Origin of the sequence: Cochlodiniinecator piscidefendens, from assembly GCF_011326755.1 — a bacterium.
GTDB lineage: Bacteria > Pseudomonadota > Alphaproteobacteria > Rhodobacterales > Rhodobacteraceae > Cochlodiniinecator > Cochlodiniinecator piscidefendens.
The window spans coordinates 517457-574247 of record NZ_JAAOIE010000002.1 but is presented as its reverse complement, the minus strand read 5'-3'; the positions used below and the strand labels follow the sequence as shown (position 1 = coordinate 574247).

Genomic DNA, 56791 nt, shown 5'->3' with positions numbered 1-56791 from the left:
GGACAAAGCCAATAACCCCAATCTTGATGTTGTGGTGTTGCCCAATCCCATCGATGACCACGCGGTTCAGGATTTTGTATGGGGGCACGAGAGGGGTATCATTTGTTGGTTCGTTTCGTTTTTCACGAACTACATTTGCGGAAACGACGGGAAACTCAGCACCTGCGAGGGATTTCAACAAAAAGCTTAGCCCGTAATTGAACTCATGATTGCCTATCGTTGCGGCATCAAACTCCATCGCATTCATCGCGGCTATAATAGGGTGAAGGTCGCCGTCGCGCATGCCACGTTCATAGGCAATGTAATCCCCCATGGGGCTACCCTGAAGAAAATCACCGTCATCGAAAAGCAAAGAATTGCTTGCATCACTGCGCAGATTTGAAACTAACGATGCGATACGCGCTAACCCAATCGAATCGTCAGGCCGATCTGTATAGTAATCATACGGCAACACGTGCACGTGCAAATCGGTGGTTTCGATTAGGCGCAAGTGGGCTTGGTCTTTGGCTGCATTGGCAGAAAAGGGATGCAGTGTAATCAAGGCGGCTCCTGCAGTGCCGACCTATAAACAGCGCCGGTACTCGGTATTGGTTATACGTTTTTCCACCCGCGACTTGTTAAAAAAACTACAAATACCAATACCGTAGGTCAGCCAGATGATGTTGATGAGACATTAACGGTGGTTTTTGCGGGTTGCTAGAGAAATAGATAATTTTTTGAATATTTATCCACCTTAGGTTGCAATGTTGCAAATTGCCATCTGTTTTTTCACATGCAACAAAGCCCGCAACAGGGAGTGCAAAATGAAAATTGCTGAACAGGTGACTTTTGGTGGGTCGGGTTTGGAACGACGGGCTGAATTGCGTGGGGATGTCGAAGCGATCAGCGCGTTGTGGTTGTCAGAGGGTGCGACTGTCTTACCAATTTGGCGCGGCAAGCCGTTGATTGCGGGGCATGCACGGGATGCGGCGGGTTTTTTACCAACACATACTGAGTGGTTGTCTGAGCGATTTTCGCAAGCGATCTACTTGGGGGATGATGGGGGCATAGCGCGATTTGCCGTTGATATTTCTGATTGGGAGCCTGAAGCACAAGATTTGTCTGATGTCGGGCAGTTTGTTGATCCGAGTGAGCAAAAACATCCAGATTGCCCACCGGAGCACCGATTTGTTGAATTGCGTAGTGTAATGACACATTTTTCAAGGCGTGACGGTGAGTTGCTTGTGACGGCAAAGGCTATGTTGGCTTGGCACAGCAGTCATGGGTTTTGTGCAAAATGCGGCCAGAAAAGCGAAATGGCTATGGCGGGATGGCAACGTAATTGCGAGGCATGTGGGACACCGCATTTTCCGCGTACCGACCCGGTGGTGATAATGCTGATCACGCATGGAAACAGCGTTTTGATGGGGCGCAGCCCAGGTTGGCCCGAAGGGATGTATTCTTTGTTGGCGGGATTCGTCGAACCGGGTGAAACGATAGAAGCTGCTGTTCGACGGGAAGTCGTTGAAGAGGCCGGTATCAATGTGGGTGCGGTTTCTTACTTATCTAGTCAGCCATGGCCATTCCCAAATTCTTTGATGTTTGGCTGCTGGGGAGAGGCATTGAATACAGAGATAACCATAGACCTTGAGGAAATTGAGGATGCGTTTTGGGTGACCCGTGAAGACATGATGACGGCTTTTGCGGGGGAGCATCCAAAGATGAAACCTGCAAGAGTAGGTTCAATTGCGCATTTTATTCTGTCTAATTGGCTTGCGGATCGTCTGAATTAAAGCAAAATAGCGCCAACTCAAAAAAACAGGCAGGGCTATGAAATTCTCAACACGCGAAGACATCCAAGCACCAATCCACGAAGTGTTTGCGGCTGTTTCAGATTTTCAGGCTTTTGAGCGTCTTGCATTAAGACGCGGGGCGACGGTGCATCCAAGAACATCTTTGGTCCAAGCCAATGCATTGAAGGGATGGGATCTGGGGTTCAAATTCCGGAGTAAGGATCGTCAGGTTGCAGCAGAATTGGTGCGTAATGAGGCGCCCAACGGTTTGGATATCATAACGATTTCAACTGGGCTGAGGGGCGAAGTGAATGTGGAATTGCTCGCGCTTGCTGCGAATAGAACGCGCTTATCGGTGACGACTGAGCTCAAACCGACATCGATCGGGGGGCGTCTTACGGTGCAATCTCTGAAACTGGTAAAATCTAATCTCACCCGGCGTTACAAAAAGCGAATCGCTGAATTTGCGGATGAGATTGAAAAGCGCCGTTAAGGCGCTTTTTCTTATTTAGCGCTTTGAAGCTGAGGGATAAACGCCCAATAACTTTACTTCTGAAGTGAAATAAGACAGCTCTTCCATTGCCAATTGTACGTTCCGGTCATCTGGATGGCCTTCGATTTCGGCAAAAAATTGAGTCGCAGTAAATGAGCCATCAACCATGTAACTTTCGAGTTTGATCATGTTGATGCCATTTGTGGCGAATCCCCCCATCGCTTTGTAGAGAGCAGCAGGGATGTTGCGAACCCGGAATACAAAGCTGGTGAGCATGGGCGAATCACCGCGGCGGGTCAGGTTAGGTTCACGCGACATGATAAGAAAACGAGTGGTGTTGTTGCCTTCGTCTTCTATATGACGCGCGAGCAAATCGAGCCCGTAGATCTCTCCTGCGAGTTCAGAAGCCAAAGCGGCCTGTGCTGGATTAGCGTCTTCGGAAACCTGTTTGGCAGATCCCGCAGTATCTGCGCCAACAACACGATGAATGCCATGTTTTCCTAGGAAGTTACGGCATTGGCCCAGTAAAACAGTATGGCTCATCGCTGATTGAATGTCGTCGATGGTTGTTCCTGGCACACCTAATAGGTTGATGTGAACGCGCACAAAAGCTTCATCAATTATGTGAAGGCCTGAACGTGGCAGCAGGCTATGAATATCGGCGACCCGACCATAGGTTGAATTCTCTACCGGTAGTGCTGCAAGTTCTGCTGCCCCGCTGCGAACAGCCTCTATCGCGTCTTCAAAAGTGCGGCAGGGTAAGGGCTCGAGATTCGGCCGCGCAATACGGCATGCTTCGTGGGAATAGGCACCTAGCTCCCCCTGAAATGCAATTTTTTCAGCCATTTTCCCTCTTTCTACTGGTATTTTTGCAAATTGGTCGATTGGTCGCGGTAACTACACCTTGCAGAAAGGCAATGGAAGCGGATAGATAGGCCGGAAAAACGAGCAACATGGGACGCGACATGTTCGACACTATGACATTTACAAAAATCCTAGGCGGCTTCTGTGGCGCCTTTCTGATCTTTCTATTGGCGAAGTGGGCATCTGACTCTCTTTACCATACGGCTGCTGCAGGTCACGGCGCAGAAGCGCACGACGCTTATGTGATCGAAGTTGCTGAAGCGGCTGATGCCGGTGCTGAAGAAGAAGGCCCAGACTTCGCTACCTTATTGGCATCTGCCGATATCGGCCGCGGCGAACGTGTGTTTCGCAAATGTAGCGCGTGTCACTCAATCGCTGAAGGTGAAAACGGCGTAGGTCCATCACTTTACAACATCGTTGATCGTGATATCGCTTCTGCAGAAGGTTTTGGTTTCTCAGGCACATTAGATGGTCTCGAAGGAAACTGGACGCCTGAGCAGTTGAATGCTTTCGTTGAAAGCCCACGCAACTTTGCGCCAGGCACAGCCATGAGCTTCAACGGTTTGAACAAAATCGAAGAGCGTGCAAATCTGATTGGATACTTGCAAACTCTGAGCAACTAAGTTCTTAGCGACAGATTATTCAAAGGCCTCCGCAGAAATGCGGGGGCCTTTTTCATTAATTATTCTTCAGAATGACGTGTTCACGGATAATCGACTTGATTGTGTCTGTTGGCCCTTTAGGCTGTTGGAAACAAAGTAGTCGATCATCCGGAGGACCATATGCAGCACCGCATCCGCGCCAAGGCCGTTTCAATTCAACGACATCGTATATTCTCGATGTTCCATTTGATGGCCTTAAGTGTTGTTGTTTTGTTTTGGGCTGGATTGGCATTCGCTCAAGAAAGTATCATTCGAAGTCACGGGATTTCGACATTTGGTGATTTGAAGTATCCGGCTGATTTTGCCCATTTGGATTATGTGAATCCTGATGCGCCTAAAGGTGGTGAAATCTCGGAATGGGCTTTTGGTGGTTTTGATTCGATGAACCCCTATTCGACACAAGGGCGTGCCGGAGCCTTGGCATCGATGTTTTATGAAACATTGCTAACTACGACGTCGGATACAATTGGCGAAAATTATGGATTGTTGGCTGAATCGTTAGAATACCCAGAAGACCGCAGTTGGGTGATTTTTAACATCCGCCCCGATGTGGAGTTTTCTGACGGTAGTCTACTAACGGCAGAAGATGTGATTTTCTCGTATGAAGTGTTTGCGGAAAAGGGATTGCCCAGTTTTCGCGCCCAACTGGAACGGCAGGTTGCAAGTGTCGAAATGTTGGGTCCATTGCAGGTGCGCTATACTTTTGTCGAAGGGGTGCAAACCCGTGACTTGCCTGAGCTGGTCGGCAGTCTGCCGGTGTTTTCAAAAGCGCATTATATAGCGAACGACCTTGATCTCGAGGAAAGCATGCTGACGCCAATGCTTGGTTCTGCGCCGTATGTTATTGATGAAATAGATGTCGGTCAGACGTTGATATATGCCCGCAACGAAAATTATTGGGGCGAGGCTCTGCCAATAAACGTCGGGCGCAATAATTTTGACCGTATTCGGATCGAATACTACGCGGATTACAACGCTGCGTTTGAGGGTTTCAAAGGCGGTAGTTACACGTTCCGCAATGAGGCAGCGTCGCTGATTTGGGCTACAGGCTATGATTTTCCTGCGTTAGAAGAAGGCTGGGTTGTTCAGCGCGAGCTGCCCAACGGGAATATCGCCCCCGGTCAGAGCTTTATCTACAACCTTCGACGTCCACAGTTTCAGGACCCGCGCGTGCGCGAGGCGATTGGGCTGATGTTTAATTTTGAATGGTCCAACGAAACGCTGTTCTACGGGCTGTATGAACGTAATAATTCCCTGTGGGAAAATACCGAACTGGCTGCGACTGGAATACCGTCCGAAGCTGAATTGGCGTTGTTAACACCTTTGGCTGATCTTTTGCCAGAAGGTGTGCTGACCGATGAGCCTGTTACGTCTCCAGTGTCGCGCTCGCGACAGCTGGACCGTAGTGCGCTGCGTCGTGCATCAACCTTGCTAGACGACGCGGGCTGGACGGTTGGCGACGATGGGATGCGTCGTAATGCGCAAGGTACAGTTCTGCGGGTCGAATTTTTGAACGATAGTCAAACGTTTGAGCGAATCATAAATCCATACATCGAAAACCTACGCCGTTTGGGCATAGATGCGGTGCAGGATCGCGTGGATCAGGCGCAGGCGACCAACCGCGAACGCAGCTACGATTTTGATATGCTGACCGAAAGCTATCGTATGGGATACACGCCAGGTTCTGGGTTGCGCCAATGGTTTGGATCTGACACGGCGCAGACCTCTGTTTTTAACAAAGCTGGCGTTGCAGATCCCGCTGTGGACCGATTGATTGAACATGTTGAGGCCGCAAATTCGCGTGAAGAACTAACAACAGCGGTACGGGCTTTGGATCGTGTGTTGCGCGCGTTACAGTTCCGCACGCCGCAATGGTATAAGAATGTCTATACCGTCGCTTACTACGATATGTTCGAACACCCTGAGGTGTTGCCACCTTTATGCACTGGGAGAGTTGGATTTCTGGTGGTATAACGCTGAAAGAGCAGAAGAATTGCGTGCCGAAGGCGCGCTAAGATAACAAGAAAGCAGGGTCATGGCCGCCTATATACTTCGGCGTTTGCTACTGATTATTCCCACTTTGGTTGGGATTATGATCATCAACTTTGCGCTTATTCAATTTGTGCCCGGTGGCCCAATTGAAAACCTCATTGCGCGGATCGAAGGGGAGGGTGACGCCTCTGAGCAGATCGGCGGAGGGGGCGATGCGGGTATAGAACAAGTGGGCGGCGACGAACGATACGCCGGTTCCCGTGGTCTGCCCGAAGATTTCATCGAAGAGCTTGAGTTGCAATTTGGCTTTGCGCGGTTGGTGTGCAGCGAAGGATTTACCGGCACACCTGACCTTGAGGCCCCAGAATGCAGCAAAGAGGCGATACCGTTGGTTGAACGGTTTTTCCTGATGATGTGGGATTACATCCGGCTTGATTTCGGGGAAAGCTATTTCCGATCCGTTGGCGTTTTTGAATTGGTTCTGGAAAAAATGCCCGTTTCAATCACCTTGGGGCTTTGGTCCACATTGATCGCTTATATGGTGTCGATCCCATTGGGGGTACGCAAAGCCGTCAAAGATGGCACACCTTTTGATACTTGGACCTCTGGCGCGATTATTGTCGCTTACGCGATTCCGGGTTTCTTATTTGCTATATTATTGTTGGTTCTCTTTGCGGGCGGGTCTTACTGGCAGATATTCCCACTTAGGGGGCTAACGTCGGACAATTTTGAAGAACTCAGTGTGGGCGGCAAAATACTAGATTACCTCTGGCATATTGCTTTGCCTGTGATTGCTTCGACGATTTCCAGCTTTGCGACATTGACCTTGCTGACTAAGAATTCGTTTTTAGATGAAATTCGCAAGCAATATGTGGTGACAGCCCGTGCGAAGGGACTATCGGAGTCTCGGGTGCTATATGGGCATATCTTTCGCAACGCGATGTTGATCGTCATTGCGGGTTTCCCAGCCTTATTTGTTAGCGTTTTCTTTGGTGGGTCTTTGATCATAGAAACGCTGTTTTCTTTGGATGGTCTGGGGCGGCTTGGGTTTGATGCTGTGGTCGCACGTGACTATCCAGTGGTCTTTGGAACGCTCTATGCCTTTGGGTTGTTGGGGCTGTTGATCGGGTTGGTATCCGATCTGATGTATGTGCTGATTGATCCGCGCATTGATTTTGAGGCGAGGCAGGTATGATGACACTTTCCCCTCTCAATCAACGCAGATGGCGCAACTTCCGCCGCAATGGACGGGCCTTTTGGTCGCTGATCATCTTCTCCGTGATTTTCACGATTTCACTGTTCGCAGAATATGTCGCGAATGATCAGCCATTGTTGGTCAGCTATCGTGGCGAACTGTATTCACCTGTGCATCGGTTTTATCCTGAAACGGCCTTTGGCGGTGATTTTCAGACAGAGGCGATTTATAGTGACATCGAAGTGCAATGTTTGATCAGATCTGGCGGGATGCAAGATTGTTTTGATATTCCTGAGGAAATCATCCAAGGCATCGAGGGGGGTAGTTACACCGATGGCGTTGACGGTTTCTATGAAGGTTGGATTTTATGGCCGATCATTCCTTACGCGTTCGATAGCATCGTGGACATTCCAGGTGCTGCGCCGTCTGCACCTGATGCCAACAATTGGCTGGGGACAGATGACACCAAACGCGATGTTCTTGCGCGGGTGATTTACGGTTTTCGGCTGTCAATTCTTTACACACTTATCGTGACGTCTGTTGCTTCCATCATTGGTATCGCGGCTGGCGCCGTTCAGGGGTACTTTGGCGGTTGGGTTGACCTTATTTTTCAACGCATTATTGAAATCTGGAACGGTACACCGCAGCTCTATGTCATCATTATTTTGCTGGCCACGCTGGGGCGAAGTTTCTGGATATTGGTTTTCGTGGCGATTTTGTTTGGCTGGACAGGGCTTGTCGGGGTTGTCCGTGCAGAATTTTTGCGTGCCCGGAACTTTGAGTATGTACGTGCTGCCAAAGCGCTTGGCGTGTCTGACATTACCATCATGTTTAGGCATATGCTGCCCAACGCGATGGTGGCGACGTTGACGTTTTTACCATTCCTAGTGACTGGCGCGATTGCAACGCTGGCCTCGCTTGATTTCCTAGGGTTTGGGTTGCCGTCTTCGTCCCCGTCACTCGGGGAACTCACGTTGCAGGGCAAACAAAACCTGCACGCGCCTTGGTTGGGGTTCACCGCCTTTTTCACTTACGCGATCATGCTGTCGCTGTTGGTTTTCATCTTTGAAGGCGTGCGAGACGCTTTCGATCCGCGAAAGACGTTTGAATGAACAGGGTTCTCGACATCAACAACCTTCGGGTTTCATTTAAACAAGACGGTCAACTGATCCCCGCAGTGAAAGGCGTGTCGTTTCATGTGGGTGAAGGTGAAACTGTTGCAATTGTGGGGGAGTCTGGTTCCGGTAAATCCGTGTCTGCCCTTTCGACCGTGGCGCTACTGCCTGACAGTGCGCAGATCGAAGGATCAGTGCGTTATCTGAATACTGAAATGACGACCGCTGACGACGCCGAACTGCGCCGCGTACGTGGGAACGACATTAGTTTTATTTTTCAGGAACCGATGACGTCGTTGAACCCCCTTCACACGATCGAAAAACAACTTGGTGAAAGTCTGTCTTTGCACCAAGGATTAGACGGGTCCGCCGCACGTATTCGTATTATTGAATTGCTGGAAAGAGTAGGCATTCACGATGCTGAAAGTCGGCTCAATTCCTACCCGCATCAATTGTCCGGTGGGCAACGCCAAAGAGTTATGATCGCTATGGCGCTGGCAAACAAACCCGACCTTCTGATAGCGGATGAACCGACAACGGCTTTGGATGTGACGATTGAGGCGCAAATTCTTAAGCTGTTGGCGGATTTGAAAACATCTGAAAACATGAGCCTTCTGTTCATCACCCATGATCTTGGCGTGGTCAGAAAAATAGCTGATCGTGTGTATGTGATGCAGCATGGTGAAGTGGTAGAGGAGGGGATAACAGCGGATATATTTGCAAATCCCCAACATCCTTACACACAGACATTATTAGCGGCTGAACCAACTGGTACGCCTGACCCTGTTCCCGACGATGCGGTTGAGGTGGTTTCGGCTGACGGGCTGAAAATCTGGTTCCCGATACAGCAAGGATTACTGCGACGTACGGTTGGTCATGTCAAAGCTGTGAACAACGCGACGCTGTCAGTGCGGCAGGGCGAAACGCTCGGTATCGTTGGTGAATCTGGATCAGGGAAAACCACGCTTGCATTGGCTATGATGCGGCTTATCGCGTCTGAGGGGCCTGTCGCCTTTTTTAGTGATCGGATTGATCAACTCAATGCAAAAGAGCTGCGCAAACTGCGCCGTGACATGCAAATTGTGTTCCAAGACCCTTATGGGTCGCTGTCGCCGCGGATGTCTGCATTTCAGATCATAGCCGAAGGCTTGGGTGTTCATGGCATGGACCGAGATCGTGCACCGCGGGACATGGTGGCTGAGATCATGGAAGAAGTAGGGCTAGACCCTGCAACCATGGATCGCTACCCACATGAGTTTTCTGGTGGTCAACGTCAGAGGATTGCCATTGCGCGGGCGATGATTTTACGGCCCAAGCTTGTCGTATTGGACGAACCAACGTCTGCGCTCGATATGACGGTGCAGGTGCAGATTGTCGATTTGCTGCGCAACCTCCAGCAAAAATATGGATTGGCCTATCTGTTTATCAGTCATGATTTGCGTGTAGTTCGCGCCGTTAGTCACAAGGTGATTGTGATGAAACGGGGTGATGTTGTTGAATATGGCCCAAGCGCCCAGATTTTTGACGCACCAGAAACAGATTATACAAAGGAACTGTTGGCAGCGGCCTTTGGCTAACGATAGAGTTTTGTAATGAATATCCTTTTTGTGCATCAAAATTTTCCAGGGCAATTTAAGTTTCTGGCGCCTGCCCTCAGAAAATTGGGGCACAATATTGGTGTGATCACGGCGTCAACCAATGAACGTGAAACTGGGATTCCCACGGTTCGTTATCGTTGGGATTATGAAACAAAGCCTATGGGGCCGGGTACCCATTATGCTGGGCATGCCGAACGGGGCGCACGTGTTGCGCAGGTGGCTGCTCATGTCCAAAAAGAACAAGGATATACGCCCGACATCATTGTTGGTCATCCGGGATGGGGAGAGACTCTTTTTCTGAAAGAAGTCTGGCCGAATGCTAAGCTTATTTTATTTGGTGAATTCTATTACGCGACCCGTGGTTTGGACGCGGATTTTGATGCAGAGTTTCAAACTTCAACACTAAATGCACGTATTTCCACGATCAGCAAACTTGCGCATTTGTCTCAGGCAATGACACAAGCCGACGGCTCTTACGCCCCAACGTCGTGGCAGGCCGGGACTTTCCCCGCTGCGATGCGGGCGGATATGAAGGTCGTCCATGATGGTATCGACACCGATGGATTGCAGCCAAATCTGGCGGCAGAATATACGGTTCCAAATACTGGCGTGACGCTACGGGCTGGTGATGAAGTTCTAACATTCATCAACCGGAATCTTGAACCTCAGCGTGGTTTTCATATTTTCATGCGTGCTTTGCCAGAGGTGCTGCGAAATCGCCCAAATGCCCATGTGGTGTTGATTGGCGGAGATGGCAAAGGGTACGGTGGATCCCCCGCAGACGGACGCAGTTGGAAACAGGTTATGTTGGATGAGTTGGGGGGACAGATCGATCGGTCACGTGTGCATTTCGTCGGGCGCGTGTCCTACAACGACTTTAAATCCATTATGCAGATCAGTCGCGTACATGCCTATCTGACGTATCCATTTGTGTTGTCATGGTCCATGCTTGAGGCAATGAGCATGGGCGCAATGGTCGTCGGGTCAAAAACAGCCCCTGTTCAAGAAGTGATCATCGACGGTGTGAATGGTCGTTTGGTTGAGTTCTTTGATGTCGCGGCGTGGGGTCGGGTTCTAACGGAATGTCTGGCGGAACCAGTAAAGTTCGCGCCAATGCGGATCATGGCGCGTGAAACGATTATATCGAACTACGACCTAAAAACAGTCTGCTTGCCAAAATTGCTGGACTATATTTTATCGTTCGGCCCTTCAGACAGCTGAGCTATGCCCAGCTTTGGATAAATCGTAAGCGTCAAACGCACGGGCTATCACGCGGGTTAAGGGGCGGGCATATTCGGGAATGAAGAATCGTTCTGGCGTGACCCGCACCATATCGCCAAACGTTTTTGCTGCCTCATCAAACATGTCGGTAATATCTGTTCTCTTGATATCAAAGCGCTGCTTGATGTCGTCCGCCGAAATTTCAAAATCACACATCAAAGCTTCGATCATGCGACTGCGGATGAGATCATCCTGTGAAAATGCATGCCCTTTGTGTGTCGAGAACGACCCATTTCGCACTGCGTTCGTGTGGGCAGATGTCGCTGGGGCGTTTTGAGTGAACCCCTGAGGAAACCGGGAAATCGAAGAGGCACCAACCCCGATCAATGCGCTTGCCTGATCATCTGTGTAGCCCTGAAAATTGCGGCGAAGCATGCCATTTCGTTGGGCGATTGCCAGACCATCACTTGGCAGTGCAAAATGATCGATACCAATGGTTTGGTATCCATCGAAGTTGAAAAGCTTTTGCGCGGCATCAAATAACGCAAGCCGTTCTTCTGGTGACGGAAGTGAATCTGAGGGGATCATTTGCTGGCGTTTGGCCATCCATGGAACATGGGCGTAGCCATAGAGAGCAACGCGGTCAGGGGACAACGATAGAAGTTTTTGAACCGAATCTGAAATGCGGTGGGTGTTTTGATGAGGTAGCCCATACAAAATATCGGCATTCAAGCTTTGGATACCTTGGGCGCGTAATCCTTCGACGGCGTCGCGGGTGATTTCATAACTTTGAGGGCGGCCAATGATTTTTTGAATCTCTGGATCAAAGTCCTGCACACCGATAGACGCGCGATTCATACCCGCCGCTGCCAAAGCTTCTAATCGATGTTGATCGATTTCATTTGGGTCAATTTCAACTGAAAACTCTGCATTTTCACCCATAGGCACGACGTTAAAGATAGCAGCTGCCAGTTCGCTCATCATAGTGGGGGAGAGTAGGGTAGGTGTACCACCACCCCAATGAAGCCTTGAAAGCGTTATGCCATCGGGCAACATGTTCCCGAGGTGTCGCAATTCAGTTTTCAGAGTTTCCAAGTAACTTAAAACGGGTTTTTCTGATTGTGTCCCTTGTGTGCGACAGGCGCAAAACCAACAGAGCCGCCGACAGAATGGCACGTGTATATAAAGCGATATCTGCCCATTTTCGGGGATCGCCCGTATCCATTTTTCATGTTCGCTAGCTCCAATTGATGCCGAAAAATGCGGCGCAGTTGGATAGCTCGTATAGCGGGGCACACGCGCGTCAAAAAGACCGTGCTGCGCGAGTTGTGAATTCAGAGTCATTCCAATACCATGACATTGAAACTGATACGCCACTTTGACTCAGATCAAGAAAAGACGCCAATGAGCATTCAAGAACTTAAACTCGGCTTTAAAGATTGTAGCGACTGCCCGATCCGCCATCGTGCGGTTTGCGCGCGGTGTGAGGCAGATGAATTAGCGGTGTTGGATGAAATTAAATACTACCGCAGCTACGAAGCGGGGCAAACTGTTGTGTGGTCAGGGGACCACATGGATTTTGTGGCCTCCGTTGTGTCGGGTATCGCGACCTTAAGTCAAACTATGGAAGATGGGCGAACACAGATGGTTGGGCTTTTGCTACCGTCTGATTTTGTGGGACGTCCGGGGCGTGATGAAGCCGCCTTTGATGTGACGGCTACAACCAATCTGGTTATGTGTTGTTTTCGCCGTAAGCCGTTTGAAAAAATGATGGCCGAAACCCCGCATATCGCGCAGCGCCTGTTGGAAATGACGCTCGACGAATTGGATGCTGCGCGGGAATGGATGTTGTTGCTGGGGCGCAAAACTGCACGGGAAAAGATCGCAAGCTTGATTGCGATCATCGCGCGTCGCGATGCTACTCTGACCAAAGGGGGCGGTACGCCAAAGACGTTTGATTTGCCGCTCACACGTGATGCGATGTCAAACTACCTCGGTCTAACGCTTGAGACAGTAAGTCGTCAGATTTCCGCATTGAAAAAAGATGGCGTTATCCAATTGGAAGGAAAACGCCATGTGACGATCCCCGATTTCCAACGTTTGTTGGATGAAACCGGGGATGATGCTGATGGTGGTTACCTAGTATAAGAGGTGTCGGCGTCAATGCGCCATCAGGACCGGAACTTCGGCGTGTTCGAGCATATTTCGAGTAGCCCCACCTAATATAGCTTCGCGGAATCGCGAATGGCCATATGCCCCCATAACCATCAGGTCAGCGTCAATGTCACGGGCATGGCGCAACAAAACATCAGAAACACGTGGCATGGTTTTTGCAAGGACTGAGATTTCAGCCTTTACGCCATGCCGTACTAGCATTTGCGATAACGCCCCGCCGGGGTCAGAGCGATCTGGACTGTGGGTGGGTGGATCAATAATTGCAATATTCACCTCTTCGGCTGCGCGCAACGCCGGTAGGGCGGCACGAATGGCGGAAAGGGCTTCGGTGCTTTCGTTCCACGCAACAACCACGCGGCGGGGGATCGTCGCGGCTTCGCAGCTATCCGGAACAACCAAGACGGGGGCGTGGCCCTCGAACATTGCTGCTTCGACAATTGCTTCGATTTCTTGCCCACGGGATTTTCCGTAAGGTTTAGGAAGAACGACCAAATCGGCAAATCGCGCGCGATGGGCGATTATACGAGCAAGGCCGGCCAACTGGGCGACACCTGATTCAACCGACCATGCGACGGTTTCTGTAGAAAGGCGTTGGCGTATGGATGTTTCGAGAGTTTCAGCCTCCTCTCTGGCGCGTATCAGGGTTTCCTGCTGCACAAGTGCATTTGCACCAGCGTAGTAATATCCTGTTTGAGTGCGATCGATGCCTAGGCACATGACATCAAGATGTGCGTCTTCGACTTTAGAAATAGCAAGTGCGCGTTCTAGCGGAGGTGCAGAAACATCTGCATCTGTGACGATGTTCAGTATCGTTTTAAAACCCATTGTCTCATCTCTTTCTTAATTCGCTTATTTCGAAAGCTAAGGAGAAAGTTGATCAGGCGCTTTGACTTCGATCAAAGAGATGACGCGTCCAGTTTGATATGGATCAAGGCGACAACTGCCGTGCCCATTACTACGGCAGCTAATCGAGAAACCCCTCGGCGAATGCTGAGTCGGCGGGGGAAAAGACGAAGGGACGCTTTATGTGGGACTATCTTAAGCTCATCGTGTTGGGGCTGATCACGGTCCTGGCTGCGATTGCAGCCAACTATGCACGCGATCTTGCCTACCAGTTGCATGCCATTTTGGTGATGCTGGTGGCAGGTGGCGTATTTCTGTGGACGTTGCGAAATACGCATGAAACAAAACCGGCACCTGAAACGGGTTACATGGACGATGTTGTTCGTGCAGGCGCTATTGCGACAACTTTTTGGGGCGTCGTTGGCTTTTTAGCTGGGACATTCATTGCCTTTCAGCTTGCCTTTCCGGTGCTGAATTTTGATTGGGCCGAAGGGTTCACCAATTTTGGTCGTTTGCGCCCGTTACACACTTCAGCGGTTATTTTCGCTTTTGGTGGGAACGCGCTGATCTGTACTTCTTTTTATGTGGTGCAGCGTACATCTGCGGCGCGGCTTTGGGGTGGAAACCTCGCATGGTTTGTGTTTTGGGGCTATCAGCTGTTTATCGTGCTTGCTGCGACTGGGTATTTGTTGGGCTCAACACAATCCAAGGAATACGCAGAACCTGAATGGTACGTTGATATTTGGTTGACCGTCGTGTGGCTTGCGTATCTTGCGGTGTTTATGGGAACCATTATCAAACGTAAAGAACCTCATATTTATGTGGCGAACTGGTTTTATCTGTCTTTCATTATCACCGTTGCGATGCTGCATGTTGTGAATAACATTTCGATCCCGGTATCCATCTTTGGGTCTAAATCAGTTCAGATTTTCGCTGGTGTTCAAGATGCGATGACTCAATGGTGGTACGGCCACAATGCGGTTGGGTTTTTCTTGACTGCTGGTTTCTTGGGCATGATGTATTACTTTGTGCCAAAGCAGGCTGAGCGTCCGGTTTTCTCCTACAAACTGTCAATCATCCACTTCTGGGCGCTGATCTTCCTATACATCTGGGCTGGTCCACACCACCTGCACTATACTGCTTTGCCGGACTGGGCAGGTACACTGGGTATGGTTTTCTCAATCATTCTATGGATGCCAAGCTGGGGTGGTATGATCAACGGTCTGATGACGCTTTCAGGCGCTTGGGACAAGCTGCGCACCGATCCAATCATTCGTATGATGGTGATTTCTATCGGGTTCTACGGGATGTCCACATTCGAAGGACCGATGATGTCGATCCGTGCTGTGAACTCTCTGAGCCACTATACCGACTGGACCATTGGCCACGTGCATTCTGGTGCTTTGGGTTGGAACGGGATGATTACCTTTGGGGCGCTTTACTACCTCTTCCCGAAGCTGTGGAACAAAACAGGCCTTTATAGCCTCAAACTCGTGAATTGGCACTTTTGGCTCGCGACGATCGGTATCGTTCTTTATGCGGCATCCATGTGGGTCAGCGGTATTATGGAGGGGCTGATGTGGCGTGAAGTTGATGCAAATGGTTTCCTTGTAAACGCATTTGTTGACTCCGTCGCGGCGAAGTTCCCGATGAATGTGGTTCGCGGATTGGGGGGCGTTATGTACCTCGGTGGTGCGCTGATCATGGCCTATAACCTTTGGATGACTGTAGCAAAAGGCGAGGCGAAAGCCCCTGCCGCTGCCGCAGCGCCCGCTGAATAAGGAAGGACCGAAAAATGGGAATTCTTGATAAACACGCGGTACTGGAAAAGAATGCAACGTTGCTTCTTGTTGGATCGCTTCTTGTGGTGTCGATTGGTGGGATTGTTGAAATTGCACCTCTGTTCTACCTCGAAAACACAATTGAGGAAGTGGAGGGCATGCGCCCTTATTCCCCGCTCGAGCTGACAGGGCGCGACGTTTACATTCGTGAGGGGTGCTATACGTGCCACTCGCAAATGATCCGTCCCATGCGTGACGAGGTTGAAAGGTACGGGAATTATTCATTGGCGGCTGAGTCAATGTATGACCACCCACACCAATGGGGATCAAAGCGTACTGGTCCTGATCTCGCGCGTGTTGGTGGGCGTTATTCTGATGAATGGCATCTTGATCACTTGCGGGATCCGCAATCTGTGGTGCCAGAATCCATCATGCCATCCTACGCGTTTTTAGAAAATAACCTGATTGAGCCTACTCACATCCAAGAGTTGGTTAGCACTCATAGGTTTGTTGGTGTGCCTTACACCGACGATATGGTTGAAAACGCGGCGTTTGACTTTATGGCGCAGGCTGATCCCGATAGCGATTGGGATGCGACAGTTGAACGGTATCCGGGAGCACAAGTCCGTAACTTTGATGGCCAACCTGGCGTTTCGGAAATGGATGCCATGATCGCGTATTTGCAGATGTTAGGCACGTTGGTTGATTTTTCGACCTTCACACCTGACGCAAGCCGATAGAGGAGGGCGTTATGGATACCTATTCCTTTATGCGTGAATTCGCGGACAGTTGGGGGCTTTTGTTTCTTTTCTGTTTTTTCTTAGGTGTCATTGTCTGGGCATTTCGTCCAGGCAGCACCAAGACTTACACAGATACCGCAGACATCCCCTTTCGTCATGAAAATGAACCCGCCAGCGATGCTGAGGCACAAGCTATGGAGGCGCGGCAATGAGTAAGAAACCCGTAGAACAACAAGATCCAGAAACCACAGGTCACTCCTGGGATGGGATCGAAGAGTTCAATAACCCTCTGCCGCGCTGGTGGCTTTATACGCTATACGCCTGCATCGTTTGGGGTATTGGGTACATGATCGCCTATCCGGCATGGCCATTGATCAACGGGGCGACACCGGGCTTGTTGGGCTATTCCACACGGGCCGAAGTCCAAACTGAGATCGAAGCTTTTGATGCCAGAAATGCAGAAATTGAGGCGACCCTTGTTGCGACACCGCTTGACGCTGTTCCTGAGGACGAAAATCTAAATCGCTTTGCAATCAATGCAGGTGGTTCCGTGTTTCGGACATGGTGTGCGCAATGTCACGGCTCAGGTGCAGCTGGTGCAACAGGTTATCCAAATCTTTTGGATAACGATTGGCTCTGGGGTGGTTCAATTGATGAGATCTACGCAACTGTAAACCACGGGATCCGCAACGAAGAAGATCTGGATGCGCGGTTTTCGCAAATGCCGGCCTTTGGTGATTTCCTTGAGGACACCGAGGTCGACCAAATCGTCAATCACGTAATGGCAATTTCAGGTCAGGAGTCGGACCCTGTGTTGGCTGCGGCTGGTTCTGATTTGTTCCTTGATAACTGTGCAAGCTGTCACGCGGATGACGGCACAGGTGATCGGTTTCAAGGTGCACCAAATCTGACTGACGCGATCTGGCTATATGGTGGAAATGCCGAAGCCCTTAGAGAAACTGTGACCAACGCCCGCTTTGGCGTGATGCCAAGTTGGGGCGGCCGCTTGAGCGAAGCAGATGTTCGCGCAGTGTCAATTTATGTTCACCAGCTTGGTGGTGGTGAATAACAGAATTCCAGAGGTTCGCGCCTCTGGAACCGGCATCGGCGCCCGTCCTGTTCGCGCGTTTCCTGGGGGCCGATGCCTACATTAACCAGTTATTTGAGTAAATTTAAAGAGGGGGGTGTTTACCCTCCCTTTTTATTTCGGAAGAAAATTTGAGGAAAATCAGGTAATATTTCGAACGAAAGGACAGACTGTCACATGTGACAAACCTATGCCTCGCGCGGGTATAAAGTTTGACGTAGGTCAAAGTTATTCATGCAGGCATGTGTGACAAGAGCGCTATTACGCGCACAGGACATCGGAGAGATTCCTTGAACAACGAGACACCCCCAACCCTCTATGCGGCACGGGAACCTATTTTCCCTCGCAGAGTGTCAGGCAAATTTCGTAACCTCAAATGGGTGATTATGGTTGTCACCTTGGGGATATATTATCTAACGCCATGGATCCGTTGGGATCGCGGGGTGAATTTACCCGATCAGGCTGTCTTGCTTGATTTGGCAAACCGGCGGTTCTTTTTCTTTTGGATCGAAATTTGGCCAGATGAATTTTACTTTATAGCCGGGCTGTTAATTATGGCTGGGTTGGGTTTGTTTTTATTCACCTCTGCACTGGGCCGCGTTTGGTGTGGCTATACCTGTCCACAGACAGTTTGGACCGACTTGTTTATTCTTGTCGAACGTTGGATCGAAGGTGACCGCAACGCCCGCCTGCGCCTACACCGTCAGAAAAAATGGGACCTGCGCAAAGTACGTTTGCGGATCACTAAGTGGGTCGCATGGATTATCATTGCGATGGCAACCGGCGGCGCTTGGGTGTTTTATTTTGCGGACGCCCCGACGCTATTGGTGAGTTTGTTTACACTGAACGCGCCAATGGTCGCCTATACAACTGTCGCTGTGTTGACGGCTACAACGTTTGTATTTGGTGGATTGGCCCGGGAACAAGTTTGCATTTACATGTGCCCATGGCCACGCATTCAGGCCGCCATGATGGACGAAGATACACTGGTTGTTGCATACCGCGATTGGCGCGGTGAACCTCGTGGTAAGTTGAATAAAAAGAACGTAGGTGAAGAAAACACAGGGGACTGTATTGATTGCATGGCCTGCGTGAATGTGTGTCCGGTGGGGATCGATATTCGTGACGGTCAGCAGTTGGAATGTATCACATGCGCGCTCTGTATTGATGCGTGTGATGACGTCATGGTTAAAATTGGTAAGCCTCGTGGGTTGATTGATTACATGGCACTTAAAGACGAAGCTGCCGAAAGAGCGGGCGAAGCACCAAAATCTGTATGGAAACACATTTTGCGCCCCCGTACGATTCTCTATACATCTTTGTGGTCATTGGTCGGATTTGGGTTGGTCTTTGCGTTGTTCATCCGGTCGGAGATCGACATGAATGTTTCGCCTGTGCGCAATCCTACCTTTGTGACCATGTCGGACGGATCTATTCGCAACACCTACGAAGTTCGTTTGCGAAATAAACATGGGGAAGACCGCCAATTTCACATCTCCCTGACATCGCCAGAGCTTTTGGTGATATCGCTTGAAGGGAACAGTGATTTGACGGTGCCGGTACCGGCGGATGATACTTATATGCAACGGGTTTATGTCCTGGCACCCTCGGGTACTTTGGCGGCCCAAGCAGCACGAACAGATTTACGTCTATGGGTCGAAGATTTGACCAACGGGGAACGTGCTTATGTGGACACTGTTTTTAATGGGAATGACCAATGACATCTAAACCGCTCACTGGCCGTAAGGTATTTGCAATTACTGCGAGCGCGTTTGCAGTAATCATCGGCGTTAATTTTTTCATGGCCTGGAGTGCAGTTAGTACCTTTCCAGGTCTTGAAGTTGGTAATTCCTATGTCGCAAGCCAAAGCTTTGACGCTGATCGCGCTGCGCAGGAAGGGCTGGGTTGGTCTGCGGAGTTACGCTATGTGGACAATCACCTGGTGCTTGAGATCACTGATGACGATGGGGCGCCTGTCGAAGTGGACAGTTTGAGCGCCATCCTCGGGCGATCTACCCATGTGCGCGATGATTTCGCACCGATGTTTCAGTTTGAAAACGGAGTTTACCGTGCACCTGCTGTCAGTTTGGGCGGTGGCAATTGGAACTTACGCTTTACCGCTGTGGCCAGCGATGGGACCGAATTTCGTCAACGTCTCGTCTTATATGTGAGAGGATAGAATATGAGTGCCGCTGCCATCTCTGCGTGTCCAGCCTGTTCTGCTGCTCCCTCTGCCGAAGCGCTGGCCAAGGCCGCATTGCCACAAGACGTCAACGTAGTGTTATCACTGCCGACCATTCATTGTGCAGGCTGCATAGCAGGGGTGGAACGGGCATTGTTGCGTCATAGCGGGGTTGTAGGCGCGCGGGTGAACTTGACCCTGAAACGCGTAAATATCGAAACATACCCTGAGGTAGACACAAGCGAATTGATCGCTGTTTTAAGTGAGGCAGGTTATGAAGCGCATGAACTGGATGCGGGAACGATATCTGCTACCGCAACAGACAAAGCGGGCCGTGAAATCTTAACACGGTTGGCCGTTTCTGGTTTCGCGATGATGAATGTCATGATGCTGTCCATCGCCGTCTGGTCGGGCGCAGAGGCCGCAACACGTGATTTGTTTCACTGGATATCTGCGGCAATTGCCCTGCCAACCATTGCCTTTTCAGCCCAACCCTTTTTCCGGAATGCTTGGATTGCGCTTTCCGCTCGACGGTTAAATATGGATGTTCCGATTTCATTGGCGATTTTACTCGCGGGTGGAATGTCGCTGTTTGAAACGTTTCATTCTGGCGAACAGGCGTATTTTGACGCGGCATTGTCACTAACATTCTTTCTGCTTGCCGGACGGTATCTGGACCACAGAACACGGGCAGTGGCCCGTTCTGCTGCTGAAGAATTGGCAGCACTTGAAGTTCCACGCGCCACTAAGCTCGTGGATGATGTTGAGGTGGTGACCGCAATTGCATCTTTGGCTGTTGGTGATTTGGTTTTGGTAAAACCGGGTGGTCGGATGCCAGTTGATGGGGTGGTTGTTTCAGGCCACAGTGAAATAGATAGATCATTGCTGACGGGTGAAACGATACCGGTTTTCGCCAAACCCGGGCAAGACATCAGTGCAGGTGAGGTCAACTTGACCGGACCGCTCACGTTACGTGTGACTGCAGCGGGGGAGGACAGTTCGCTTCACCGTATGGCCGATTTGGTGGCGATGGCAGAATCTGCACGTAATAAATACACGTCGTTGGCGGACAAAGCCGCGCAGATTTATGCGCCGGGTGTGCATCTGTTGGCGTTGATCGCCTTTATTGCATGGTTGTTCATAACCGGTGGCGATGTTCGGTTCGCCTTGAATATCGCTGTGGCTGTTTTGATCATTACGTGTCCCTGCGCCCTTGGTTTGGCAGTGCCAGCTGTGACTACTGCGGCATCGGGGCGCTTATTTCGTAAGGGAATGTTGATTAAACACGGCACCGCTCTTGAGCGGTTGGCGGAGGTGGATACGGTCGTTTTTGACAAAACGGGTACTTTGACCGAAGGCAAGCCTGTTTTAATCAACGCCGAGAGTTTTTCCGCAGAGGCACAACAAATCGCCAAAGCGCTGAGTAAAGGGTCTGCGCATCCCTTAGCGAAAGCGATTGCCTCTGCACTGTCCGATCGTGGTGTTTGCGATATCGAAGTTGCCAACCTGCGTGAAGTTCCGGGGTACGGAATGGAGGGGATGGTCAATGGGCAAGCTGTGCGTTTGGGGCGTGCAGCCTGGGTCGGGGGCGACGCCACTTCAACCACCGCAAGCCATCTCAAAACTGGTGACGCAGAACCGTTATCATTCCTGTTTGAGGATAACCTGCGTCTCGGCGCACAATCGGCTGTCGAGGCTTTGCGCACACAAGGTAAATCGGTGCAGATCATTTCTGGTGATAGCGAAGCCGCTGTTGCCTCCTTGGCAGCTAAGCTCGGGGTGGGCACTTGGATGGCGGAAACCGTTCCGCAAGAAAAAGCCGAAGCCATCAACAGCCTCACGGCGTCCGGGGCAAAGGTTTTAATGGTAGGGGACGGATTGAACGACACTGCGGCCCTTACCGCAGCGCATGTTTCTATGTCGCCAGCAACCGCTTTAGATGCTGCACGGGTCGCATCTGATATTGTATTGCTGGGCGAAGATTTGGAACCTATTGCCGAAGCCCTGCATACAGCGCAAAAGGCGACGCGCCGGATCAAAGAGAATTTCGGAATTGCGGCACTTTACAATTTGATTGCGGTTCCAATTGCTTTGATTGGTTTGGCAACGCCGTTGGCGGCAGCCTTGGCGATGTCGCTTTCTTCGATTACTGTGTCATTGAATGCACTGAGGTTAAGATAAAATGGAAATGCTGGCCTATCTCATTCCGATATCTCTGTTTTTGGGCGGAGTGGGATTGCTCGCGTTTTTTTGGACAGTGAAGTCGCGTCAATACGAAGACCCGGATGGGGATAGTCAGCGCATTTTGTCGGATGAATGGGACGATGCACCGCGGCCTTAATTGGCTGCGAATGTTGTTGTGACTGACCCTAGCCCATTAATTGCGATAGTGCAGCTATCGCCCGGTTTGATCGGTCCGACGCCAGCAGGGGTGCCCGTATAGATCAAGTCTCCGGGTGCTAAAGTTACCAAACCCGATAGTGTTGCGACAATGTCCGAAATGGACCAGATCATGTCTGCGACATCCCCAGTTTGGCGGCAATTGCCATTGACGTGCGCTGTAATCGCGCCGCTTTCGATGTGCCCTGATTCAGCTACGGGGTGCAGGGGGCCACAAACCGCCGAATTATCAAATCCTTTTGCCATGTCCCATGGGCGCCGTGCCGCTTTAGCGGCGGCCTGCATATCGCGTCGAGTCAAGTCGTTTCCAACACCATAGCCCCAAACATGCGCCAATGCATCATTCGGCGTTATGTCTGTGCCTCCTGTATCAATCGCAACGACCAGTTCCGCTTCGTGATGCAGGTTTTCGGTTTGTGACGGAAAGGGAAGTATTGCCGCATCATCCACAATCGCATCAGCAGGCTTGGTAAAGAAAAACGGTGGTTCGCGGTCAGGATCATTCCCCATTTCTCGAGCATGCTCTGCATAATTACGCCCAACACAAAAAATGCGCCGCACCGGAAAGCGAAGATTACTGCCAAAAATTGCGACAGAAGACACTTCGACTGACGGAACTACAAACTGTGTCATGGCTTACTCCGGTTACGGTCTGGGGACCAGATATCTACGGTGTGACTGTCTCGCATTCGGTGCCACGTGCCTGCAATCGACGACAGGCCAATGCAGCCCCGCCTTCAGTCAAGCCAACAAATGTCGCCTGAAATCCGCGCGAGCGTCGATGAACACGCCGTACAGTGGCGTCCAGAGTTGTCATTTCGTTTAACGCGGTCCGCATGAGCGCGCGCTCGGCGTGGTATTGCGAATTGAAATAGCCAATCGAAACCCCCCAATCCCGAGCACCGGTATTTTCCGTACGGGTTACTATGATCGGTGCCTGTGGCTGGAAGCTTGGTTCGGGTTCAATCAAAATGGTATTTGATTGTAAGGAAGCCAAAATCACTTCTGGATCGGTTTGGGGTTCCGCTTGTGAAGATTCTGAAGCTTCGGGAATGTCTTCTGCCACCACTATTTCTTCAACAACGGGTTCGGCAACTTCTGGAATTTCCGCCACTTCAATTACTTCGGGCTCTTCAATCGGATCCTCAATAATCTCGGCTACGATTGGTTCTTCTTGTGGGATTTCTTCAGCTTCTGATAGATCAATGGACTCTGTTGCAGCAGCCTCTTGAGCTTCTTCCAGCGCTTGTTGGATTTCATTTTCCAACGCGAGCATTAAATCCTGAGAGGGCGCGCGGTCTGGGCGCGGAGTCGGGCGCAAACTTCGGGCAATGACCTGAGAACCAGACTGGGTTGTCGTACCATAATTGGGGCGCGCGGGGCGGTTAATGGCAACATTACGCGGCGCACGAGAAAACCCAAGGTCAAGCAATTCAGCGACACGGGCATTACGTGTGGCAGTGCTGCGTCCGCCAAAAACAGTTGCGATAATACGTTCACCGTTACGTTCGGCTGAAGCAACAAGATTAAATCCAGCAGCCCGTGTATATCCGGTTTTGATACCATCAGCACCATTATAGGCGTTGAGAAGCCGGCGGTTGGTGTTGTTGACCACCCGAAGGCCAGCGTCGGTCGAACGGCGCGAAAAGATATTGTAGTATTGGGGGTAGTCATAGAACAAATGACGCCCAAGCGTCGTCATATCCCTAGCAGTAGAAAGGTGACCTTCTTCCGTAAGTCCGTTGGCGTTGCGAAATGTTGTGCGCGACATACCTAGGGCTTGGGCGGTGCGGTTCATACGACGAGCGAAAGCGGCTTCGCTGCCTTCAATGGCTTCGCCGATGGCAGTCGCCGCATCGTTGGCGGATTTCACAGCAGCTGCGCGGATCAGGTAGCGCAACGCGATACGTTGGCCAGTTTGCAAACCGAGTTCAGACGGGGGTTCGGCCGCTGCGTTACGAGAGATGCGCACCTCGGTATCCAACGAAATTTCGCCATTTTCGACAGCTTCAAATGCAATATAAAGCGTCATCATTTTGGTGAGCGACGCCGGGTGTAACCGTGTGTCTGCATTTCGCGAATGCAAAACTTCACCGTTGCGTGCATCAATAACCATTGCCGCATAAGGTGCCGCAATTGAATAAAGCGGCACAAAGATTGCCGCGATCGCACATAGTGCAACTGTCCACCAAGTCCGAAAACCCTGCCCAAGACGCATCATCACGTCGCCTGCCTTTTCTGCCTCTGGCTGCCGATTTTTCGGTCAGCTCTTATTGATTAATGTTACGATAACATAGCAAGGCAGATGCGAAAACAATTGTTTTTCAAGAGTTTCTGGTCGGGTTTTGACGCAACAGATGAACGAAATGGTCTAAGTTTAGTGGTTTGATGCGGTCCGGGTAACAATATATGCGCCCTCAAAGGGCCGCAATACATGCGGGAAGCGCGCCGAGATCTTTAAGATGTCTAAAACGTGATTCATTTTTAGGTGCGTCCGCGCGCTCAAGCTCCCAAATGAGACCATGCGGAACATACACCCCCCATGCGCCCGCTTTTATGGCGGGAATGACATCTGATTTCATTGAGTTTCCAACCATCATAGCGCGAGTTGGGCCATCCCCGTGACGTGTGAAAATGTCATGATATATCTGAGGTGTTTTATCAGATACGATTTCAACTCCGTCAAAAAGATCCCCCAAGCCAGATTGGGCCAATTTGCGTTCCTGATCTAACAAATCCCCCTTTGTGATGAGAATAACTTTGTGGTGTTCCGACAAGGTATTGAGCGTTTCACAAACGTAGGGCAGTAGATCAATTGGATGCGATAGCATTTCTTGCCCTGCGTCGATCAATTCTCGAATGACGCTGCCGGGAACACGTTCTTCTGTTACATCCAGAGCGGTTTCGATCATCGATAATACAAACCCTTTGACCCCATACCCATAGTGCCCAAGGTTGCGTCGTTCTGCGTCTAACAGGCGTTGTTCCAGGTGATCTTTGTCTGCAAATTCGCCGAGCAGTTCTGCGAATCGTTCCTGCGAAATTCGGAAGAATTTTTCATTATGCCAGAGCGTATCATCCGCATCGAAGCCAATTGTTGTCACTTTTTGCATTGAACCTGCATTCATGCGTCATCCTGCCCTTTTCACTGCGCGTCAGGCCGCTATATAATCATTATGCAGCGACGGATGGAACTTCCTTTGAAACACAACATGATGACCCAGACAGTTATGATGTCGGATTACGGCGATGATGACACGGGTGTGATGACCAAAACCCGCACGCGGACCGCACGGCCTCCGCTGTACAAAGTGATGTTGCTCAACGATGATTTCACACCGATGGAATTTGTTGTTCATGTGCTGGAACGATTTTTTGGCCTGAACCATGCCCAAGCGTTTGAGATTATGCTGACGGTTCATAAAAAGGGTTTGGCTGTCGTTGGGATATTTAGTCATGAAATTGCTGAAACTAAAGTGGCTCAGGTTATGGACGCGGCGCGCCAAAATGAACACCCGCTGCAATGCACTATGGAACGCGAATAGGGCGATTTTATTATGACGTCTCGTATTAATCTCGCTGTGGACGGCGGGGATTTAGCGATCCCTGATGAAGGTACCATTTTCGTTTTTCGGCCAATCGCAGATCAAGACCTTTCTGCGCTCCCGAAAGAGCGCGTGGTTATTATCCAAAGCTTTTACCCAGATCATGCGGCATGGTTGGAGCGTGGCTATAAAGTTGCAACACGCGCTGAAGGCACAGCCAGTCTGTCGATCATTTGCGTACCTCGGTCAAAATCCGAAGCGCGCGCGCTGATTGCGGAGGCCGAGGCCTGCACGGCAGAGCGCGTCGTTGTTGATGGTTTGAAAACAAGCGGCATCGACAGCCTATACAAAGCGTGCCGTAAAATGACGTCGACGTCTTCGGCATATTCAAAGGCCCATGGGAAGTTATTTTCCTTCGTACCAGCCAATGCATTTGTAGAATGGCACGAGGACGGCCCAACATTGGGACCTGAGAGTTTTGCCACGATTTCGGGCGTTTATTCTGCGGATAAGATTGATCGGGGATCACTTCTGCTTGCGAATGCGTTGCCGGAAAAACTGGGGCGGGTCGTTGTCGATCTGGGTGCAGGGTGGGGGTATCTCTCATCCGCTATCCTAAAGAATGCAGGGGTTGAAATACTGCATCTAGTTGAAGCAGAGGAAAAGGCGCTGACTTGCGCCAAGCTGAATGTTCAAGATGCTAGGGCAGCGTTCCATTGGGATGATGCGCGTTCTTTTTCGCTTAAAACTCCCGTGGATACTGTCGTTATGAACCCGCCGTTTCACACCTCACGCGCAGCAGAACCCGCGTTAGGGCAAGGGTTTATCCAGGCTGCGGCACGGCTATTGAAACCAAGTGGAACGTTGTTAATGGTGGCAAATCGACATTTGCCTTACGAAAATACATTGTCGGAATTTTTTCGCGATGTGCAGGAAATAGGCGGCGACAGTGGCTTTAAATTGCTGCAATCGCGACATGTAAAACGTGGGCCTCGCGCTTAGAGGAATTTTCCCCTAGGGTGCAATTTGATATCGCTACCATCAAGGACATCACATGTCATTTTCGATCTCTGGAAAAACCGCAATCGTCACCGGCGCCGCAAATGGTGTGGGGTTGGCAATTGCACGCCATTTTGTAGAGCAAGGGGCAAACGTGATGTTTGCTGACATGGACGAAGAAGGGCTAAAACACGAAATCGGAGAAATCGACGAAACCTCCAATATTCGTTTTTTTGCGGGTGATTTGCGTCAGAAGTTGGCAGTTGCAAACTTGCTGTCTGCGACATTGGATGCCTTTGATCGCGTCGACATTTTGGTAAATGCAAGCCGCCAAGTGGCGACATGTGATCCGCTGGACCCTGAGCAGGATGGTGTGATCGAAACACTGTTAGATCAAAACCTTATGACCAGTTTGCGCCTTAGCCAATCTATAGCACGCAGGATGATTCAACAGGCCGAAGAGGATGGATCAGAGGGCGGAACAATTGGGTCAATTGTAAATCTATCAACGATTGCGGCGCGTTTTTCTCATCCGGATTTGCTTGCCCTTTCAGTGAGTGCAGCAGCGATGGAGCAGATGACCCGATCTTTGGCGGTTGCTCTGGCGGACAAACGCATTCGTGTGAACGCTGTGGCCTTTGGTAGTGTTATGAGCGCGAGTTTGAAATCCGAGCTCAAATCACACGCTGGATATCGCGAAGAGATTATTGCACATACACCAATGGCGCGCATTGCAGGTCCAGCTGAGGTGGCTGAGGCCGTCCAATTTTTAGCCTGCGAAAGCGCGTCTTTTATGACAGGTCAAATTATGACCGTGGATGGTGGGCGTACTTTGCTTGATCCGGTCGCAGCACCTGCGCATTAACCTTCAGGATAGCTGGTGTTACATGTCGCAATCGCAGTCCGGCTGCGTTCTTCTAAGGTACGTCTGCTTTGCTGCATTGGATGTAGCTTTTGACGTTCTTCATCTAAATTCAACGCGATAGGGTGTTCGACCCGTTCTAAAACCGGGCGGTTGCAAAAGCGATATCCACGCGCTGGAGAGGCGCAATATTCAAAACGGTAATTGGTTTCCAATCTCGTTTCGACACCGTACCCGCGTTCGATATTTAGTTCTGTTTGTTCAATAAGGGTGTCCAATACACGCAGATCTTGGGTCGCATTCTGGATGCATTGCTCACGTGGAGTGGCGCATGCAGCGAGGGCTAAGACTGGGATAATGAAGATGTAACGCATAGATCAAAGATAGCTTGGCTGCGGCTTTTTGCAATCTATGGCGGGAAGAACTGGTCTGGTCGGCAATTTCCAGCTATGGAACAAACGATCAAAGGAGAGCCATTATGACCGAGCAGATGAACGATGAAAAAAACCGCGCCAGTGCTTGGTTTCGCAGTTTGCGGGATGACATCGTTGCCGCCTTTGAAGGGCTAGAAGATACGCAAATTACGGCAGATGATACGCCGGCTGGTAGATTTGAAATTACTGAAACCTCCAGGAAGTCTGAAGATGGCTCTGACGCAGGCGGTGGTTTGATGAGCGTTATGCGTGGCGGACGCGTTTTTGAAAAAGTTGGTGTAAATATTTCTACGGTTTACGGCACTTTGGGTGAGCGCGCGCAAAAAGCAATGGCGGCGCGCAAAGGCCTTTCTGGCATGGCTGAGGACCCCCGTTTTTGGGCATCTGGCATCTCGCTCGTGGCGCATATGCAGAACCCGTTTTGTCCGGCGGTGCATATGAACACACGGATGTTTTGGACGCCGCATGGGTGGTGGTTTGGGGGGGGATCTGATTTGAATCCTTGCCTTGAATTTTCTAAGGATACGGCGGATTTTCACGCGGTACAGAAGGCGCATTGTGACCGCCATGACCCGACCTATTATCCGCGGTTCAAAGAGTGGGCGGATGAGTATTTTTATGTCCCACACCGGGGGCGTGCGCGGGGTGTTGGAGGGATATTTTTAGACGATCACAACACAGGTGATTGGGAAAAAGATTTTCAATTTATTCAAGATGTTGGTCGTGCCTTCCTGCCTGCGTTTGTGCCGATCACAGAACGCCACCGCAACCAACCATGGGGGGATGTGGAGAAGGACGCACAACTGGTACATCGCGGGCTGTATGCGGAGTACAATCTGGTCTATGATCGGGGTACTAAATTCGGGCTGGAAACAGGCCATGACGCCAACGCCGTTTTGATGAGTTTACCGCCGATGGCGAAGTGGGTTTAACCACCCCAAAGTGGTGTATGGTTTCTATGCAGAAACTATGCAGCTTTTATATGGCTTTTCCCAAGGTCGGACGGCCCGGGCTCAGGCAGCTGGCGCCTTTGAAGACGAGATCGTCCCGATCACTGCGATAAAGCGGGTCAAAAACCGCGAAACTGGGGAGGAAACCCTGGAAGAAGTGACCTTGTCAAAAGACGAAGGCAACCGGCCGGGCACGACGGCCGAAACACTCGGGGCATTGAACCCGGTTGTCGAAGGCGGCGTGATCACGGCCGGAAACGCAAGCCAGCTTTCTGACGGGGCCTCGGCCTGTGTGCTCATGGAAAGCAAAATGGCTGAGCAACAGGGCCTCACACCGCTAGGTATCTATCGCGGCATGGCTGTTGCAGGAAACGCACCGGAAGAAATGGGTGTCGGCCCGATCTATGCCATTCCAAAGCTGCTGAAGATTGCAGGTCTTCGCATGAGCGACATTGGCCTTTGGGAACTTAACGAAGCATTCGCCTGCCAGGTTCTTTATTGCCGTGACCATCTTGGAATCGATCCCGAAACCTACAATGTGAACGGCGGTGCAATATCGATTGGCCACCCCTACGGTATGACAGGTGCGAGACAAGTCGGGCACGCTCTGCTTGAGGGAAGGCGTCGTGGCGTAAAATACGTGGTGACCTCCATGTGTGTTGGCGGAGGCATGGGGGCCGCAGCACTGTTTGAAGTTGCCTGACCCCACTGAAACGGGTTCAAGCAGAGCGTTGTCTGGTTGAGACATTGACATTCTGTCATCTGCGAAGGTCGCCATCTGCATGTGCCGTATTTCATGTTGACCGGAATTGGTGATACCTCCTGAGGTGTTATGACCAATGTCACGCCAACGATCCTGTCCACGGTTTCCAACCAGTTTGTCGATGACTGGCTGGCGGCGCTGCGTGACCTGTGCCCAGAGGCGCAGATGGCGTCGCTGCTAAACCGGTCCGGTCTGAACGCGGAGACGCGCGCGCCGAATGGTCGCGTCACGCTGGATCAGATCGTATGTCTCTATCAACTTGCCGCAGTTGAGACCGGTGATGAGATGATGGGGCTTTGGAGCAGGCCCGTCCGGCCAAGGGCCCTGCAGCATCTTTTAACGACTGTCAGAGAGGCCACGTCTCTTGCATCAGCACTCTACCGGTTTTCGACCTTCTGGAATTTGCTGCTGGATGACTACCAGTTTGATCTCGATGACGCCGAAGGCGCGTTGGTGCTGACGCTGAAACCACAAGGTAACGCGCAGGTTCAGCGGTTTGGGCATATGCTGATCCTCAAACTTGCCCACGGGCTCATGTCTTGGCTGGCAGGGCATGAGGTTCCGGTTATGGCCGTTGATTTCGCGTTTGAGCGCCCGGAGTTTGATCAGGATTACGCGATCATCTTTCCGGCACCCTTTCAATTTGGCCAACCCGCCACTGCGATCTCCTTCTGCCCGAACGCTCTGGGCCCTGTGCAAGCGCGTAGCACATCTGATCTTGACCGGTTTTTGCAAAACGCGCCCCGGGACTGGATCTTCACCTCTTCGCGCGAGCATACCCAATCGCTACGGGTGCGCACATATCTGGGCCAAACGGGCTGGGTGGCGGCCACCCTGACCCAGACAGCATCCGCGATGCACATGACCCCGCGCACCCTGATCCGCAGGTTGCACGCGGATGGGACCTCGTTTCAGGCGATCAAGGATGCCCTGCGGCGCGACATCGCGATCCGCGACCTGCAGGCGGGACGCAAAAGCGTCGAGGCCATCGCACATGATGTCGGCTTTTCCTCTGCTGCCAATTTTCACCGGGCCTTTCAACGCTGGACCGGCAGCACCCCCAGCTCGTACCGAAAGGCGAGCATTTGAGACATCCGTTTTGTCATTTTTGGACAATGATCTGTCATCGCACGAGATAGTTCTCAGAGGGCCAACTCGCTAAATCTTTCTGCGAGAAGCATTTTCATCTGAAGTTTCGCCTTCATAGCTCATCAATCCGACCATCCGCGATTGCCGGGCCGTGGCGTCATATGAGAATAATCGCCCTTGAAAGGATCCGCCAATGTCAGACAAACTCGCAACCATACTCCAGGCCGCACGCGACCACACCGAGCAGGTCATCCTGCCCAATGTGGACGCATGGAACGCCGCAAAGAAGTGGCCCCGTGATGCGTCTGACAAGGCCGGGGCCGCTGGCCTGACGGGGCTCTACGCCCCCGAAGAGTTTGGTGGTCAGGGCTTGCCGCTGGCAGAGGGCATTCAGGTCTATGAACAACTGGGGCTGGGGGACGGCGCTTATGCCTTTGCCCTGTCGATGCATAACATCTGTACCTTCGCGGGCTGCGGCTATGGCACAGATACCTTCAAGGAAAAATGGGCGCGGGATCTGACCTCGGGCCGCAAGCTGGCGAATTTTGCACTGACTGAACCGCAATCGGGATCGGACGCAACAAACATGTATTCGCGGGCCGTGATCAATGATGACGGCACTTGGACGATCAGCGGTGCGAAAGCATGGGTCAGCTTGGCGACCGAGGCTGATATCTATTTCACCGTGGTCAAAACCAGTGACGCACCCGGCCACAAGGATATGGCGATGATCGCCATCCCGGCCGACACCCCGGGCCTCAGCTTTGGTCCGCTCTACGATACCCCATCTTACAACTTCCTGCCTCTGGCCGAGATGTACATGGCCCAGGTGGTGGTGAGCGAAGACAACATCATCCTGCCGATCGGTCAGGGCTTGCAAGGCTCGCTCATGGCGATCGATATCGCCCGTGTGTCGATTGCGTCAGGATGCTGTGGATTGATGCAAGCCGCATTGGACACGGCACTGTCCTATTCCAAGAACCGCAAGATGTTTGGTGGCAAGAACCTCGATCTGGACGGGATTCAGTGGATGCTGGGCGAGGTTGCAACCGATCTTGAAGCCTCCAAGCTGCTTTATCGAAAGGCGGCAGAATCCCTTGGCACACCCGAAGGCCCTCTGATGGCCGCTCATGCCAAACGGTTTGTGCCAGATGCCGCTGTGAAGGCTGCAAATATCTGCACACAGGTCTTGGGCGGTATGGGCCTTTTGCAGCCTTACGGATTGGATCGTCTTTCACGGCTCGCACAGATGCTGCGGATCGTGGACGGGACAACGGAAATCAGCCGCGTGGTTATTGGCCGGGCCCTGCAAAAACGTGCGGCAACCTTGCCTGATCTGCCAGTACCGAAAGGATTTGGTGAAACCGGCTGAGCGTCCCCCCCCCAGTGAAGCGGAACCAACCTAATAATCTCCTCAGAGATCGGTAAAATCGAAAGACCGGCCTCACACGTGTGGCCGGTTACTCGAGATTGCAGACCTTGGTGCAAACGCAGCGAATTGGTGCTTTTGTGCAACGAAATGGTGCTTTGTCCCGCTCAGCCGACATCCAGATCAAGAAGGCATCAATTTGTTCGACTAAATTTGTCAAATGACCGTTTCGAGCCCATGTATGTATCGGCTGCCGTTCGCAAGTGTTCAATTGCACGTCTTCTGAAAGTCGCTGATATGTATCCGGCCTTTGGATCGGCTTTAATGTTCTGCCGTGGCCCTGTAGGGAGTACGCACGCGCCGCTGTCACATTACTACTAAGATCTTTGATGACCATTTGGGCTCTCAGGCTTCCCCTCTCGAACATGCGAACATGCCCTTCCGGTCAATGGGGTGCGCCTTATTCCGTTCCATGCAGTTGAGGTTTACGAACATCGTGGGCGACTGTGATCAAATCGCGGTCGCAAATTCCTTTTCTTTCCAATCAAAGTATTTGCCTGAGTTGAGAACGCTCCAAGCTATGCGGGCCAGCTTGTTGGCCAACGCCACACCCAATTTGTTGTGCTGCATGCGCGTCGCCGCAGCCTCCAACCACGCGCCAAAACTGAACTTATGCCAATTCTTTAGCCGCATCATGATGACCTGTGCTGCCTGCACGAACAGCATGCACGAGGGCTAAAGATATCATCTGTCATTGCGGACATACATGGCAGGAATACCATAGGAAGCAAATCTGATTGCTGCATTTGGGTCGTTTCTCCGACGAAACAGGCTGGACTGCATTTATTCATGTTCTGGCTCATGGATGAGCGGCATAACGACTGCGTGCTTCTGTTCGCCTAGACATTGCATGCGGACAGTAAACATATGCCTGTCTGGCCAATCGATGTTCCTTGGTAAAAGGATGATGTGCGATGAGATCATTCAATTAACATCGGAAGGACGTTGGTTTTTTTGACCACTCCATAGACGAAACTACTGTCCAAAGAGGCGACGCCACCGATGGGATGAAGTTTTTGGCGTACGAATTTTTCGTAGTCCGCAAGGTCCGCAACAACAACCCTTAAGAGATAGTCTGAGGATCCTGTCATCACATAGCATTCAAGGACTTGATCCACGCGTTCGATATCACTTTCGAACTGTTTCACCGTTGCTTCGGTATGATCGGCAAGGCTTACGCGCACAAATACTGTGACGCCCAACCCATAGGCCTCTGCATCGATATCAGCGCTATAGCCCCTGATGACGCCACTTTGCTCCAGCAGCTTTACCCGCCGGAGACAGGGGGATGGCGAAAGATTCACCTCAGCGGCCAGATCCTGATTTGTCATGCGGCCTTCACGTTGAAGAGCGCGTATGATGCGTTGGTCTTTATTATCCACTTTTGCCCTTTCTATGGCATATTATGCTAATATTAGGCAGTAATAAGACAATTTTAGCAACACTCAATTGATCTGGGCACTTATCATGTTCTTATTGACCAATGGAGCCGTAGCATGCGCAATCACCCTGAAAGCTTTTCCACCCGAGCAATCCACTACGGATATGATCCGATGGAGAATGAGGGCGCTTTGACACCTCCACTGCACCTGACGTCGACTTTCGCTTTTGAAACCGCCGAAGCCGGTGGTGAGATGTTTGCAGGTGAACGTGCTGGACACATCTATTCGCGCATTTCCAATCCAACCTGCACTCTGCTTGAAAAACGCATAGCGGTTCTGGAAGGTGCGGAGGCAGGTCTTGCCCTCGCTTCAGGCATGGGGGCGATCACGGCAACCATGTGGACACTTCTTGCGCCAGATGATGAGATCATTCTTGATAAAACGCTATATGGCTGCACATTCTCTTTCATGCAGCATGGGCTAGCCAAATTTGGCGTGACTGTCACGCATGTGGACTTGACCAATCCTGAAAATCTGACGGCCGCGATCAGTGATAAAACAAAAGTCGTGTATTTTGAGACCCCCGCCAATCCCAATATGCGTTTGGTCGATATTCAGGCCGTTTCAGGCATTGCACACGCCAATAACGCCTATGTGGTTGTCGATAATACGTATGCGACGCCCTATCTGACACAGCCGATCACCCATGGTGCGGACATCGTTCTGCATTCCGCCACCAAATACCTTGGCGGGCATGGTGATGTTGTTGCCGGGCTTCTTGCGGGATCCGAAGAACTGGTCACTCAAATCCGCCTGTACGGTATGAAAGATATGACTGGGGCCGTGATGGCGCCTTTCAATGCGATGCTGATCCTGCGGGGGTTGAAAACACTAGAGCTGCGCATGGATCGCCATTGTTCCAGCGCCGCCACTGTGGCCGTGACGTTGGAACAGTCTCATGGCGTGCAAAAGGTCTGGTATCCGGGGCTGGAGAGTTTTGAACAGCGTGATGTGGCCCGGCGTCAGATGTTGCAGTTCGGGGGCATGATTGCCTTTGAACTGGAAGGCGGGTATGAAGCTGGTTGCGCCATGATGAACAAGCTGAAGATGATCACGCGTGCTGTGTCTTTGGGCGATGCGGAAACACTGGTGCAACACCCCGCCAGCATGACTCATTCGACCTATACCCCCGAAGAACGCGCGTTGCATGGGATCAGCGAAGGGCTTGTACGTCTCTCCATTGGGCTTGAAGGCGTCGATGATGTGATCGCCGATATCGTGCAAGCACTGCCAAAACCATCCGTAAGCAAAGCAGCCTAAGGAGCGCAACCATGCATGATGATCTGAAAACCATTGAGCAACGTTTGCTGTGGCTGTCCCATTGGATGATCCACAACGCAAACCACATTCGCCCGAAAGCAGATGGCATCAAGGTGGGCGGACATCAGGCATCTTCAGCCTCTATGGTTTCGATCATGACCGCGCTGTATTTTCACACATTGCGCTCGGAAGATCGGGTTGCTGTGAAACCCCATGCGTCACCGATATTTCACGCAATTCAATACCTTATGGGGAATCAAACCCGCGAGAAAATGGAAAACTTTCGCGGGCTTGGCGGTGTGCAAAGCTATCCGTCACGCACCAAAGATATCGATGATGTGGATTTCTCAACCGGGTCCGTTGGTCTTGGCGTTGCGATCACGTCATTTGCTTCCATTGTTCAGGATTATGTTCAGGCGAAATCCTGGGGCAAGGATCAGGATATGGGTCGCATGATCGCTCTGGTCGGTGATGCGGAACTGGACGAAGGCAACATTTACGAGGCCTTGCAAGAGGGCTGGAAAAACGACCTGCGCAATTGCTGGTGGGTCATTGATTACAACCGCCAGTCCCTGGATGGTGTTGTGCGCGAAGGCTTGTTTCAGCGTGTTGAAAAGATCTTTGATGCCTTTGGCTGGGATGTTGTCCGCGTCAAATATGGCGCCTTGCAACGTGCGGCCTTTGAAGAACCCGGCGGTGACAAGCTGCGCGACTGGATCGATAACTGCCCCAACCAGCTGTATTCAGCCCTGACCTTTATGGGGGGTGCGGTCTGGCGCGAACGGCTGATGGATACATTGGGGGACCAGGGGGATGTCACCGCGTTGATCGCAAAGCGCAGTGACGCGGAACTGGCTGCTTTGATGGAAAACCTTGGCGGCAATTGCGTAAGCACGATGGCGGATACATTCGCCGCGATTGATCACGACCGCCCCGTTTGTTTTCTGGCTTATACCGTTAAGGGTTGGGGTACACCGATTGCAGGCCATAAAGACAATCATGGCGGGTTGATGAACAAGACGCAGATGGCTGCCTGGCAAAAACATATGGGCGTGGCTGAAGGGAAGGAATGGGACAAATACGCGACCATCACGGACCGTGATGCTTTCGACAATACCCTAAGGAATGCCCAGTTCTTTTCCAAAGGCACACGACGTTATTCTGACGATGTGATTGATGTGCCAGAACTGTCGCTGACAGCGGACCGCGAAATGTCCACGCAGATGGCCTTTGGTAAGATATTGGATGACCTGTCCAAAGGCGACAGCCTGCTTGCCGAACGCATCGTGACCACATCCCCTGATGTAACCGGCACAACTAATCTGGGGCCTTGGGTCAATCGTCGCAAACTGTTTGCGCGCGCCCATCAGGCGGACACATTCAAGGCGGAAAACATCCCGTCCACGGCGAAATGGGAATTCGCCCCGGAAGGTCAGCATATTGAGTTGGGCATCGCTGAGATGAACCTGTTCCTGCTGCTCGCAGCTGCGGGCCTGTCCCATTCTCTATTTGGCAAGCGCCTGATCCCCATCGGCACGGTTTATGATCCCTTTGTTGCCCGCGGTCTCGATGCGCTGAACTATGCCTGCTATCAGGATGCGCGCTTTATGATCGTGGGAACGCCATCCGGCGTGACACTTGCCCCGGAAGGCGGCGCGCATCAATCCATCAACGCCCCTCTCATTGGTATGGCACAGGATGGGCTTGCGTCGTTTGAGCCGGCTTTTGTGGATGAGCTAGCGGTCATCATGGAATGGGGGTTCAGGCACATGCAAAAGGACGGCGAAGGTGATCCGGATGAACGCACCTGGTTGCGGGATGAAACCGGCGGCTCTGTTTATCTGCGTCTGACAACCAACCCGATTGAACAACCGGGAAAGCGCGTGGATGATGACTTTCGTCAGGGGGCCATTGATGGCGCTTATTGGTTGCGCAAGCCTGGCCCAAATTGTGAAGTTGTGATTGCCTATCAGGGGGCTGTTGGATCTGAGGCGATCAAAGCGGCCGGAGCAATTGCACAAGGCCGTCGCGATGTAGGTGTTTTGGCTGTCACATCCGCAGATCGCTTGAACGCAGGCTGGACCGCTGCACAGCGGGCGCGTGCCAATGGTGTGATTGAAGCTCAGGCCCACATCGAAACCTTGCTGGAAGACCTGCCAGCTCACTGCATCGTGATCACAGTGATTGATGGCCACCCGGCGACCCTGTCTTGGCTTGGCTCTGTTCACGGACATAAAACCGTTTCGCATGGGGTTGAACACTTTGGTCAAACCGGATCGATTGCCGATCTATATCGTCATTTCCGTATCGATGCTGAGGCCCTCACACAATCTGCCAGCGAATTGTCATATGGCCGCAAATTTTCTCGCAACACTGCCGTTGCTGACTAAGATTAATGATCCCCTGAAAAGACTTTAAAGATAATCGAACGGCTGCCTTGAGAGAATGGCATAACGCCGAAGCCTTAGTCCACCAACGGGAGCTTTGGGCCGTCCAAGTAACTTTTCAAATGTCATTTTCCTGCTCTAACCCGCCGTTAATGGCTAAAGCCTGTTTGTGATAACTTGAATGTCCGCTCAAGGGAAATCGAGACAAACTTAATGCATCTGCAGTATTCGAATTTGCAAACGCTGCGCCATGGTTACTTTGGGCTGACAGCCGTCGTCGGCAGCTTTGGGCAGATAGTGATCTTTGCAAAGTCGCGCGTTCAGCCCAAAGTGGAAGTTAACCGGTGTTGTATGCTACAGTCTGGTGTTTCTTTAGGAGGTCCCGATGCCCTTGAGGCATAACATCTGTGTTACTCGGAATAACTAGACGTACAATCCGTCCGCACTCTATCGACGCATACTGCTTATCTCAGTAGACCTTTTTAAGTCATCGCAATTGTGATTACATCGTCCTCCGCACCAAATCCTATTGAGAGCGAAATCGGAAAATTGCGATTACAATCGCGCCGACAGCGCAGATAGAGATCAAGTTCCCTAAAATTAGTGGTATTGACCCGATCAAAATACCGTAGATGAACCACAGCGTAATCGTCAAAAGCACCAGTATATTTGCCCAGATCGAAAGGTCTTTGGTCTCCTTCGTCGTCCAAGCCTTAATAGTCTGTGGAATCCAGCAAATTGTACCAATAATTGCGGCCAAATATCCAACGATGTCAGGTAGTGCATGCATGTTGCAAATCCTATGCCGAATAATAATCGTGCTTACTCCTGACCATGCGAGGAAAAATCCGACTCTTCTGAATACAAGCACATGTTACGTAAGATTGGGCAATAGCTAAATTATTTGCCCCGTTAATCATTCGCGCCAATGGTTCCTTAGTATCAAAATAGTGCCTACTTCCTTTCAGCAACCGGACTACCTAGTTTGACATGAAATCGGTTCGAAATGTTTGAGAAACGATGACCGCACATACTAAGGAATGAAAATGGAACGTAGATCATTTTTGAGATTCGCCGGAGTTTCGGCAATAGCAGCAGCGTCAGGTCAAGCTGCCCAAGCTCAGCAAGATTCTGGAAACGAAGTAACCGCCTTCGTGCTGGTTCACGGTTCGTGGCATGGTGGCTGGAGTTGGGAGTTGGTTGCAAAACACTTGAACGATGCGGGGCACATGACAGTGTCTATCGACCTTCCCGGCAACGGTTTGGACGCCGGTATTCCAAGAAGTTTCGAACAACGACCGCTGGATCCGGTAGCTTTTGCTACTGAAGTTTCAAAGTTTGCGTCTATTGAGGCAGACGAATACGCTGATGCCGTCGTCGAGGGGGCCAATCGTGCGATTGCAATGGGCGCAACCAAAGTGATTGCAGTGGGTCACTCTTCGGGCGGTGTGCCTATCACCTTTGCTGCGGCAAAGGAACCTGAAAAATTCCAAGGTCTGCACTACGTTGCGGCGGTCGCGCCAGTTGGTGAAAAGCCGTCTGGTGCATATTTTGCTCTGCCTGCTCAGCAAGAAAAAGCGAAGCTGTGGCCACTTATTTTGGCAGATCCTGCAACAGTTGGCGCATTTCGCGTAGACCCGCGTTCAACTGATCCAGAGTACCTGGCAACCTTCAAGGCAGCTCTTGCGGCCGACGTTGATGACGACCTGCTGAGCTCCGTCAGAAATCTGTTAACACCAGACTCCCCAGCGTCAAAGCACAACCACGTGCCCGAATTTGCCGAAGGTTTCTCAAACATCAAGAAAACCTATGTGCGTTGTACCGAGGACTTTGCCGTTGTGCCAGAAGTTGGCGCAGCAATCGTTGATGACATGAACGCGACCTGGCCGAACTCTCCAACCAACATGGTCGATATTGTTTCTTCACACGAAGTAATGTTCTCAAAGCCAAAGGAACTAGCGGAAATTCTGATCGCAAACGCATGATGCGAGTTTGCTAGCGGAAAGACCCGCCCCAACCTCGGGGCGGGTTTTGTTGTCGTCAAATGTTTTGCCAAGATGCTTACTGCTTTGACGAAGTGTTTGAACTGGGATGGCCATGACTGACATTGACTACCAAGATCCTAAATTTCACCTGTTATCGCGCGGTCGTATTAATGCTGACCTGATTGATGGTTTGTTTCCCATTGAACGAAGCGAATGGGGCAACTACCGACATTTTCAAGAATGGCCGATGCATGTGTTGCGCTTGCACCGCGTCATTTCTGATGCGTGCAATCGACTTATCAAAGGTTTTGAGCGTATTTTGGATGGATCTGAAAGCGGTTCGGAATACCTAATTGCCAACTCGGGCATGGCTCAGCTTGGTCTTGATTTGGTGGCTCATGTACACCACCACCACAATTATGAGGATGTGAATGTGCTCCCCGGCTTTATGGCCCGCTTCCCGCAGCTGACTAATGCAATTGATCTCTTGGAAAAAGACCACGTTTTTCTAAATGATACGTTGTACCAATCCGAAGTTGTTTTTGCCCAACTCCGACGCAAAGGCGCGGGTAAGATGCAAATTGACAAGGCTTTAGAACAGGCAAAAATTCTCTCTAGAATTCTTACTCTTCACACAGAAGACGAAGAAGACGTCCTGATACCGGCGGTGCTTGATGCCTATTCCTGATTTACCTGAAAATGTCCCACGCGCCTTTGTTGCCTATTGGAATGCTCGGAACGCAGCCGGCCTAGCATCTTTGTTTGTAGAAGATGCCGACTTTGTAAACGTCGTCGGGCTTTGGTGGAATAACCGGACTGACATCGAAAAGGCGCACGACTACGGGTTAGGCACATTTTTTCGGCATTCCACAGTTGAGGTCCGGCGCACCAAAGTCCGGCAGATCACCGATGGAATTGCCGTCGTACACGCGCGATGCAAGCTGATTGGGCAAATTGACAAGCAAGGGCAAACGTTGGATCCACGAATAGCCATCATGGTCTTTGTCGTTCAACGCCAGAATGACGGCTGGCACATCCTGACTGCTCAAAACACCGATGTTGTTCAGGGTATGGAAACTAATGCAGCCCGTAGTGGAACTGTCACTTCCCTGAGCTATCGCAAATGATCTGACTAAACAGTTTGGCAAGCCAGCCGAACGGCTAAAGAGTAAGAGGAACTTAAAATGGGTATGTTACAGGACGGAAAATGGGTTGATCAATGGATCGACACCAGTGCTACAAAAGGCAGGTTTGTGCGGAAGGAAACCGATTTTCGCAACTGGATCACCAAAGACGGCGAAGCGGGCCCGACGGGAAACGCAGGCTTCAAAGCAGAAGCTGAGCGATATCATCTTTATGTATCATATGCCTGTCCTTGGGCCCACAGGACTCTGATTTTCAGAGCATTAAAGGGTCTAAAAGACATGATTACCACCTCGGTGGTGCACTGGCATATGGGGGAAAACGGCTGGACTTTTGCGCCCGGCGAAGGAGTGGTCCCTGATAGCATAAACAGATCGGAGTTTCTGTATCAGGTCTATACTACCGCTGAGGGTGGCTATTCTGGTCGCGTCTCAGTACCTGTGCTTTGGGATAAGAAGACCAATTCTATCGTGTCAAACGAGTCTGCTGACATCATCCGTATGTTCAACTCTGAATTTGATGAAATTGGGGCCAAGGAAGGCGACTATTATCCTGAAGAATTGCGTGAAGATATAGATGCCGTGAATACTCGGATCTACGATACGGTCAATAACGGTGTTTACAAAGCCGGTTTCGCAGGTACCCAGGAAGCCTACGAAGAGGCTATTACCCCGTTGTTTGAGACTCTTGATTGGCTGGAAGAACGCCTGAGCACTCAGCGTTATTTATTTGGCAACAGCCAGATTACAGAAGCGGATTGGCGGCTCTTCACAACACTTGTACGGTTTGACCCGGTCTATGTCGGTCATTTCAAATGCAATCTGCGCCGTATTCGAGACTACGTTATGCTTTGGGGCTACGTGCGCGACCTTTATAGTAAACCGGGTGTAGCTGAAACGGTGAACTTTTTTCATATTAAACAACACTACTATGGCAGTCACACTGCACTAAATCCGTCTGGAATCGTACCTTCCGGTCCAACTATTGACTATACGGAAGCACACGGCCGGATTGTCTTCTTCTAAGCGCGTTCTTGAATAAATCGCACGCCACATCCGGGGGGGCGGTTGCGAATTGCAAAAGGTGATTGGCTATTGTGGCCAATCCATTTGGAAACCTGTATTGTCAACCTCAGGTTGGAGAAAATCGAGGCACATATGACGAAAAACGCATCCCCTGCTGAAGACTCCACAGGTTGCCCAGTTGAATTCGCTATCGAAATTATTGGAGGCAAATGGAAATGCCACATCTTAAGTTATCTGGCCACTGGTACAAAACGGTTTGGTGCCTTACGTCGGCACATCCCTGAGATATCTCAGCGTGTGTTAACACAAAAGCTACGCCAGCTCGAAGAAAATGGAGTTGTACACAGAGATGTTTTTGCCTCAGTGCCGCCACACACCGAATATTCATTGACACCTTTGGGACAGTCCTTGCTCCCAGTTTTGGACGCGTTGGAAACTTGGGCGAACAAATACCAGTCAAGTTTGGAGCTTAAGAAGGTGAACTGATGTCGTGACTTAAAGTAGCAGTTAAACTCACGTTTCGAGACGTAATCCAGACGGTCGAACAAGCTATTGATCGTTCGGCATGTAATCTTCTTCAAAGAATTTGTGTTCACCCTGCAAGACAGTCCCCCAAAAGAGAACAAAGAAAGAATGGCATCTTGGTTGTCTGTCTCAGGACAATATCCTAAACAGTGGTCGCCGCTATTTGTGCCATGCGCATTCGCTAATGCCCACACGATTATCCAACCACAAAATAGAATTGAATCTGCTGAATTCGCTACAAGTGATTTTTCGAATATTGTCATTTGAGCGCCCAATGAGAAAGCCCGCTTTGCCCGCGTCAATATACTCCGTGACCCTGAGATGATGCGCTTTCCATTAAGGCCTAGTTAGGGGAGATCGGGTGACTGAACTCTCCTTCTAGAATGGCAGCTTAGGGCTGAGAATAATCGTCCAAATTGGTTCGTGTTGAAACGGATTAAGGCCGCCATGTCCAATAGTAGATGAATTTTTCTTTTGCGGATTTGCCAAATTTGCGCAGGGGGCGGCCTGCTTTGGACGATAGGAATTCACCAAAGGCTTGCATGCCGAAGAACATCGCTGCAAAGGCTAGGAATGTGTGTTTTTGGGAGGATAGGGTTGAGAGGAGGGCGCGTGCGTCTTGTCTGGCATTGTGGTCCTCTGCGGTGCTTGGATCTATCGTGTGAATATAGGTTTCAAGCGCGCGTGCCAATTCCAGTGCGCGTTCGGTTTTCTGAAAATCGCTTGCACTAAAAAAATAGGACAAGCAAAGGCAGATGCCGCAGGTCAGAAGCGCGAAAAGCCCGTTTTTTGTAGAAGGCTCCGGGCGCATTAGCCCCGGATCGCCTCTAGCATCACGTGCACATTGTCGGGATCGGCATCGGGGGTGATGCCGTGGCCGAGGTTAAAGATGTGGGGGCCGTTCTCAAACGCTTTGACGATGGCTTTGGTTTCGTCGCGCAGCTCTTGGCCGCCAGTCACCATATGGCGCGAGGCGAGGTTGCCCTGAACGCAGCCATCCACCTGAACATTTGCCGCACCCCATTCTGGTGAGATAGAGTTATCAAGCGCCACACAGTCCGCGCCCGTCGCTTTGGCAAAGCCGATGTAGCCATTCCCGGCCTCGCGTGGGAAGGCGATGACAGGGGTGTTTGGGTGTTTGGCCTTTAGGGCGGTGATGATTTTTTTGGCGGGTTTTAGCGCGTATTTGGTGAAATCGTCGCCCTTCAGCGAACCTGCCCAGCTGTCAAAGATTTTTACGACCTCTGCGCCGGCTTCGATCTGCATTGACAGGTAATCAATGGTGGCGGCGGTGATGAGGTCTAGCAGGGCCTCAAATGTTGCGGGGTCGGCTTCGCGTAGGGCGTGCGCTGGGCCTTGGTCCGGGGTGCCGCGCCCGGCAATCATATAGGTGGCCACGGTCCAGGGGGCCCCGGCAAAGCCGATGAGCGTGGTTTCACGCGGCAATTCAGAGGCGAGGATTTTCACGGTCTCATAAATCGGGTTCAGGGTTTCGTGGATGGTGTCCACGGGTTTGAGCGCCTTTAGGTCGTCGGGGGTGGTGATGGTCGAAAGGCGCGGCCCTTCGCCAGTGACAAACCAAAGGTCCGCCCCAAGCGCCTGTGGGATCAGCAAAATATCCGCAAAGAGAATCGCAGCGTCGAAATTATAGCGGCGGATCGGTTGCAGCGTGACTTCGGCGGCGAGGTCTGGATTGTAGCACAGCGATAGGAAATCGCCCGCTTTGGCACGTGTGGCGCGGTATTCTGGCAAATAGCGCCCCGCCTGACGCATCATCCACACCGGGGGCACCGCCTGTTTTTCACCTGCGAGGGCCTTGAGGATGGTTTTGGATGCGGGATTGGTCACAGGTTTTGTCACGGGCGTTCCTTTGCTTTGGGGTGTTCGTCCCAAGAGTGCGGCGCGATGTCAAGGTGACCTGTGCAAAATGGGCGTTGTCAGGGCGAATTGCCACGCGTAATACGGGGTATGACATTGAACCTTCCGACCCCGACCGAACCTCTTAAGATTGGCACGCGCGGCTCACCGCTCGCTTTGGCGCAGGCGTATGAAACGCGTGATCGTTTGGCGGCGGCGTTTGATCTGCCGCAGGACGCCTTTGCGATTAAGGTGATCAAAACCACGGGCGACCGGGTTTTGGATCGTCCGCTTAAGGAAATCGGCGGAAAAGGTCTGTTCACCAAAGAGATTGAGGAAGACCTGCTGTCGGGCGCGATTGATATTGCGGTGCATTCGATGAAGGACATGCCTGTAGATCAGCCTGAGGGTCTGCTGTTGGACTGTTATCTGCCGCGCGAAGATGTGCGCGATGCGTTTGTGTCTTTTGCAGTGGATGGCCTGGCGGGGCTTGCGCCGGGGTCTGTTGTTGGCACATCTAGCCTGCGCCGCCGCGCGCAGTTGAAATATCGCCGCCCTGATTTGGAAGTTGTCGAATTTCGCGGCAATGTGCAGACCCGTTTGCGCAAATTAAACGAAGGCGTGGCAGTGGCGACGTTTTTGGCGATGGCGGGGCTAAACCGCTTAGCGATGGCGGATGTGCCGAAAACGCCGGTGTCTGAAGATGACATGCTGCCCGCCGTGGCGCAGGGCGCTATCGGGATTGAACGACGCGCGGATGATGCGCGGATGGCTGAAATGCTATCGGCCATTCACCACGTTGAAACGGGTCAACGGCTCGCGGCAGAGCGGGCGTTTTTGCGTGCGCTTGACGGATCATGCGAAACACCGATTGCCGGGCTTGCGATGTTGGACGGTGATCAAATTCATCTGCGCGGTGAAATCCTACGCCCTGATGGGTCCGAGGCCATCGCAGACGCGATTTCCTGCCCGATTGCCGATGGTGCAGTTTTGGGGCGTGAATTAGGTGAGCGGCTACAAGCGATTGCCCCTGAAGGGTTTTTTGACTGGCGAGGGTAGAGTGTGAGTAAGGTTTTGGGTGATTTAGTATTTGTTTTGACCGTTGGGTTGGGCATGCTAATAGTCGGGCCATCAAATAGACCTGCAATGGCGCAAGACGAGCGCGAGATGCTGAATCCTATCGATTGTCTGAAGGCAATTGAACCACTGAATCTTACATATCGTTCGCACCTGCAAACGCAGTGTTTGGCTATTGCGGCGAACAGCTGTGACAGACCTGATGAGACGCTTGAAAGTAGCGGAGCATGTTTGGCGGAAATGAGCATGGGGTTACGCGACTATTACTCTCAGCTGCGACCGCTGTTACCTGAGCAAATAGAAGGTACGGGTTTTGGGCCGCTCTGGTACCCAAGAGGCGTGGCGGCTGTTGACGAAGTCTTCTCAGATCTTTCTTATTGTGCAAATTTTGCTGGGTTTGAACTTCGATTCTGTGAATTTATGGCGTTGGGGTCAAGTATGGCTATGCTTTTCCATCGCGCCCGTCAGGCTGATGTTTCGTTGCCGTAGTTGACGGCTAGATAGGCTCGAACCGCTTTGAAACAGCGATGTCTGTAGTGTTGTAATCGGTGAAACCGAGGGCGCTATAGTATCCTTGGCCTAGGGTGTTTTCCAGACGGATGGTTGCGTCGATGGTGGTGACGCTTGCTTGCTTGGCCATATCGTTGGTCACGGCAAACATTTTACGACCGATCCCGGATTTATGGGTGTTTGGTGCGACAAATGTTGCGATGATGGCCCAATCGAGCGGGAGCGTGTCAGCGCTGGTGGCGTCTGGATCGCTCCACTCAAGCGATTGAAATCCGATAACGGTTCCGTCCACTTCGGCCACCACACAGCTGATTTTAGTTTTAAGCGCGACAAAGCGGGTCATTATGCCTGCTTCATCAAATGGGGTCTTAAAGGCGGTGGTGCCCCCAATTTCGATGATCTCATTCAAAATGCGCATCATTGCTGCGGCATCTTTGGCGGTTGCTTGGCGAATGAGAACGGTCATGGGGGCACCTTTGGTTATGAAGTCAAAGGATTTATGGCGTTCAGTTTTGCGCTGTGCAAGTCTGGATTGTGTCAGCTATGTTGCGGATCAAGGTTGTGTAGAGTTCCGGGCCCGCAGGGATCAATGCACCGGTCGGGTCTAGCGTACCGATGGTGACGGGTTGGCCTTCGAATACAGTTTCCAATAGGCTTGGGTCGTGCTGTGGTTCCGCAAAGGCACAGGTGATGTTTTCTGCGGCAATCAAGGCTTGGAGCTCGGCAATATGCGCCGCCCCGGGGCGTGCTGCATCGCCCTCAGCAACAGCACCCGCGATATGAACGCCAAAGCGGTCTGCAAAATGACCAAAGGCATCGTGCTGCACGATGATTGGGGTATCCGGGAATTGACCGATGTCCAAAATCAGTTGATTGAGCTCAGCGACTGCGGTTTCGGCATTCTGTGTGTAGGTCGCGCTGTTGGCTGGGTCTAGCGCGCTGATACGGTCAGCAATCAGCGGGAGCCATTCAACAGCTTCGGCTGGATCAAGCCAAGCATGGGGGTCTTCGCCATCGTGGTGGTGATGGCCACCTGCGTCCGCTGCTTCATGATGATCTTCGTCTTCATGATCGCTGTGCTCATCATTGTGTCCTTCGGCATGCTCGTCGTGCCCATCTTCTTCATCGTGATGACCTTCGTCGTGATGATCTTCTGTTTCGGAATGCTCTTCTTCGTGAGCATCGCCAAGCAACGCGAAATGTTCACCCGTGCCAATCCGGTCAATCGCCTGATCCAGCCATGGGGTGAGTGCGGGGCCAACCCATACGATCAGATCAGCGGATTGCAGGTCTTGGGCTTGTGAGGGGCGCAGTTGAAAGCTGTGGGGATCTGCGCCTTGGTCCAGCAATAGCTCTGGGGTTCCCAGATCACCCATGACTTGACTGACCAGTGAATGGATTGGGGCTATGTCTGTGACGACATGTGGCACTTGTGCTGCAGCGGGGAAGGCGGCAGGCAGGCCGCAAAAAAGCGGGAAAACAAAGTTGCGCAGTGTCATGAGGAGTCCTTGTAGCTGAGTTGCAAATGATATAACATTACACGTGATAATATAACAATACCGGAAATCACAAATGTCAGAGCCAAAGCAGATGTCAGCCTTTTCGCGTCACGATCACGGCACATGTGTTGCTGGGGCAATGCGCAACGCAGAAAACGTTGCTGCGCAAAAAGGACTGCGTCTGACACCGGTACGTCGTCGTGCGCTTGAATTGCTGCTAGAAGCCCACAAAGCGCTGGGGGCCTATGAGGTTCTGGATCGATTGAAGGAGGATGGCTTTGGCAGCCAGCCGCCAGTTGCATATCGCGCATTGGAATTTTTGGTCGAACATGGATTTGCCCACCGGATCAGACGGTTAAATGCGTTTGCTGCTTGCATGCATCCAGATCACGCGCATCGGCCTGTTTTTTTCATATGTGGGTCGTGTTCGACTGTTGCTGAAAGCATGGAAGTCGCAGTGCAGGATTCTGTTTCCAAAGAAGCTGGCAAGCTAGGGTTCGTTGTGGAACGGATGAACTTAGAGGTTCTCGGAACTTGTCCGAGTTGCCAAGGAGCCACTGCGTGAGCTTAATCGCGGCGCAAGACCTGAGTGTTGGCTATGGTGGCGATGCGGTTTTGCGAAATGTAAATTTTGCCATTGATACGAACGAAATCGTTACGATTGTTGGACCAAATGGGTCTGGGAAATCGACGCTTATTCGTGCGTTGCTTGGCGGATTGATTCCAAGCAAGGGGCAGGTGAAGCGAACACCGGGGCTACGTATCGGATATGTGCCGCAAAAGCTGGCAATTGATGCAACGATGCCAATGAGCGTTGGGCGGTTTTTATCGCTTCCTAAACGGCAGTCAGCGCAGCGTCAGGCAGATGTGTTGGAACGTGTTGGGGTACCACATGTCGCCAAACAACAACTGTCAGCTTTGTCGGGTGGGCAGTTCCAACGGGTTTTATTGGCGCGGGCTTTGCTAAGTGATCCGCAGCTTTTGGTGTTGGATGAACCAACGCAAGGGTTGGATCAGCCCGGTGTCGCTGGATTTTATCGCCTTATAGAAGAGGTCCGCGACGATATTGGATGTGGTGTGTTGATGGTCAGCCATGATCTGCATGTTGTGATGGCGACGTCGGATCGGGTGATTTGCCTGAATGGCCATATTTGTTGCGAAGGCACGCCAACGGTTGTGTCAGCTGCCCCAGAATACCGGGCATTGTTTGGTATGGGGACGCGGGGCGCGTTTGCGCTTTATCAACACGCGCACGACCACAATCACGACGAAGGGTGCACGCATGATCATTCTCATGACCACGCGCATCACGCCCAAAAGGAAACCACCGATGCTTGATGATTTCTTTGTGCGCGCGCTACTGGCGGGTGTGGGGGTTGCCTGTGCGACCGGCCCATTGGGGAGCTTTGTCGTTTGGCGGCGCATGGCTTATTTTGGTGATGCGGTGGCCCATGCGGCGATTTTGGGCGTTGCGCTGGCGATCGCCAGCAATCTGCCGATTGCGCTTGGGACATTGATCACTGCACTGGCGATGGGATTGGTGGTGAGCGCGCTGACCGAACGCGGCCACGCGATGGATTCCGTTTTGGGTGTATTGGCACACGGGGCCTTGGCGCTGGGCTTGGTTGCGATCAGCTTTGTCCCCGGTGTGCGCGTTGATTTATCGGCGTTTTTGTTTGGCGATATTCTGGCGGTGGGGAAATCTGATCTGCTGGTGATCTGGGGTGGGGCCGCGTTGATCTGTGCTTTGCTGGCATGGCGGTGGTCGGCGCTGATCACGGTGACGCTGAACGTGGATTTGGCCCATGCCTCCGGGATCAACCCAAAACGCGAAGCGCTGGTTTTGACGCTCGCCCTCGCGGTGGTTGTGGCACTGGCGATCAAAGTGGTGGGGGCGTTGTTAATCGCAGCGCTGCTGATCATCCCCGCCGTCACCGCACGCAGTTTTTCCCGCACGCCTGAGGTTATGGCAATAGGTGCTGTGGGGATTGGAGCGCTGGCATCAATCCTTGGGCTCCATGCCTCATTGCAGTTCGACACCCCGGCCGGGCCGAGCATTGTGGTGGCTGGTGGAGTGCTGTTTGTGCTGAGTTTGATGTGGCGGCGGTGAATGGCTGGTTTGAGCCCACCTCGATAAATGCTGCGTTGTGCACAAATGGCAGCTTTCGGAAAAAAGTGTCTGAGGAATCGAGAGAGATCATTTCGGCAGAGATTTGTCTGTGCCGGGTGCTAGCATGAGCTCGCCATCGGCAAAATAATCCGTACCAAGAGACCCGGATTGCAATTTGAAAGATCCAAACGCCCACCGTGAGCCTCTGCGACAGCATTTGCGATGGGCAAACCCAGACCGCTGCCAGAGCCGGGGATGGCCTGACCGAACCGAGACAGCGCTGTTTCGAATTCCTTTGCCTCAACGCCTTTGCCATCATCGCAGACAGTAATGATGGCATGGTGGCTTTCCGCTTTAAGTTGCACACGGACTTCCGTCAGCTGCCCTCCGCCATGGGAAAAAGCGTTTGTCACGAGGTTTTCGATGGCTTGCTCAAGTAGCAGCGCATCGGCACGCACAAAGGCCGGGCCGGGATCTGTCATTTGCTGCAACCGTACATCGCGGATCGTAGCTTCGCGCTGCAAACGTGTGACGATGCTAGCCAGTGTCGAAGTTATGTTCACAACCGGCAGGTTTTCGAAGGAAGGGGCAGAGCGCGCTCGTTCAAAGGCCAAAAGGTCTTCGGACAGCTTGGCAGCATGTGAGGCAGCTTCGACAAGATCGGCACTTCGGGTTTTGAAATCCGCCTCCGTTTTTGAAGTTGCGACAGCTTCTGACAGGGCCAGCACACCCGCGATAGGGTTGCGCAATTGATGAGCGGCATCAGAAATGAAGCTGTCTTTAGCGCGGATTGTCGCTGACATTTCCGACAGCAACTCGTTAAGTCGGCCAACGACGCCTTTGACCTCTTCGGGGATCGCCCGCTTGATCGTGGTCAGATCCTGCGCAGAACGGCGTTCGATGGCACGCTCAAGGTCCAACAGTGGGCGAAGCCCGACCCGCACGCCGAACCAGACGATGAAGGCAACTGCGGCGACAAGAGTGGCCATGACGGCATAAGTGCGTTGCGACAGGCTTTGAACAAATCCATCCCGCAATGACAGGTTTTGCCAAACAGTGAAGGTGAATTGGCCCGCCAGCCCGTCAATTTCCAGGTGTTCTGAATACCGGACCGCTCTCACCGAATGCCCGAGATACCGTGCGTCGAAGTATATATAAGCCTCGGCTCCGAGATCTCCGGGGGGAACAGGCGGTGTCGCGTAACCTGTGACGAAAACACCATCGGGGGCATAGACATGGTAGAAAACCGGCCCGCCCGAGGTATTACGTAGCAGATCACGCGTTTCCTGGCTCAGAGCGTCGCCGCCGCTGATGGCGGTGTCACGGGAAATACTCAGGGCGGTGACCAGCAGGGATCGGTCAAACCGGTCGGCAGCACGGGCCTGGGCATCATTGGCCGCCCAAAATGCAACGGCGGCCGAGATCAGCAGAAGCGGGATGAGAATGATGATTGTGAGCCGCAGGCGAAGCGAAAAGCCCCGTGTCATCGGTCAGACTCTGACATTGCATAGCCAATGCCGCGTCGCACGGAGATATCCACGTCGAAAGCCTTGAGCCGTTTGCGCAGGCGAGAAACATAAACCTCCACAACCGACTCGTCGACATCGCTGCCGGTTCCGTACAAGGCGTCAAGCAACGCCTGTTTTGACACGAAGCGGCCATTTGCCGTTAGCAGCGTCTCGAACAGCGAAACCTCTCTACGTGGTACAGAAAGATCACCATCAGGGCCAAAAAGGGCACGCGCAACCGGATCGAACTTGAGCGGCCCGATGCTCAGCAAACCCGGGTCTACCCATTGCGGTCGTCGGCTCAGGGCGCGAATGCGTGCGCTAAGTTCATCCAATTCAAACGGTTTTGAGATGTAGTCATCAGCGCCTGCATCAAGGCCAACCACTTTGTCGCTGATTTCAGACTGCGCCGTGAGCATCAGAACCGGGCGGTTGTCTCCTCTGGCGCGCATGGCTGCCAAAACCTCAAGCCCGCTTAGCCCCGGAAGTTTGATGTCGAGAATAACGAGGTCACCACCATCGTCACGCAGGAAGAGATCAGCCTCAGTTCCGTCATGAATAAGGTCGACAGCATGCCCTTCGTCCTGAAGACGGTAAGCGATGCCTTTCGCGACCGAAACATTGTCCTCTATTATGACGATGCGCATGAAGTTTTTTTTCCGATGAAAGGTTCATGAAAGAATGGCACTGAATGTTGCCCGTATCAAGTCGGCTCTGTTGGGCTGATAGTGAAAGACACGCAGGGTTGGGAGACCCTGTTTTCTGGGAGGAAAACATGAACATATTCTGCAAGCGCTCAGCAGCGCTTCTCGCCACTGTTTCGACCATTGGTCTTGCATCGCCCGCTTTGGCGGACGACCATGGTCTCGATCTTTCCGGGGAAACCGTAGAGTGGATCATTCCATTCTCGGAAACCGGTGGCTCGGCGCGTTGGGCCAATTTCTACGCACCACTTTTGAGCGAAGCATTGCCCGGCAACCCGACCGTTGTCGTGACCTTCATGCCTGGCGCGGGATCCACTCGGGGGGGCCAACCACTTCCAGGGGGTGGAATATGATGACGGAACCACGATCTTCGGATCTTCCGGCTCCACCCAGTTCCCATACCTGCTGAATGACCCGAGGGTGCGCTATGAATACGGGGACTGGAACGTGGTTTTGGCCTCCGGCACTGGCGGCGTAGCCTATCTTCCAGCCGATCTTGCGGCAGCGCTTGAGGCTGGAGGCGTGGAAGCGCTGTTGGAGGAGAATTTCATTTACGGAAGCCAGGGCGCAACCCGGCTTGATCTTGTGCCACTTCTTGCGTGGGAGTTGCTGGGCCTCAACGTGGAGCCTGTCTTCGGCATCGAAGGCCGGGGCGATGGGCGCCTGATGTTCGAACGCGGCGAAGCGAATATCGATTACCAGACCTCGTCCTCATACTTGTCCGGCGTGGCGCCACTTGTCGAAGCCGGAACGGCCGTTCCGTGGTTCTCCTTCGGAGCGCTAGATGCCGATGGCAACCTCGTTCGCGATCCCACATTCCCGGATATGCCGAGCTTCGCGGAAGTGTGCGAGGCCGCGCCGAGCTGTGAGACGAGCGGACCGGCCTGGGATGCTTGGGTCGCCTTCTTCACGGCTGGCTTCCCAGCCCAGAAGATGGTGTTCTTGCCTGCAGGCGCACCACAGGAAGCGATCGACACTTATTCTGCTGCCTTCCGGGCCATCACCGAACGGGATGATTTCGCAGAGATCTCTCAGGCCCGCCTGGGCGTCTATCCTCAGATGACAAGCGAGGCAGCCCAGGTCGCGCTGGAAGGCGCCACCAATGTGCCGGAAGAGGCGCAAACATATGTGATCGAGTGGCTCGCAGATCGCTACGGCGTCGTGCTGCAGTAATCTCCTCTCCTCCCCCTGCGGCCTCGGGCTGTGGGGGCAATTTGCCCAATAAATTCTGAAAGACAGGAGTCCGTCATGGAACTCTTCGCTACCGCTATGCCTGCGCTTGGCGACGCATTCGGCATGATCCTAAACCCCATTGTTTTAGGTTATCTGGTGCTCGGCGTCGTGATGGGGCTTTGTATCGGAGTTTTCCCCGGTCTCGGCGGGATTGCGGGCCTGTCGCTTTTGTTACCGTTTATGTACGGGATGGAGCCCCTTTTGGGGCTCGCGTTGATGGTCGGCATGGTGGCGGTGGTGCCAACATCTGACACCTTTGCCAGCGTGCTGATGGGCATACCCGGGTCATCGGCAAGCCAGGCAACCGTGCTTGACGGTTTCCCGCTGGCCAAAAAAGGCCAGGCCGCCCGAGCTTTGTCAGCGGCCTTCTCCTCATCGCTATTTGGCGGGCTTCTCGGCGCTACCTTTCTGACATTTTTCATTCTGGCGGCCCGGCCCATCGTGCTCGCGTTTCAGACGCCGGAGCTGCTGATGGTCACGATTTTCGGGCTCTCCATGGTGGGCATTCTGGCCGGTCGGGTCGCCATCAAGGGAATTGTTGCCGCCTGTCTAGGTCTTCTGATCGGAACCATCGGCGAAGGCGCAGCCTCGGGAGAGCTGCGTATGGCCTCCTACGATCTGCCTTATCTAGTGGACGGGTTCAAATTGGTGATCGTCGGCCTGGCGATATTCGCTGTGCCGGAAATCATTGCGCTCCTGCGGCAGGACAAAGCGATTTCGGATCGCCAGGTTTTGGGTGGCGGCTGGCTGACCGGCGTGCAGGATTGGTGGGCTAATAAATGGCTTTCGGTACGCTGTTCCCTGATTGGTGTGGCCGTTGGCGTGATCCCTGGGCTCGGTGGCTCCGTGGTGGACTGGATCGCCTATGGCCACGCGGTGCAAACCTCCAAAGACAAATCTCAATTCGGATCCGGAGATATCCGGGGCATTGTAGGCCCCGAAAGCTCCAACAATGCCAAAGAAGGCGGCGGTCTGGTCCCGACGCTCCTCTTCGGTATTCCCGGCTCCGGTTCGATGGCGATCTTCATCTCTGGTGTTGCACTTCTTGGAACCGGCCAGATCGAGGTTGGCCCCTCGATGATCAACAACAACCTCAACTTCACCTATGCCATCGTCTGGCTTCTGGCGCTGGCCAATGTCGTCGGAACGCTGATTTGCATCGGTGCGGCAGGCGGAATTGCACGGCTCACGAACATCCGCTTCGCGCTGCTGGCCCCGTTCCTGTTCATGATCATCGCCTTCGCAGCCTTCCAGTCGCGCCAATCGATCTGGGATCTTGTCGCCCTCTTCGGCATAGGGCTTCTCGGTATTCTCATGCGCCGGTTCGACTGGTCGCGCCCCGCTTTCCTGATCGGCTTCGTGCTGTCGGCACCCGCCGAGCGCTACACGAACCAGGCCTATCAGATCGCAAGCTCGCGCTTTCGCAGGAGCTTCGAAGAAGGGCTCGACTATGTCTTCAGCCCGATTGTGATCGTCCTGATCATCATCACGTTGCTTTCAGTCATCCTTGGCCTGCGACAGGCGAAAAATATCCAGGCTGAGGGCGATGTGAATTCAGGTGGCAAGCGTGCACCGTTAGTATTTCTGTTGGCGATCACGGCTTATATTGCCATTGCCTATACCGATGCCTCGATGATCCCCGACTACGCGCGAACTGACCGGGTTTTCCCTGTCTTCGTTGCGACCATCGGATTGATCGGCTGCGCGCTTTTGCTGCTAAAGATGCGGCTGAAGCCCGAAACTGACCCGCTTTTTGCCGATCGGGAGGTCGAGGATCGTGACAGCAATGCCTACGGCCTTTGGGCGACGCTGGCCTGGTTTGGCGGGCTTCTCATCCTGACGGCGATTCTTGGCTTCATCCTGGCGCTGGCGGTATTCCTGCTCTGCTTCATCCGCTATCGCGCGGGTAAATCCTGGGGATATGCAACGCTCTACACCGGTGCCGGGATCGCTTTCATTTGCGCGATGGCTGCGACGCTCAACCGCGACTTCCCGCCGGGCGTGCTGCAATCCTACTTTGATCTTCCCTGGCCGCTGACATGACACAAACGGACATTCCCTTCTGGTTCATGCGCGGAGGTACGTCTCGCGGACCGTATTTCAAGCGCAGTGATCTTCCTGATGATCTTGAAACCCTGGCGCGCGTGCTGGTTGCCACTATCGGCTCGGGCCATCCTCTGAATATCGACGGGATCGGCGGCGGCAACGCGGTCACGACCAAGGTTGCGATGCTGTCACGCTCGGAGGACAGTAACGCAGATGTTGACTACTTCTTTGCACAGGTTGGCGTTGAGGATGGTCAGGTCGATTTCAAGCCGACCTGCGGAAACATCCTGTCCGGCGTTGGTCCGGCGGCCATCGAGATGGGCCTGGTTGAGCCAACTGGTGAGACGACGGCGATTCGTATCCGCGCAGTAAATACTGGTGCGCAGGTCGAAGCCAAAGTGCAAACGCCGGATGGTGGTGTGCGATACGATGGCACTACAAAAATTGACGGCGTGCCCGGAAACGCCGCGCCTGTTGGCTTGCAATTCATGGGGACGGTTGGCGGAGCCACTGGAGCGTTTCTACCCACGGGCAATCGCATCGACATATTCGACAGCGTCGAAGCGACCTGCATGGATGTTGCCATGCCGATGGTGATCGCACGGGCGGAAGATATTGGCGTGACCGGATATGAAACAGTCAGCGAGTTGAACGAAAACAAAGCTCTCTTTTCACGGATGGAAGCAGTTCGGCGCCTCGCGGGGCGGGCGATGGGCATGGGTGACGTTTCTCGGTCGGTCACTCCGAAATTCGGTCTTCTGGCCCGCCCACGTGCTGGTGGTACAATCGCGACTCGTTATTTCATGCCATGGGCGGCCCACCCGACCATGGCCGTGACCGGCGCTCAATGCCTCGCATCCTGTGTGCTGACCCCTGGGACGGTGGCTGAAGGCCTTTGTACGGCTCCGTCAGAAAGCCCTGCGCCGATCGTATTGGAGCACCCGAGCGGATCCATCGATGTGGTTGTGGATTTCGAGCGAAACGGGGGGGATATCACCATCCGGTCCGCCGGGCTGGTGCGCACCGCCCGCCTTCTGGCGCGGGGCGACGTCATGATCCCACCCGGTGTGATTTGATCAACGTTCGCCATTCAGACCGAATACGTGCTGCGCGCTTAATCTGGAAAGGCAATGAAACCCAATGAAGGTTCATATCCTTGATGACTGGTTCGATACGCTGCGCGGCCTGCCTTGCTTTTCAAAGCTGGCATCGCATGAGGTTACGATCTGGTCCGATCATGTGCCGAACTCGGCGAAACTCGCCACGCGGGTGGCGGAGTGCCTTGTGCTGTTTCGGGAGAGGACCGCCATATCGAGAAATCTTCTTGAAAAGCTTCCGAACCTGCGCCTGATTTCGCAGCGCAGTGTCTATCCGCATGTCGACGTGGCGGCCTGCAGCGAACACGGCGTGCTCCTATGCTCGAACATGCATAGCGACACACCCTCCTACGCAGCCGCTGAGATGACCCTGGCCCTGATGCTCGCCAGCTACCGGCAGATCCCTAAGCAGGTGGCGTCGATCCGGGTCGGGAAATGGCAGGCTGGGGTTGGAAGAACAATGCGGGGTCGGACGCTTGGTCTCTACGGATATGGTCGCATTGCAAAAGCCGTTGCGGGCTATGCCGAAGCACTTGGGCTGCATGTGCAATGGTGGGCTTTCGAGGCCGGCCGTGCGCGCGTTCGAGCGGATGGTGCGTGCCTCGCAAAGGACCGAGCGGTGTTTTTTGCCAGCTCTGATATCGTCAGTCTTCATGTTCGGTTGAAGCCAGAGACCCGTGGAATCGTTACTGCCGATGACCTCGCCCAAATGGCGCCGCGAAGCCTGCTTGTGAACACCTCAAGGGCGGGGCTGATCGCACCGGGTGCGCTCGAGGAGGAAATCGCCAAATGGCGTATTTTTGTGGCTGTTGACGTATTCGATCAAGAGCCGCTGACAGACATTTCGCACCCGCAGGTCTTGCCGACTCCACATCTGGGTTACGTAACCAAAGACGAATTTGACCTACAATTCAGTGACATATTCGACCAGATCAACGCCTATGCGAGCGGCAATCCTATCCACATGATCAACCCGGAAGTCTGGCGCCCATAGGCCTTCCTTGGCTTGCCACGAACCTCCGGCCCAAAATGCAGGGAGCAACCAATGAGCATCAAGTCCATCCTGTGCGCCTATAGTGGCGATCCGTCCAAAGGCAGCGGTCTGCGCCATGCTGGCCGGCTTGCCAAACGCCACGGCGCACATCTGACAGGCGTCGCCAAAAGAGGTGGCATCGGGTTTCTCCATCGTCAA

At 52.5% G+C, this 56791-nt stretch carries 55 protein-coding genes and 3 pseudogenes (2 of these 58 cut by a window edge); 41 read left to right on the top strand and 17 right to left on the bottom strand.

Translation table 11 applies throughout. The features are described from left to right. Positions 1-541, bottom strand: partial view of a bifunctional 2',3'-cyclic-nucleotide 2'-phosphodiesterase/3'-nucleotidase gene (locus G9C99_RS07530; RefSeq protein WP_166416828.1) — the start only. It extends 1364 nt beyond the left edge of the window; 541 of the gene's 1905 nt are visible here — the first part of the coding sequence; the start codon lies at positions 539-541; its stop codon lies off the left edge, out of view. A 262-nt stretch (positions 542-803) separates the two neighbouring features. On the opposite strand from G9C99_RS07530, the gene nudC reads away from it, so the two are divergent. Together nudC and G9C99_RS07520 are read left to right on the top strand one after the other, a co-directional pair. Further along, the gene (gene nudC / locus G9C99_RS07525; RefSeq protein WP_166416827.1) at positions 804-1772 is read left to right on the top strand and encodes an NAD(+) diphosphatase; all 969 of its coding nucleotides are present in this window, start codon (positions 804-806) and stop codon (positions 1770-1772) included. Between the two features lie 37 nt (positions 1773-1809). Next, positions 1810-2265 (top strand): SRPBCC family protein, encoded by a 456-nt coding sequence (locus tag G9C99_RS07520; RefSeq protein ID WP_166416826.1) that lies wholly within the window; start codon positions 1810-1812, stop codon positions 2263-2265. A gap of 15 nt (positions 2266-2280) precedes the next feature. On the opposite strand, the gene G9C99_RS07515 is transcribed toward G9C99_RS07520, so the two are convergent. Beyond that, complete coding sequence (locus G9C99_RS07515) at positions 2281-3111, bottom strand: prephenate dehydratase (protein ID WP_166416825.1); 831 nt, start codon at positions 3109-3111, stop codon at positions 2281-2283. 119 nt (positions 3112-3230) lie between these two features. On the opposite strand from G9C99_RS07515, the gene G9C99_RS07510 reads away from it, so the two are divergent. The 6 genes and pseudogenes from G9C99_RS07510 (at position 3231) to G9C99_RS07485 (ending at position 10912) form a co-directional block, all read left to right on the top strand. After that, a complete protein-coding gene (locus tag G9C99_RS07510) occupies positions 3231-3752 on the top strand; it encodes a c-type cytochrome (protein ID WP_166416824.1) in 522 nt (173 codons plus the stop codon). Positions 3753-3980: 228 nt separating this feature from the next. Next, positions 3981-5811: pseudogene (locus G9C99_RS07505) on the top strand (extracellular solute-binding protein). A gap of 15 nt (positions 5812-5826) precedes the next feature. Further along, positions 5827-6978: a microcin C ABC transporter permease YejB gene (locus G9C99_RS07500; protein ID WP_166416823.1), complete on the top strand. Its 1152-nt coding sequence runs from the start codon at positions 5827-5829 to the stop codon at positions 6976-6978. Continuing rightward, complete coding sequence (locus tag G9C99_RS07495) at positions 6978-8090, top strand: ABC transporter permease (protein WP_166417120.1); 1113 nt, start codon at positions 6978-6980, stop codon at positions 8088-8090. Before G9C99_RS07500 ends, G9C99_RS07495 begins: the two co-directional genes overlap by 1 nt. Then, positions 8087-9670, top strand: coding sequence for an ABC transporter ATP-binding protein (locus G9C99_RS07490; RefSeq protein WP_166416822.1), 1584 nt, complete (start codon positions 8087-8089; stop codon positions 9668-9670). The genes G9C99_RS07495 and G9C99_RS07490 overlap by 4 nt, the downstream gene beginning before the upstream one ends. Positions 9671-9685: 15 nt before the next feature. Beyond that, positions 9686-10912, top strand: a complete 1227-nt coding sequence (locus G9C99_RS07485) for a glycosyltransferase (protein WP_166416821.1) — start codon at positions 9686-9688, stop codon at positions 10910-10912. Here G9C99_RS07485 and hemN read toward each other — a convergent pair. Then, entirely contained in the window at positions 10901-12256 is a 1356-nt protein-coding gene (gene hemN, locus G9C99_RS07480; RefSeq protein ID WP_166416820.1) for an oxygen-independent coproporphyrinogen III oxidase, read from the bottom strand. The two genes, G9C99_RS07485 and hemN, sit on opposite strands and share 12 nt — an antisense overlap. A gap of 60 nt (positions 12257-12316) precedes the next feature. Here hemN and fnrL point away from each other — a divergent pair, with 60 nt between their 5' ends. Next, a complete protein-coding gene (fnrL, locus tag G9C99_RS07475; protein WP_166416819.1) occupies positions 12317-13060 on the top strand; it encodes a transcriptional regulator FnrL in 744 nt (247 codons plus the stop codon). Between the two features lie 12 nt (positions 13061-13072). Here the strand turns inward: fnrL and G9C99_RS07470 are convergent, their stop codons facing one another. Further along, positions 13073-13912, bottom strand: coding sequence for a universal stress protein (locus tag G9C99_RS07470; RefSeq protein WP_166416818.1), 840 nt, complete (start codon positions 13910-13912; stop codon positions 13073-13075). Positions 13913-14112: 200 nt separating this feature from the next. On the opposite strand from G9C99_RS07470, the gene ccoN reads away from it, so the two are divergent. The 8 genes from ccoN to ccoS all read left to right on the top strand — a co-directional run bounded on the left by ccoN (position 14113) and on the right by ccoS (position 22061). Beyond that, complete coding sequence (gene ccoN, locus G9C99_RS07465) at positions 14113-15711, top strand: cytochrome-c oxidase, cbb3-type subunit I (protein ID WP_166416817.1); 1599 nt, start codon at positions 14113-14115, stop codon at positions 15709-15711. Between the two features lie 14 nt (positions 15712-15725). After that, complete coding sequence (gene ccoO, locus G9C99_RS07460) at positions 15726-16451, top strand: cytochrome-c oxidase, cbb3-type subunit II (RefSeq protein WP_166416816.1); 726 nt, start codon at positions 15726-15728, stop codon at positions 16449-16451. Between the two features lie 11 nt (positions 16452-16462). After that, positions 16463-16663 carry a cbb3-type cytochrome c oxidase subunit 3 gene (locus tag G9C99_RS07455; RefSeq protein WP_166416815.1) on the top strand — a complete coding sequence of 67 codons (201 nt, stop codon included), beginning with the start codon at positions 16463-16465 and terminating at the stop codon, positions 16661-16663. Continuing rightward, entirely contained in the window at positions 16660-17520 is an 861-nt protein-coding gene (ccoP, locus tag G9C99_RS07450; protein WP_166416814.1) for a cytochrome-c oxidase, cbb3-type subunit III, read from the top strand. The genes G9C99_RS07455 and ccoP overlap by 4 nt, the downstream gene beginning before the upstream one ends. Positions 17521-17780: 260 nt before the next feature. Further along, positions 17781-19259 carry a cytochrome c oxidase accessory protein CcoG gene (gene ccoG / locus G9C99_RS07445; RefSeq protein ID WP_166416813.1) on the top strand — a complete coding sequence of 493 codons (1479 nt, stop codon included), beginning with the start codon at positions 17781-17783 and terminating at the stop codon, positions 19257-19259. Then, a complete protein-coding gene (locus G9C99_RS07440; RefSeq protein ID WP_166416812.1) occupies positions 19256-19717 on the top strand; it encodes a FixH family protein in 462 nt (153 codons plus the stop codon). Before ccoG ends, G9C99_RS07440 begins: the two co-directional genes overlap by 4 nt. A gap of 3 nt (positions 19718-19720) precedes the next feature. After that, positions 19721-21901 carry a heavy metal translocating P-type ATPase gene (locus tag G9C99_RS07435; RefSeq protein ID WP_166416811.1) on the top strand — a complete coding sequence of 727 codons (2181 nt, stop codon included), beginning with the start codon at positions 19721-19723 and terminating at the stop codon, positions 21899-21901. A 1-nt stretch (position 21902) separates the two neighbouring features. Further along, positions 21903-22061, top strand: a complete 159-nt coding sequence (ccoS, locus tag G9C99_RS07430; RefSeq protein WP_166416810.1) for a cbb3-type cytochrome oxidase assembly protein CcoS — start codon at positions 21903-21905, stop codon at positions 22059-22061. Here ccoS and G9C99_RS07425 read toward each other — a convergent pair. The 3 genes from G9C99_RS07425 to G9C99_RS07415 all read right to left on the bottom strand — a co-directional run bounded on the left by G9C99_RS07425 (position 22058) and on the right by G9C99_RS07415 (position 25248). Then, positions 22058-22753, bottom strand: a complete 696-nt coding sequence (locus tag G9C99_RS07425) for a fumarylacetoacetate hydrolase family protein (RefSeq protein ID WP_166416809.1) — start codon at positions 22751-22753, stop codon at positions 22058-22060. The genes ccoS and G9C99_RS07425 overlap by 4 nt on opposite strands. A gap of 34 nt (positions 22754-22787) precedes the next feature. After that, positions 22788-24338 (bottom strand): D-alanyl-D-alanine carboxypeptidase family protein, encoded by a 1551-nt coding sequence (locus G9C99_RS07420; RefSeq protein WP_166417119.1) that lies wholly within the window; start codon positions 24336-24338, stop codon positions 22788-22790. Between the two features lie 199 nt (positions 24339-24537). Continuing rightward, positions 24538-25248 carry an HAD family hydrolase gene (locus tag G9C99_RS07415; RefSeq protein WP_231704005.1) on the bottom strand — a complete coding sequence of 237 codons (711 nt, stop codon included), beginning with the start codon at positions 25246-25248 and terminating at the stop codon, positions 24538-24540. A gap of 84 nt (positions 25249-25332) precedes the next feature. Here G9C99_RS07415 and clpS point away from each other — a divergent pair, with 84 nt between their 5' ends. The 3 genes from clpS to G9C99_RS07400 are packed head-to-tail and all read left to right on the top strand — an operon-like array spanning position 25333 to position 27529. Beyond that, positions 25333-25665 carry an ATP-dependent Clp protease adapter ClpS gene (gene clpS / locus G9C99_RS07410; protein ID WP_205859834.1) on the top strand — a complete coding sequence of 111 codons (333 nt, stop codon included), beginning with the start codon at positions 25333-25335 and terminating at the stop codon, positions 25663-25665. Positions 25666-25677: 12 nt separating this feature from the next. Further along, a complete protein-coding gene (locus G9C99_RS07405; protein ID WP_166416808.1) occupies positions 25678-26667 on the top strand; it encodes a class I SAM-dependent methyltransferase in 990 nt (329 codons plus the stop codon). A gap of 52 nt (positions 26668-26719) precedes the next feature. Continuing rightward, entirely contained in the window at positions 26720-27529 is an 810-nt protein-coding gene (locus G9C99_RS07400) for an SDR family NAD(P)-dependent oxidoreductase (RefSeq protein ID WP_166416807.1), read from the top strand. On the opposite strand, the gene G9C99_RS07395 is transcribed toward G9C99_RS07400, so the two are convergent. Next, positions 27526-27900 (bottom strand): hypothetical protein, encoded by a 375-nt coding sequence (locus G9C99_RS07395; protein WP_166416806.1) that lies wholly within the window; start codon positions 27898-27900, stop codon positions 27526-27528. The two genes, G9C99_RS07400 and G9C99_RS07395, sit on opposite strands and share 4 nt — an antisense overlap. A gap of 104 nt (positions 27901-28004) precedes the next feature. On the opposite strand from G9C99_RS07395, the gene hemF reads away from it, so the two are divergent. The 4 genes and pseudogenes from hemF (at position 28005) to G9C99_RS07375 (ending at position 32134) form a co-directional block, all read left to right on the top strand. Next, positions 28005-28892, top strand: a complete 888-nt coding sequence (gene hemF, locus G9C99_RS07390; protein ID WP_166416805.1) for an oxygen-dependent coproporphyrinogen oxidase — start codon at positions 28005-28007, stop codon at positions 28890-28892. Between the two features lie 58 nt (positions 28893-28950). Further along, a pseudogene (locus tag G9C99_RS07385) lies at positions 28951-29613 on the top strand (acetyl-CoA C-acyltransferase); the annotation flags it as partial. 129 nt (positions 29614-29742) lie between these two features. Then, complete coding sequence (locus G9C99_RS07380) at positions 29743-30762, top strand: AraC family transcriptional regulator (protein WP_166416804.1); 1020 nt, start codon at positions 29743-29745, stop codon at positions 30760-30762. Positions 30763-30955: 193 nt separating this feature from the next. Continuing rightward, the gene (locus tag G9C99_RS07375; RefSeq protein ID WP_166416803.1) at positions 30956-32134 is read left to right on the top strand and encodes an acyl-CoA dehydrogenase family protein; all 1179 of its coding nucleotides are present in this window, start codon (positions 30956-30958) and stop codon (positions 32132-32134) included. 507 nt (positions 32135-32641) lie between these two features. Here G9C99_RS07375 and G9C99_RS07370 read toward each other — a convergent pair. Next, positions 32642-32857, bottom strand: a complete 216-nt coding sequence (locus G9C99_RS07370) for a hypothetical protein (RefSeq protein WP_205859833.1) — start codon at positions 32855-32857, stop codon at positions 32642-32644. 254 nt (positions 32858-33111) lie between these two features. Then, positions 33112-33573 (bottom strand): Lrp/AsnC family transcriptional regulator, encoded by a 462-nt coding sequence (locus G9C99_RS07365; RefSeq protein ID WP_166416802.1) that lies wholly within the window; start codon positions 33571-33573, stop codon positions 33112-33114. A 114-nt stretch (positions 33574-33687) separates the two neighbouring features. On the opposite strand from G9C99_RS07365, the gene G9C99_RS07360 reads away from it, so the two are divergent. Together G9C99_RS07360 and G9C99_RS07355 are read left to right on the top strand one after the other, a co-directional pair. After that, a complete protein-coding gene (locus tag G9C99_RS07360) occupies positions 33688-34893 on the top strand; it encodes a methionine gamma-lyase (RefSeq protein WP_166416801.1) in 1206 nt (401 codons plus the stop codon). A gap of 11 nt (positions 34894-34904) precedes the next feature. Further along, positions 34905-37283 carry a 1-deoxy-D-xylulose-5-phosphate synthase N-terminal domain-containing protein gene (locus G9C99_RS07355; RefSeq protein WP_166416800.1) on the top strand — a complete coding sequence of 793 codons (2379 nt, stop codon included), beginning with the start codon at positions 34905-34907 and terminating at the stop codon, positions 37281-37283. A gap of 523 nt (positions 37284-37806) precedes the next feature. On the opposite strand, the gene G9C99_RS07350 is transcribed toward G9C99_RS07355, so the two are convergent. Continuing rightward, complete coding sequence (locus tag G9C99_RS07350) at positions 37807-38070, bottom strand: SemiSWEET family sugar transporter (RefSeq protein ID WP_166416799.1); 264 nt, start codon at positions 38068-38070, stop codon at positions 37807-37809. Positions 38071-38326: 256 nt separating this feature from the next. Between G9C99_RS07350 and G9C99_RS07345 the strand changes: the two genes are divergently transcribed. From G9C99_RS07345 to G9C99_RS07325, 5 genes are all read left to right on the top strand, one after another. Further along, positions 38327-39265, top strand: coding sequence for an alpha/beta hydrolase (locus G9C99_RS07345; RefSeq protein WP_166416798.1), 939 nt, complete (start codon positions 38327-38329; stop codon positions 39263-39265). A gap of 112 nt (positions 39266-39377) precedes the next feature. Next, positions 39378-39953: a hemerythrin domain-containing protein gene (locus G9C99_RS07340; protein WP_166416797.1), complete on the top strand. Its 576-nt coding sequence runs from the start codon at positions 39378-39380 to the stop codon at positions 39951-39953. Next, positions 39940-40392, top strand: a complete 453-nt coding sequence (locus G9C99_RS07335; protein ID WP_166416796.1) for an SgcJ/EcaC family oxidoreductase — start codon at positions 39940-39942, stop codon at positions 40390-40392. Before G9C99_RS07340 ends, G9C99_RS07335 begins: the two co-directional genes overlap by 14 nt. Before the next feature lie 57 nt (positions 40393-40449). Then, a complete protein-coding gene (locus G9C99_RS07330) occupies positions 40450-41433 on the top strand; it encodes a glutathione S-transferase family protein (protein WP_166416795.1) in 984 nt (327 codons plus the stop codon). A 132-nt stretch (positions 41434-41565) separates the two neighbouring features. Next, positions 41566-41919 carry a winged helix-turn-helix transcriptional regulator gene (locus G9C99_RS07325; RefSeq protein WP_166416794.1) on the top strand — a complete coding sequence of 118 codons (354 nt, stop codon included), beginning with the start codon at positions 41566-41568 and terminating at the stop codon, positions 41917-41919. A 475-nt stretch (positions 41920-42394) separates the two neighbouring features. On the opposite strand, the gene G9C99_RS07320 is transcribed toward G9C99_RS07325, so the two are convergent. Both G9C99_RS07320 and hemE read right to left on the bottom strand, forming a co-directional pair. Next, a complete protein-coding gene (locus tag G9C99_RS07320) occupies positions 42395-42769 on the bottom strand; it encodes a hypothetical protein (RefSeq protein WP_166416793.1) in 375 nt (124 codons plus the stop codon). Further along, a complete protein-coding gene (hemE, locus tag G9C99_RS07315; RefSeq protein WP_166417116.1) occupies positions 42769-43806 on the bottom strand; it encodes a uroporphyrinogen decarboxylase in 1038 nt (345 codons plus the stop codon). The genes G9C99_RS07320 and hemE overlap by 1 nt, the downstream gene beginning before the upstream one ends. Before the next feature lie 120 nt (positions 43807-43926). Here hemE and hemC point away from each other — a divergent pair, with 120 nt between their 5' ends. Both hemC and G9C99_RS07305 read left to right on the top strand, forming a co-directional pair. Further along, entirely contained in the window at positions 43927-44874 is a 948-nt protein-coding gene (hemC, locus tag G9C99_RS07310; RefSeq protein ID WP_166416792.1) for a hydroxymethylbilane synthase, read from the top strand. A gap of 3 nt (positions 44875-44877) precedes the next feature. Beyond that, on the top strand, positions 44878-45381 hold the full coding sequence (locus G9C99_RS07305; RefSeq protein WP_166416791.1) for a hypothetical protein: 504 nt from the start codon (positions 44878-44880) through the stop codon (positions 45379-45381). Positions 45382-45388: 7 nt separating this feature from the next. On the opposite strand, the gene G9C99_RS07300 is transcribed toward G9C99_RS07305, so the two are convergent. Both G9C99_RS07300 and G9C99_RS07295 read right to left on the bottom strand, forming a co-directional pair. Then, a complete protein-coding gene (locus G9C99_RS07300; protein ID WP_166416790.1) occupies positions 45389-45868 on the bottom strand; it encodes a GNAT family N-acetyltransferase in 480 nt (159 codons plus the stop codon). A 40-nt stretch (positions 45869-45908) separates the two neighbouring features. Continuing rightward, complete coding sequence (locus G9C99_RS07295; protein WP_166416789.1) at positions 45909-46901, bottom strand: zinc ABC transporter substrate-binding protein; 993 nt, start codon at positions 46899-46901, stop codon at positions 45909-45911. Positions 46902-46974: 73 nt separating this feature from the next. Here G9C99_RS07295 and G9C99_RS07290 point away from each other — a divergent pair, with 73 nt between their 5' ends. The 3 genes from G9C99_RS07290 to G9C99_RS07280 are packed head-to-tail and all read left to right on the top strand — an operon-like array spanning position 46975 to position 49011. Further along, the gene (locus G9C99_RS07290; RefSeq protein ID WP_166416788.1) at positions 46975-47466 is read left to right on the top strand and encodes a Fur family transcriptional regulator; all 492 of its coding nucleotides are present in this window, start codon (positions 46975-46977) and stop codon (positions 47464-47466) included. Then, positions 47463-48239: an ATP-binding cassette domain-containing protein gene (locus G9C99_RS07285; RefSeq protein WP_166416787.1), complete on the top strand. Its 777-nt coding sequence runs from the start codon at positions 47463-47465 to the stop codon at positions 48237-48239. Before G9C99_RS07290 ends, G9C99_RS07285 begins: the two co-directional genes overlap by 4 nt. Beyond that, on the top strand, positions 48232-49011 hold the full coding sequence (locus G9C99_RS07280) for a metal ABC transporter permease (RefSeq protein ID WP_166416786.1): 780 nt from the start codon (positions 48232-48234) through the stop codon (positions 49009-49011). Before G9C99_RS07285 ends, G9C99_RS07280 begins: the two co-directional genes overlap by 8 nt. A gap of 119 nt (positions 49012-49130) precedes the next feature. On the opposite strand, the gene G9C99_RS07275 is transcribed toward G9C99_RS07280, so the two are convergent. Together G9C99_RS07275 and G9C99_RS07270 are read right to left on the bottom strand one after the other, a co-directional pair. Continuing rightward, positions 49131-50498 (bottom strand): sensor histidine kinase, encoded by a 1368-nt coding sequence (locus tag G9C99_RS07275; RefSeq protein ID WP_166416785.1) that lies wholly within the window; start codon positions 50496-50498, stop codon positions 49131-49133. Further along, a complete protein-coding gene (locus G9C99_RS07270; RefSeq protein ID WP_166416784.1) occupies positions 50495-51166 on the bottom strand; it encodes a response regulator transcription factor in 672 nt (223 codons plus the stop codon). Before G9C99_RS07270 ends, G9C99_RS07275 begins: the two co-directional genes overlap by 4 nt. Before the next feature lie 128 nt (positions 51167-51294). On the opposite strand from G9C99_RS07270, the pseudogene G9C99_RS07265 reads away from it, so the two are divergent. The 5 genes and pseudogenes from G9C99_RS07265 to G9C99_RS07245 all read left to right on the top strand — a co-directional run. Continuing rightward, positions 51295-52396, top strand: a pseudogene (locus tag G9C99_RS07265) (tricarboxylate transporter). Between the two features lie 75 nt (positions 52397-52471). Next, on the top strand, positions 52472-54499 hold the full coding sequence (locus G9C99_RS07260; protein WP_166416783.1) for a tripartite tricarboxylate transporter permease: 2028 nt from the start codon (positions 52472-52474) through the stop codon (positions 54497-54499). Continuing rightward, positions 54496-55578, top strand: a complete 1083-nt coding sequence (locus G9C99_RS07255) for a 4-oxalomesaconate tautomerase (RefSeq protein WP_166416782.1) — start codon at positions 54496-54498, stop codon at positions 55576-55578. The genes G9C99_RS07260 and G9C99_RS07255 overlap by 4 nt, the downstream gene beginning before the upstream one ends. 64 nt (positions 55579-55642) lie before the next feature. Then, entirely contained in the window at positions 55643-56593 is a 951-nt protein-coding gene (locus G9C99_RS07250) for a D-2-hydroxyacid dehydrogenase family protein (RefSeq protein ID WP_166416781.1), read from the top strand. A 51-nt stretch (positions 56594-56644) separates the two neighbouring features. Continuing rightward, positions 56645-56791, top strand: partial view of a universal stress protein gene (locus tag G9C99_RS07245; RefSeq protein ID WP_166416780.1) — the 5' portion only. It continues 675 nt past the right edge of the window; the window shows 147 of its 822 coding nt (coding positions 1-147); it begins with the start codon at positions 56645-56647; its stop codon lies off the right edge, out of view.

Excerpts from the sequence above, each read along its gene's own strand:
- G9C99_RS07335 (WP_166416796.1), top strand. The coding sequence starts at position 39,940 with ATGCCTATTCCTGATTTACCTGAAAATGTCCCACGCGCCTTTGTTGCC.
- ccoP (WP_166416814.1), top strand. The coding sequence starts at position 16,660 with ATGAGTAAGAAACCCGTAGAACAACAAGATCCAGAAACCACAGGTCAC.
- G9C99_RS07455 (WP_166416815.1), top strand. The coding sequence starts at position 16,463 with ATGGATACCTATTCCTTTATGCGTGAATTCGCGGACAGTTGGGGGCTT.
- G9C99_RS07485 (WP_166416821.1), top strand. The coding sequence starts at position 9,686 with ATGAATATCCTTTTTGTGCATCAAAATTTTCCAGGGCAATTTAAGTTT.
- G9C99_RS07330 (WP_166416795.1), top strand. The coding sequence starts at position 40,450 with ATGGGTATGTTACAGGACGGAAAATGGGTTGATCAATGGATCGACACC.
- G9C99_RS07250 (WP_166416781.1), top strand. The coding sequence starts at position 55,643 with ATGAAGGTTCATATCCTTGATGACTGGTTCGATACGCTGCGCGGCCTG.
- G9C99_RS07490 (WP_166416822.1), top strand. The coding sequence starts at position 8,087 with ATGAACAGGGTTCTCGACATCAACAACCTTCGGGTTTCATTTAAACAA.
- ccoO (WP_166416816.1), top strand. The coding sequence starts at position 15,726 with ATGGGAATTCTTGATAAACACGCGGTACTGGAAAAGAATGCAACGTTG.
- G9C99_RS07420 (WP_166417119.1), bottom strand. The coding sequence starts at position 24,338 with ATGCGTCTTGGGCAGGGTTTTCGGACTTGGTGGACAGTTGCACTATGT.
- fnrL (WP_166416819.1), top strand. The coding sequence starts at position 12,317 with ATGAGCATTCAAGAACTTAAACTCGGCTTTAAAGATTGTAGCGACTGC.
- G9C99_RS07290 (WP_166416788.1), top strand. The coding sequence starts at position 46,975 with ATGTCAGAGCCAAAGCAGATGTCAGCCTTTTCGCGTCACGATCACGGC.
- hemN (WP_166416820.1), bottom strand. The coding sequence starts at position 12,256 with ATGACTCTGAATTCACAACTCGCGCAGCACGGTCTTTTTGACGCGCGT.
- G9C99_RS07355 (WP_166416800.1), top strand. The coding sequence starts at position 34,905 with ATGCATGATGATCTGAAAACCATTGAGCAACGTTTGCTGTGGCTGTCC.
- clpS (WP_205859834.1), top strand. The coding sequence starts at position 25,333 with ATGATGACCCAGACAGTTATGATGTCGGATTACGGCGATGATGACACG.
- G9C99_RS07270 (WP_166416784.1), bottom strand. The coding sequence starts at position 51,166 with ATGCGCATCGTCATAATAGAGGACAATGTTTCGGTCGCGAAAGGCATC.
- nudC (WP_166416827.1), top strand. The coding sequence starts at position 804 with ATGAAAATTGCTGAACAGGTGACTTTTGGTGGGTCGGGTTTGGAACGA.
- G9C99_RS07495 (WP_166417120.1), top strand. The coding sequence starts at position 6,978 with ATGACACTTTCCCCTCTCAATCAACGCAGATGGCGCAACTTCCGCCGC.
- G9C99_RS07360 (WP_166416801.1), top strand. The coding sequence starts at position 33,688 with ATGCGCAATCACCCTGAAAGCTTTTCCACCCGAGCAATCCACTACGGA.
- G9C99_RS07435 (WP_166416811.1), top strand. The coding sequence starts at position 19,721 with ATGAGTGCCGCTGCCATCTCTGCGTGTCCAGCCTGTTCTGCTGCTCCC.
- G9C99_RS07380 (WP_166416804.1), top strand. The coding sequence starts at position 29,743 with ATGACCAATGTCACGCCAACGATCCTGTCCACGGTTTCCAACCAGTTT.
- G9C99_RS07405 (WP_166416808.1), top strand. The coding sequence starts at position 25,678 with ATGACGTCTCGTATTAATCTCGCTGTGGACGGCGGGGATTTAGCGATC.
- G9C99_RS07415 (WP_231704005.1), bottom strand. The coding sequence starts at position 25,248 with ATGAATGCAGGTTCAATGCAAAAAGTGACAACAATTGGCTTCGATGCG.
- G9C99_RS07345 (WP_166416798.1), top strand. The coding sequence starts at position 38,327 with ATGGAACGTAGATCATTTTTGAGATTCGCCGGAGTTTCGGCAATAGCA.
- ccoG (WP_166416813.1), top strand. The coding sequence starts at position 17,781 with ATGTGTGACAAGAGCGCTATTACGCGCACAGGACATCGGAGAGATTCC.
- G9C99_RS07395 (WP_166416806.1), bottom strand. The coding sequence starts at position 27,900 with ATGCGTTACATCTTCATTATCCCAGTCTTAGCCCTCGCTGCATGCGCC.
- G9C99_RS07350 (WP_166416799.1), bottom strand. The coding sequence starts at position 38,070 with ATGCATGCACTACCTGACATCGTTGGATATTTGGCCGCAATTATTGGT.
- G9C99_RS07500 (WP_166416823.1), top strand. The coding sequence starts at position 5,827 with ATGGCCGCCTATATACTTCGGCGTTTGCTACTGATTATTCCCACTTTG.
- G9C99_RS07260 (WP_166416783.1), top strand. The coding sequence starts at position 52,472 with ATGGAACTCTTCGCTACCGCTATGCCTGCGCTTGGCGACGCATTCGGC.
- G9C99_RS07275 (WP_166416785.1), bottom strand. The coding sequence starts at position 50,498 with ATGACACGGGGCTTTTCGCTTCGCCTGCGGCTCACAATCATCATTCTC.
- ccoN (WP_166416817.1), top strand. The coding sequence starts at position 14,113 with ATGTGGGACTATCTTAAGCTCATCGTGTTGGGGCTGATCACGGTCCTG.
- G9C99_RS07325 (WP_166416794.1), top strand. The coding sequence starts at position 41,566 with ATGACGAAAAACGCATCCCCTGCTGAAGACTCCACAGGTTGCCCAGTT.
- G9C99_RS07515 (WP_166416825.1), bottom strand. The coding sequence starts at position 3,111 with ATGGCTGAAAAAATTGCATTTCAGGGGGAGCTAGGTGCCTATTCCCAC.
- G9C99_RS07280 (WP_166416786.1), top strand. The coding sequence starts at position 48,232 with ATGCTTGATGATTTCTTTGTGCGCGCGCTACTGGCGGGTGTGGGGGTT.
- G9C99_RS07470 (WP_166416818.1), bottom strand. The coding sequence starts at position 13,912 with ATGGGTTTTAAAACGATACTGAACATCGTCACAGATGCAGATGTTTCT.
- G9C99_RS07440 (WP_166416812.1), top strand. The coding sequence starts at position 19,256 with ATGACATCTAAACCGCTCACTGGCCGTAAGGTATTTGCAATTACTGCG.
- G9C99_RS07520 (WP_166416826.1), top strand. The coding sequence starts at position 1,810 with ATGAAATTCTCAACACGCGAAGACATCCAAGCACCAATCCACGAAGTG.
- G9C99_RS07400 (WP_166416807.1), top strand. The coding sequence starts at position 26,720 with ATGTCATTTTCGATCTCTGGAAAAACCGCAATCGTCACCGGCGCCGCA.
- G9C99_RS07375 (WP_166416803.1), top strand. The coding sequence starts at position 30,956 with ATGTCAGACAAACTCGCAACCATACTCCAGGCCGCACGCGACCACACC.
- G9C99_RS07510 (WP_166416824.1), top strand. The coding sequence starts at position 3,231 with ATGTTCGACACTATGACATTTACAAAAATCCTAGGCGGCTTCTGTGGC.
- G9C99_RS07295 (WP_166416789.1), bottom strand. The coding sequence starts at position 46,901 with ATGACACTGCGCAACTTTGTTTTCCCGCTTTTTTGCGGCCTGCCTGCC.
- G9C99_RS07255 (WP_166416782.1), top strand. The coding sequence starts at position 54,496 with ATGACACAAACGGACATTCCCTTCTGGTTCATGCGCGGAGGTACGTCT.
- G9C99_RS07320 (WP_166416793.1), bottom strand. The coding sequence starts at position 42,769 with ATGCGCCCGGAGCCTTCTACAAAAAACGGGCTTTTCGCGCTTCTGACC.
- hemC (WP_166416792.1), top strand. The coding sequence starts at position 43,927 with ATGACATTGAACCTTCCGACCCCGACCGAACCTCTTAAGATTGGCACG.
- hemF (WP_166416805.1), top strand. The coding sequence starts at position 28,005 with ATGACCGAGCAGATGAACGATGAAAAAAACCGCGCCAGTGCTTGGTTT.
- G9C99_RS07425 (WP_166416809.1), bottom strand. The coding sequence starts at position 22,753 with ATGACACAGTTTGTAGTTCCGTCAGTCGAAGTGTCTTCTGTCGCAATT.
- G9C99_RS07370 (WP_205859833.1), bottom strand. The coding sequence starts at position 32,857 with ATGCTGTTCGTGCAGGCAGCACAGGTCATCATGATGCGGCTAAAGAAT.
- ccoS (WP_166416810.1), top strand. The coding sequence starts at position 21,903 with ATGGAAATGCTGGCCTATCTCATTCCGATATCTCTGTTTTTGGGCGGA.
- G9C99_RS07300 (WP_166416790.1), bottom strand. The coding sequence starts at position 45,868 with ATGACCGTTCTCATTCGCCAAGCAACCGCCAAAGATGCCGCAGCAATG.
- G9C99_RS07340 (WP_166416797.1), top strand. The coding sequence starts at position 39,378 with ATGACTGACATTGACTACCAAGATCCTAAATTTCACCTGTTATCGCGC.